Source organism: Streptomyces sp. NPDC050534, assembly GCF_044457745.1.
In the GTDB taxonomy this organism is placed as follows: domain Bacteria; phylum Actinomycetota; class Actinomycetes; order Streptomycetales; family Streptomycetaceae; genus Streptomyces.
In genome coordinates, this window is the sequence record NZ_JBITHF010000017.1 from 110,172 (window position 1) to 164,799 (window position 54,628).

The window sequence follows — 54,628 nt, forward strand, 5'->3', positions numbered from 1 at the left end:
ACGACTGCGGGCTTCTCGCCGTGGTGGCGGGCCTTGCGCGCCGCCTTGTCGATGTACTGCCTGGCCGCGGAGTCGATACGCGCCAGGTCCTTGGCGTACGGGCTCGTCGGCGACGCCTGGTACACGCCGTCGGCGTCCGCCGCCGTGCCGTAGTAGGTGTCGATGTCCTTCACCAGGAGCCCGATGTTGTAGGGCTCGTGGGTGGAGTTGGCCGTGGACTGTCCTGCCGTGGCCGCACCGGCGCCGTAGAGAGCGCCGCCGGAGAGGGCACACGCTGCGGCGATCGCCGCGATACGCAGTGGCTTATGCATGACAGGTTTCTACGCGCGTCACGCTGCTGGGCGCGAGCCCCGTTGCCCGATCGATATCTCCAAGTCGGGTAAAAAACGGGTCAAGCGCCCCGGACCGGAAAGCTCCGGTTTCAGTTCATCGTCGCGCCGATGGTGGTGCTGCCCGTCGTCAGGAACGTGGTCGTGGGCAGCGTGCCGCCGGCGCCGCGTGCGGTGTACGTACTGCTCGCGTCCGTCGACCTGAAGGCCGGCGTCGAGACCCCTGAGTCCCAGTTGTTGCCGGCCGAGGTGACCGAGGAGCCCTTGGTGACCGGGCCGCTGCCGTTGCCGACGGCGAGGTTCTTGCCGAGCCGGGCGGAGCTGGTGGCGAAGTAGTACCCCCGGTTGCCGTTGGCGTAGGCCGTGGTGCGGTTGACGACGATCGCGCCGGTGTTGGAGTTCTCGGTGAAGCCGTTGCCCGCGTTGCCCCAGGCGGCCGAGTTGTTGACGACGTGTGCGACCACCTCGCCGTCCCCGCCCAGCTTGTAGCCGTTGCCGTCGCCGGCGAAGGCCGGGTCGGACCAGCGGTTGACGCCGTTGCCGAAGGACCAGGTGTGCTCGACGGTGACCGGCGAGGAGAAGGACCAGAAGTCGATGCCGTCGTCGGAGTTGTTGTAGAGCCGGGCGCCGGTGACCAGGTTCCCGCTGCCCGAGCCGAACTTGACGGCGATCCCGTCGGCGTTCTCACCGTGCTCGGCGGCGTCGTAGTTGCCGTACGAGTCGATGTTCCTGACCGTGTTGTTCACGGTGCCGTCCCCGGTGAGCGTGAAGCCGGAGTCGCCGCCGTCGATGGTCTTGATGTCGTTCCAGTTGGTGCCGGTGCAGGACTGGCAGACGACCGCGCTGTCCGGGGAGTTCTGGAAGGTCATGTCGGAGACGTTCCAGTAGTCGGCGGTCAGCTTGAAGATCCAGTCGCCGGCGGGGAGGTTCGAGCCGTCGATCTTCACGGTCTCGGAGCCGTACGCGGTGAGCGTGATCGGCGACGAGGAGGTGCCGTCGGCCGTGGACTGCAGGGTGGCCGTCGGGTAGTAGGTGCCGCCGCGGACCCGGATGACGGTGCCTGCGGTGGCGTTCTTGATGGCGCTGGCCAGGTCGGCCGTGTTGCTGACGACCACGGTGGCGGCCTCGGCCTGGGTGGGTAACGCGGCCAGGCCGGCGCCCGCGGTGACGACGGCGAGGGCGGTGAGGGAGCTCCTGATGCGTCGCATGGGGGTACAAGTCCCTTCCTTGGTGGGGGTGTTCACAGGACGGAGTCGAGCGGGAGACCCGAACGGCGCGCGGTTCGGCGTAGGCGGCGTGGACGCCCTGGACGGTGAAGAGGGACCCACCGGGTCACGGGTGTTCATACGGCCTCCAGTCCCGGAGGTAGGCCCGCGGGGTGTGCGCGGTCGCCTCCTCGGCCGTCAGCTGCGGCCGGTTCTCCGGCGCGGAGATCACCGCGCCCGGCCCCGAGTTGCGGTACTCGCGAAAGCGCATGGACTGCCAGGGGGAGGCGTCGCGCATGGTGGTGTACGGCGCCACCGGGTCGATGCCGGGGCCGATCCAGGTGTCCCGGACGACCAGGGACGGCCAGGCCGTCGTCTCGTACGAGGGCACCCAGGGGCGGGCCAGCTTGTACGCCCCGTCCTCGGCGCCGGAGGTGACGCGGGAGCGGACGGCGAGGATGCCGTGCGGGTTGGCGCGTGCGGTGGAGGGGGCGAGGACCATGCCCTTGGGGGTGAAGTCCACGTCTCGCCGGAGGGTGTGGAAGCGGCACTCCTCGAACACCGCGGTCGCCCGCCCGAAGACGAAGTCGACGTCGCCCTCGATGTGGCAGTGGCGGAAGTACTGCCGGTCGAAGGTGCCGAGCGCGGTCGTGTCGGCGAAGAGGGTGTCCTGGTGGGCCAGCAGCCGGACGTTCTCGAAGCGGGTGCGGTCGCCGTAGGTGTAGGCGGCCACCGCCTGGGTGCCGGTGATGTCCGGGTGGTCGGCGCGCAGCCAGTCGTTGGCGACGGTCAGGTCGCGGACGGTCAGCCCGGGCGCCGCCGAGGTCAGGGTGGCGGAGCCCGCGGTGCCGTAGGTCGTTCCGTCGGGCTTGACCGTGCCGGCCGCGTGGTCGAAGACGATGACGGTGGCGCGCGGGTCCCGTCCGGCGCCTCGGATCGTCAACTCCGCTTTCTCCACAGGGACGTTCACCACCTCGCGATACGTCCCCGGGTGCACGACGATCGTCGCGCCGGGCGCGTCGGCCGCGTCCACGGCCGCCTGTACGGAGTCGCCGGGGCGGACGTGCAGGACGTGGCGGGCGCCGGCGGACGCGGGCCCGGTGCCGAACGCGGTCAGACCTGCGGTGAGGCCCGCCAGGACGGTGCGGCGGCGCATGTCAGCAGGTCTCCTTCCAAGGCGCCCAGTCGCCGAGATAGGCGGCCCGGGTCGCCGACTCGGCCTGTTCGGGGGTGAGTTGGGGCCTGTTCTCGGGGACGGGGATCACGGCGCCCGGGCCGGTGTTGCGGTACTCGGCGAACCGCTGGTCCTGCCACGGATAGGCGTCCGACATGTTGGTGTAGGGAGCGCTCGCGTCGATGCCGGAGCCGAGGCGGGTGTCGCGGACGACGAGGCTCGGGCGGGCCGTGGTGTCCGAGCTGGGCACCCAGGGACGGGCCAGCTTGTAGGCCGCGTCCGGGGCCTCGCTGCTCACGCCGCACCGGGTCACCAGGTAGCCGCGCGGGTTGGCGCCCGCCGTGGAGGGCGCGAAGACGAAGCCGTACGGGGCGGCGGCCAGGTCGGTGCGGTCCAGGGTGCGGAAGTGGCACTGCTCGTAGACCGCCGTCGCGCGCCCGAAGACGAAGTCGACGTCGCCCTCGGCGTAGCAGTGGGCGTAGTACTGGCGGGCGAAGGTGCCGAGCGCCGTGGTGTCGGCGTACAGGGTGTCCTGGTGGCCGAGGAAGCGGCAGTGGGTGAAGGCGCTGCGGTCGCCCTGCACCTTGATCGCCACCGCCTGCGTCCCGCCGGTGCCGGGGTGGTCGGCGCGCAGCCAGTCGTTGGCGAAGGTGATCCAGCGGGCCGTGAAGCCGTCCGCCTGCACGGTGGTGGTGGCGGATCCGGTCGTGCCGTAGGTGCCGCCGCCCGGCTTGGCGGTGCCGGCCGCGCGGTCGTACACGATCACGACGTCGCGGGGGTCCTCCGAGGCGCCGATCCAGGTCGCCTCGGTGCGGGTGGTGTCGAGCGCGACCGTCTGCCGGTAGGTGCCGGGCGCGAGGACCAGGGTCCAGCCGCTGCCGGCCGCCGCGGTGACGGCGGCCTGGACGGTGGTGAAGTCGCCGCGCGCGTGCGGGTCGACGTAGAGCGTCGTGGGGGTGAGGCGGCGCTCCGGGGAGCCGAAGCGGCCGAACGGGCGCGGGCGGACGGCGGCCCGCGCGGGCCCGGAGGCGGCGCCGAGCGCGACGGCCGCGCCGGCGCCCGCGGCGAGGAAACCCCGTCTGGACAGGGGGAGTCGGGGGTGGGGCGAGGGCATGCGGGTGCTCCTTCGCGGTGCGGTGCGGCGTGATGCGGTGCGGTGCGGTGCGTCAGGAGGGTGGCCGGGGCGGGGCGCGCCCCGGCCGGGAGGGCGTCAGTGCAGGCGGCCGGCGCCCGCGCCGTGGTCGACGATCCGCGGTACGGCCTTCACCGCGTCGACCTTCGTGCGCAGGGTGGGCGTCCAGCCCGCGCCCGACCGCAGGACCTCCGTGGGCACTTCAGCGTTGTGGACGGCGATCAGATCGGTCGGCACGCCGTTGACGCAGTTGTCGTCGGCGGTCAGCGGCGAGTCGTTCCAGCGCTTGAGGATCTTCCCGGCACCGATCCCGTCCGGCAGCGTGAACGCGTTGTGCTGCGCCACGAGTTGGGACTCCATGCCGACGCCGTAGCTGTAGCCGTAGCCGTCCTTCGCCACGAAGTGGTTGTTGTAGGAGTCGACCTGCCCGAAGCGCACGCGCGGGGCCCGCTCCACCAGGTTCGAGAACAGGTTGTGGTGGAAGGTGACCTTGAGGTGGCCGCGGTCGACGGCGGCCGTGGAGGCGCTGTCGCTGTTGCCGATCAGGATCGTCTTGTCGTGGTCCGCGAAGACGTTCCAGGAGGCCGTGACGTAGTCGGCGCCCTTGACGATGTCGAGCTCGCCGTCGTGCTGCTCGTAGATCCGCCCGAAGTAGGACGGCAGCGTGCTGTCGGGGTGGTCGCCGTCGGTGAACGTGTCGTGGTCCATCCACACGTGGGTGGAGCCGTAGACCACCGCGCTGTCGTACTCGGAGTTCCAGTTGCCGTCGGCGGTGTCGGTGGGGTCCCACTGCGGGAAGCAGTCCAGGGGGCTCTCGAAGCTCAGGTTGCGCACGATGACGTTGTCGACGCCCTTGATCTGCAGGCTGGCGCCCTTGAAGCCGGCGTCCCTGCCCACGCCGATGATGGTGGTGTTGGCGGGGACCGCGGCCTTGATGTAGGCGTCCTGGCCGGCGGCGGAGGCACGGCGCAGGCCCTCGGGGCTGTCGTCGGGCTCGCCGTCCAGGTTCTTGTCGCGGCCCCACACCGCGGGGTCGTACGCGGCCAGATAGGCGTCGAAGTCGTAGCCCGGCGCCTGGAACGAGGCGCAGCTCGGCCCGTCGGCGTCGATGGCCCCCTTCACCTTGATGATCTTCGGTGCGCTGCCGCCGTCGGCGAGGGCCGCCTTGAAGCCGTCCCAGTCGGTGACGGTGTACACGTGCGCGGCGTCGGCCGCCGCGCCGCCGGTGGTGCCGGTGCCGTAGGAGGCCCAGCCGTCGTTGGCGCCCAGCACCTGCCGGGCGGTGTCGCGGGGCTGGGGGTGCGCGGCTGCCGTCCCCGTCACGCCGAGCACCAGGGCGGTGCAGCCCACGATCGACGCTATGACGCGGCCATGACATATCTGTGTACGCACTGTGCGGCTCTCCTTGGTTACGCGACCGGGGCGGCTGTCGCCTCGGGCCAGGTGATCCAGGACGTCGGGATGTCGTCGTGCAGCCGGACGACGTCCCGCGGCGCGAGCACCCGGGTGCGGAGCAACTCCCGCGCCACGAGCCGCGCCACGGCGATCGCGCCCGGCGGATTGAAGTGCGTGTTGTCCTGCTCGGTGGCGGTCCAGTTGAAGTAGACCTTCGTCTCCTCGACGCCGAGTTCCTGCCAGAGCGCGAGCGACAGGGCCTCGATGTCGAGCAGCGCCACCCGCTCCCGCTCGGCGAGCGCGCGCATCGCCGCCGGGTAGTCGCCATGGGTCGGCACGGCGTTGCCGTCCGCGTCGAACCTGCGGCGCTCGACGGGTGTGGCGAGCACGGGCCGGGCGCCGTGCGCCCGCGCGCCGTCGACGTACCGCTGCAGGTAGTCCTGGTACGTCGTCCACGGCTCGGTGTAGCGGGCCGGGTCCTCGCTCTTCTCGTCGTTGTGCGCGAACTGGACGAGGAGCAGGTCCCCCGGCCGGATCAGGGCGAGGATCGCGTCGAGCCGGCCCTCGTCGACGAAGCTCTTCGAACTCCGCCCGTTCACCGCGTGGTTGGCGACGACGAGATCCTCGCGGAGAAAGAACGGGAGTGCCATGCCCCACCCCGTCTCGGGAGCGGCGTCGGCGTATTTCTGGGCGGCGGTGGAGTCGCCGGCGATGTGGAGCGTGCGGCGGCGCCGCGCTGCTTGCGCGGTACCGGCGCCCGCGAGGGCGAGGGGAACGGCTGCGGCAAAGGCCGCGGTGACCTGTCTTCGGGTAAGGGACAACACCCTGCACCTTTCGGGCTTTTGGCTTGTGTCCTTTGTCTTTCAGGGGCGCGGGGAACTGCGCGACCGGCCACGACCGACCGGCAGTCCCCCACAACGGCGACCACAGAAAACCTCAGTGGTTCTGCTTCCAATCGGCCTGCGCCTTGTTCAGCTGATCGGCCAGCAGATTCAGGAAGTCCTTCACGCTCATCTTCCCGAGCAGCACCTTCTGGAAGTTCGGCTCGTTGTCGGCCTTGGAGATCGTGTTCCAGTCCGGCAGGTAGTACGGCAACTGCACGATCTTCGTGCCGTCCCCGTTCAGCGCGGCGGCGGCCAGCTTCGTGGGCTCCGCCTTCTGGATCCAGGCGTCGCCCGCGGCGTCCGTGTTCGCGGGGATCTGCCCGGCGGACTCGTTGAACTTGGAGTTCTCCTCGTGCGAGAGGGCGAACTCGATGAACTTCCAGGCCGCAGCCTTGTTCTTGCTGGACTTGAACAGGCTCAGCCCGTCGACCGGGTTGGAGATCTGCACGCGCGTGCCGTCGGCCTGCGTCGGGTTCGGCAGACCCCGGAACTTCTGCGCGCCCAGGGCCTTCAGATGGTCCTGGTACGAACCGAGGTTGTGGCTCAGCATTCCGATGGTGCCGCTGTCCCACTGGGCGACCATCTTGGTGAAGTCGTTGTTGACGTCGGCGGACGGGGTGTCCTTCTTGTAGAGCGCGACGTACTTCTCCAACGCGGCCACGTTCTTGGGGTCGTTGACCGTCGTCCTGTCGCCGTTCCAGAACGACGTGATCCCGCTCTGGCTGTACGCCGCGTCCAGCGCCGGGGCGATCGAACCCTCACCGCCGCGGATGGTGAACCCGAACTCGTTCTTGCCCTTGTTCGTCAGCTTGTCGGCGGCCGCGTAGAACTTGTCCCACGTCGTCGGCGCGTCCAGGCCTGCCTTCTTGAACAGGTCGGTGCGGTACCACAGGGTGCCGTTGTTCGACGACGTCGGGATCTGGTAGAGCTGGTCGCCGCCGCCCGCGGCCTTGCTGCTCTCCACCAGGTTCTGGTTGAGCTTGCCCTTCAGCGGGCTCTTGGCCAGCCGGCCGTCCAGCGGCTCCAGCGCGCCCTGCACCCCGACCTCGGCGAGCATCGCGGTGCCCACGCCGCCGACGTCCGGCAGTCCGCCGCCCTGGATGGCGGTGTCGTACTTGGACTGGGCGCTCGCGGCGGGAATGCCGACGTAGTTGACCTTGATGTCCGGGTTCTTCTTCTCGAAGTCGGCGATGATCTCCTTCCATATGTCGGTGCGGACACCGCCGTTGTTGTCCCAGAAGGTGATCTGGCCCTTGCCGGAGCCCTCGTTGCCCTTGTCCCCCGCGCTTCCGCTGCCGTCGTCGCCGCAGGCGGTGGCGGTCAGCGCGAGCACGGAGCCCAGGGCGACGGCGACGGCCGCGCGCCTGCTTCTGCGGATGCTGCTCTTCATTGGTCGGCTCTCTTCTTGTGGACGGACGGACATACGAAGTCGTGGGGGGGTCGCCGCTACAGGGAGTTGATCCCGAAGTGCGTGAAGGTTGCCGCGCCGGCGTGGCCCGTCCCGACGGGTGCGAGCGCGAACAGGCCGAGCAGGGCGCCGACCCAGCGCCAGGGCGTGGCGGCGAAGACGGGGCCGGAGGGGCGCGGGCCGTCCCCGGCGTCGTAGGAGAAGCGGCAGCGGGCGCCGGGTCCGATCTCGATCCGCAGCCGTACGCGGCCCTCCGGGGCGAGCCGCGCGGGGGCGGCGTCCCGTTCCCTCTCGGCGCCCGCCTCGGCGAACCGGTGCACGAGGTGGACCGTCCCGTCGGTCCCCCGCTGCAGCCCGATCCAGCGGAACGCGTCGCCCAGCACCGCAAGACCGGCCCGCGCTCCCGGCTCCTCGCTGTGCAGCCTGAGCTCCACCTCGACCGCGGACGGCGTGCCGGGCAGCCGCTGGGTGAGGACGTTCGGGAGCCGGCGCAGGTCGTCCACGTCCGGCGAGCGGACGCAGGTCAGCCGCAGGCCGTCGCCGGAGTGCTGGGTGGCCCAGCCGTCCTGCGGGTTGGCGGTCCACGACCACTGGCGGCCGAAGCGCCCGCCGGGGAAGTCGTCGTCGGTCGCGGGCGCGGCGGCCGGCTGCGGCGGCAGGTCCGGCCTCTCGTGCTCGGCGACAGGAGCGCCGTCGTCCCCGAGCACCGGCCAGCCGTCCGGGTCCCAGCGCATCGGCTGAAGATGCACGACCCGGCCGTACGCGCCCCGCTGCTGGAAGTGCAGGAACCAGTCCTCGCCGGACGGGGTGCGCACCCAGCCGCCCTGGTGCGGGCCGTTGACGTCGGTGTCCATCTGCTCCAGCACGATCCGCTCCTCGTACGGCCCGAAGAAGCCGCGCGAGCGGAAGACGCCCTGCCAGCCCGTCTCCACTCCCCCGGCGGGGGCGAGGATCCAGAACCAGCCGTCGTGCCGGTAGAGCTTGGGGCCTTCGAGCGTGAACCAGCCGGGGATGCGGTCCCCGTCCACGATCACCTTGCCCTCGTCGAGAAGCCCGGTGCCGTCGGGGTGCATCCGGTGTCCGGTGAGGCGGTTCTTCACGCCGGAGCGGGACTTGGCCCAGGCGTGCACGAGATAGGCCTCGCCGGTCTCCTCGTCCCACAGGGGGCTCGGGTCGATGAGCCCCTTGCCGGCCTTGACCAGGTGCGGGCGGGTCCAAGGGCCGCGTATCTCCGGGGCGTTGACCTGGAAGAGGCCCTGATCCGGGTCGCCCCAGAAGATCCAGAACCGGTCGTCGTGGTGCCGGATCGAGGGGGCCCAGACCCCGCAGTCGTGGCGCGGGGTGCCGAACTCGGCCGCGGGTTCAAGGTGTTGCAGGGCATGGCCGACCAGCCTCCAGCCGACCAGGTCGCGGGAGTGCAGCAGCGGCAGCCCGGGCGCGCGGCCGAAGCTGGAGGCGGTGAGGTAGAAGTCGTCGCCCACGCGGACCACGTCCGGGTCGGACCAGTCGGCGTTCAGGACCGGATTGGTGTACGTCGTCACCGGCTCACCGCCTTGCGGACCAGCGCCGCCGCCTCGTCGCGGCTCAGCGGGCCGTCGGCCACGACGGTCACCACGCGCCGTACGACGGTGCCGCCCGGCTCGATCGGCAGCCGTTCGGCGCACGCCAGCGACGAGCCCACGCCCGGGTATTCGGCGGTGCGCACGAACCACGGGTCCTGCCGGGTGGCGTCCGTGGCGCCGGCGAAGACCAGGGTCCAGCCGGCGCCGGCGAGGGCGAGCCAGTCGGCCCGGGAGCCGTGCACCCGCTCCTCGCCCTCGTGGTCCGCGGTGAAGACGTGCGGCGCCTCGCGCTCCTTGCGGGCCCGCCAGAAGAAGCCGCCGTAGGCCGCGCCGGGGCGCCCGTTGGTGGCCGGGCTGCCGATGGAGAGCAGTCCGGAGGTCACGTTCGTCAGGGAGAAGGTGAAGTCCAGCGCCCAGGCGGTGTCGGTGAGTTCGCCGGCCGCCACCGTACGGCGCTCGCGCAGCAGTTCCGCGCCCGAGGCCACCCAGCGCAGTTCCTCCACGAAGCCGTCGGGGTCCCGCAGCTGGAAGGAGCTGTGGCGCTGGGCGCCGTGGTTGTCCAGCTCGGCCGGGCCCTGGTCGCGGACGAACGTGCGCCCGCCCCAGAAGTTGTGCCCCTCGACGTCGGGAACGGCGACACCGACGCCGAGGTGGTGGGGGTGGTCGGCGGGGCTCAGCTCGGTGACCGCCGTTCCCGCCAGGGTGGTGACGGGGTGCAGATACGGTCGCGGGGAGAGCCGGGCCGGCAGCTCGGGCCGGGTGACGTAGCGGCCGACCGGGCGGCCCGCGACGCGCAGGACAGGCGAGTCGATCGTCGTCATCAGGTACTCACCTCTTTCGGTAGGGCCCAGGTGGCGCCGAGTTCGGAGTAGAGGGCGAGCGTGTCGGCCGAGGCGGCGACGAGGCCGTCGATGCCGGGGACGGCCCTGCGGCCCTCGCCGGGGACCAGATGCCAGGCGTCGTCCGGCAGCGGGACGGGATCGGGGGCCTGCCGGATCGCTTCGACGACCCTCATGAAGGCGCCGGTCGAGGCGGGGGTGACCAGCAGTGCGGTGCCGTCGGTGAGGTGGCCGGCCAGGTTCTCCAGCAGGTCGGTGCGGGCGTAGTCGTACTCCTCGGGGCCGTGGCCGGCGCGCTGGAGCAGGACGCGGTCCTGCTTGTACCAGAAGGTGATCCGGCCGCTGGTGCCGTGCACCACGACGTACGGCTCGTCGGGGTCCTCGGCGCACAGGGTCGCGGCGACGGTGACCTGGACGCCCCGGGTGGTGGTGACGCGGACGCAGGAGGTGTCGTCGGACTCGATGTCGTTGGCCCGCAGCAGCTCCAGCTCGATGCCGGTGACGTCCTCCGCGAGGGTGGTGCCGTTCAGGGCGAGGGCGGTCGCGACGGCGTGCGCGAGCGGGTTGGTGAGCACGCCGTCGATGACGTCGACGCCGTTCAGGTGCCGCCTGCCCGCCCAGGGAGCGCGCCGGTAGTAGGACTCGGGCCGCGCCCAGGCGCCCGCCCCGCCGATGCCGACGACCTCGCCGACCGCACCCTCGGCGACCAGCTCGCGGATCGCGGGGACGGCCCGCGAGCCCAGCGACTGGAAGCCGATCTGGCAGGCGACGCCCGCCTCGGCGATCCCGTCGGCCATCCGGCGGAACTCGGCGTACGAGGGCGCGGGCGGCTTCTCCAGCAGGAGGCTGACGCCCCTGCGGGCGGCCGTGAGCGCCAGGTCGGCGTGGGTCGGGATCGGCGTGCAGATCACCGCGATCCGTGCGCCGGTGGAGTCGAGGAGCGCGCCGAAGTCGGCGGACTGCTCGGGCGTGCCGAGTCCTTCGGGGATCTCGTCGGCGGTCAGCGGGGTCAGCTCGCAGATCCCGGCGAGGCGCACGACGCCCTGGTCCTGGAGCCGGCGGATGTTGTCCAGGTGCCAACGGCCGTGGCCGCGGGCGCCCGCCAGCACGACGGGTACGCCCCTCATCCCTTCACCGCCCCCGCGCTGAAGCCGGTGATCAGCCACTTCTGGATGAAGGCGAACACGATCACTACGGGTACGGCCGCGATGATGCCGCCCGCGGCGAGCGCGCCGAGGTCGACGCTGTCCGCGCTCATCAGGGTGTTGAGGCCGACGGGGATGGTCTGCTTGCCCTGGTCGCTGAGGAACATCAGGGCGAAGAGGAAGTGGTTCCAGGCGTGCACGAAGGCGAAGGAACCGACGGCGATCAACCCGGGCCGCAGCAGCGGGAGTACGACGATACGGAAGGCGGTGAACCGGTTGCAGCCGTCGACCCAGGCGGCCTCCTCCAGGGAGTACGGGACGTTCCGGATGAACCCGCTGATCAGGATCATCGACAGCGGCAGCTGGAAGACGGTCTCGGCGAGGATGACGCTGCCGAGCGAGTTGATCATCCGCAGCTTGGCGAAGATCTCGAACAGCGGCACCAGGAGCAGCGCGCCCGGCACGAACTGCGTGCAGAGCAGGGCCAGCATGAAGCCCTTCTTGAGCCGGAAGTCGAACCGGGCGAGGGCGTAGCCGCCGGCCAGCGCGACCAGCGTCGTCATCACCAGGGTGGCGAGGCCGACGAGCACGCTGTTCTGGAAGTAGGTGCCGAAGGCCCGCTCGTTCCAGACCTTCTCGAAGTGGTCGAAGGTCATCGGCCAGGGCACGAGCGAGGTCGAGCCGGCCGGGCGGAGCGCGAAGAGCAGGATCCAGTAGAAGGGGACGAGGGTGAAGAGCAGATAGAGGGCGAGCGGGAGGTAGACGTGCCAACGGGGGACCTCGTCCCAGGCGGGGCGCTTCTTCCTCGGCCGGGCGGGCGTGGAGGCCACACGCTCCGGCGCGGGTGCGATCTCGGTGATCACTTCTCGCCTCCGAACTTGCTCAGCCGCAGGTAGACGATCGAGCAGAAGAGCAGGATCACGAACGCCACCGTCGTCAGGGCGGACGCGTAGCCGAAGTTGTGTGCGTCGACACTGGTGTTGGCGATGTAGAGCGGGAGGGTCGTCGTCTCTCCCGCGGGTCCGCCGCCGGTGAGCGTGTAGAGCAGGTCGACGTTGTTGAACTCCCACACCGCGCGCAGCAGGGTCGACAGGACGATCGCGTCCTTCAGGTGCGGCAGCGTGATGTGCCAGAACTGCTTGAGGCGGCTCGCCCCGTCGACCTCGGCGGCCTCGTACAGGTCCTTCGACACGGACTGGAGGTCGGCGAGGATGAGGATCGCGAAGAAGGGGACGCCGCGCCACAGGTCGGCGACGATCGCCGCGGGGAAGACGGTCGAGGTGTCCGAGAGCCAGCTGGTGCCGTACGAGCCGATGCCCGCGTCGGCGAGGTAACGGGTGATGCCCGTCTGGGAGTTGTAGAGCAGCACCCAGATCGCGGAGGTCAGCACGCCGGAGACGGCCCACGGGGAGAAGACCAGCGCCCGGCCCAGCGCCCGCCCCGCGAAGGTCTGGTTGACGATCAGCGCGAGCGCGAGGCCGAAGAGCAGTTGCAGGCCGACCTCGACGAAGACCCACTTGGCGCTGAAGGTCAGCGTGTCCCAGAACTGCGGGTCCCTGGTGAAGATCTCGGTGAAGTTGCCGAGGCCCGCGAAGCCGTTGCGCCACGGCTTGGTGGGGTTGTAGTTCTGCAGGCTGTAGTAGAAGACGCTGAGGACCGGATAGGCGATGAAGCCCAGCATCAGCAGGGCGGCCGGTGCGATCAGCAGGTACGGGAGCCTGCGTGGCGTGGCGGAGGCACGGCGCCGCCGGGCCGGCGCGGGCGGTTTCGCCACGGCTGCGGCTTGGGCCATGACTTTCTCCGTTCGCTTGCGGTGGGTCGTGTGCGGTCTGGGGTGAAGCGCTTTCTTCGGGTACGTGCTGATGCGCGGTTCCGCTGTCGGTGGGGTTCAGCCCGCGTACGGGTCCGCGACCTTGCCCGGGCGGGCCAGGAACTCGAAGTCGCAGCCGGTGTCGGCCTGGGTGATCTGCTCGTTGTAGAGCGCGCCGTAGCCGCGCTCGTAACGGGTGGGCGGCGGCGTCCAGTCCGCCCTGCGCCGTTCCAACTCCTCGTCGTCCACGTGGAGATGGAGGGAGCGCGCCTCGACGTCGAGGGTGATCAGGTCCCCGGTGCGGACGAGCGCCAGGGGTCCGCCGACGTATGACTCGGGCGCGACGTGCAGCGCGCAGGCGCCGTAACTCGTGCCGCTCATCCGGGCGTCGGAGATCCGCACCATGTCCCGCACGCCCTGCTTGAGCAGATGGCCGGGGATGGGCAGCATCCCGTACTCGGGCATGCCGGGGCCGCCCTTGGGCCCCGCGTTGCGCAGCACCAGCACGCTGTCGGCCGTGATGCCCAACTCGGGGTCGTCGATGGTGCGTTGCATGGTCCTGTAGCCGTCGAAGACGACCGCGGGACCGGTGTGCCTGAGCAGGTGCGGTTCGGCGGCGATGTGCTTGATGACGGCGCCGTCGGGGCAGAGGTTGCCGCGCAGTACGGCGACTCCGCCCTCGCTCGCGACCGGGTTCTCGCAGGTGCGGATGACGTCGTCGTCGTGGACGACGGCGCCCTCCAGCTGCTCCCCCAGCGTGCCGTTCACGGTCGGCCGGTCCAGGTGCAGCAGGTCGGTGATCCGGGAGAGGAAGGCGGGCAGGCCGCCGGCGAAGTGGAAGTCCTCCATGAGGTACGTCTGTCCGCCGGGGCGGACGTTGGCGAGGACCGGCACGGTACGCGCGATGCGGTCGAAGTCGTCCAGGGTGAGCGGTACTCGGCAGCGTCCCGCCATCGCGATCAGATGGATGACCGCGTTCGTGGAGCCGCCGAGTCCGAGCACGGTGGTGACGGCGTCCTCGAACGCCTCGCGGGTGAGGATCGCGGACGGCCTGAGCCCGGTCCAGGCGAGATCGACGGCGCGGCGCCCGGAGGCGGCGGCCATCCGCTCGTGCGCGGAGTCGACGGCCGGGATCGAGGAGGCACCGGGCAGCGTCATGCCGAGGGCCTCCGCGGCCGCGGTCATCGTGGACGCGGTCCCCATGGTCATGCAGTGCCCCGGGGAACGCGCCAACCCGCCCTGGAGATCGCGCAGTTCGCAGTCGGTCAGGTTGCCGGCGCGGTGCTCGTCCCAGTACTTCCACATGTCGGTGCCGGAACCGAGGGTCTCCCCGCGCCAGTGCCCCGGCAGCATCGGCCCGGCGGGCACGAAGACCGACGGCACGTCGGCCGAGGCCGCGCCCATGAGCAGCGCCGGCGTCGACTTGTCGCAGCCGCCGAGCAGCACCGCCGCGTCGATGGGATACGACCGCAGCAGTTCCTCCGTCTCCATCGCGAGCAGGTTGCGGTAGAGCATCGGGGTCGGCTTCTGGTACGTCTCGGAGAGCGTGGCGACCGGGAATTCGAGCGGGAAGCCACCGGCCTGCCACACCCCGCGCTTGACCGCCTCGGCGCGCTCGCGCAGATGGACGTGGCAGGGGTTGATGTCGGACCAGGTGTTGAGGACGGCGATCACCGGGCGGCCCCGGTACTCCTCCGCCTCGTAACCGAGCTGGCGCATCCGGGCGTTGTGCGACCAGGTGCGCAGCTGGCCCTCGGTGCCGTACCACTGGTGGCTGCGGAGCTCCTCGGGGCGCATTCTGCCGGCGGGCGCGTTCACAGGGACCATCCGGCGGCTATCGCGGCGACCTCGGCGCGTTCGTCCTCGGGCAGGTGCCTGCTGGGCGGGCGGACGTCGCGGCGGCACAGGCCGAGGGAGGCGAGGGCCTCCTTGACGACGGTGACGTTGTCGGCGGAGCCGTTCGCGGCGCGCAGTTCCTCGAAGCGGCGGATCTGCTCCCACACCTTCATGGCGGCCGGGTAGTCGCCGGCGCGCAGCGCGTCGATCATGTTGAGCGAGACGGACGGGGCGACGTTCACCAGGCCGGAGGTGAAGCCGGTGGCGCCCGCGGAGAAGTACGAGGGGGCGTAGGGCTCGGCGAGACCGGCGATCCAGACGAAGCGGTCGAGGCCCGCGTCCCGGGCGAAGGCGGCGAACTTGGCGGCGTCCGGCACGGCGTACTTGACGCCGATGACGTTCGGGCAGGCGTCGGCGAGCTGGGCGAGACGGGCACCGGTCAGCTGGGCGTTGCGGATGTACGGGACGACGCCCAGCTCCGGGACGGACGCGGCGATGGCGCGGTGGTAGTCGACCCAGCCGGCCTGGGAGACGTACGGATGGACGGGCTGGTGGACCATCACCATCTGCGCGCCGTGCTCGCGGGCGTGCCGGGCGGAGGCGACGGCGGTGGGCACGTCGTGTCCGACGCCGGCCAGGATGGCCGCCCGGCCGCCCGCCTCCTGAAGGGTCAGCTCGGTGACCAGCCGGCGCTCCTGCGGGGTCAGGGCGTAGAACTCGCCGGTGTTGCCGTTCGGGGTGAGGGTGGTGACTCCGCCGTCGAGCAGCCGGCGCAGCAGGGCCCGGTGGGCGTCCTGGTCGACGGTGCCGTCCGCGGCGAACGGGGTCACCGGGATCGCCACCACGTCGGCCAGTGCCGTCCGCTGGGTCTCGAACGCCACGCTGCTCATTCCTGGCCTTCCTCTGCCTGGGCTTCCTCTGACTGGGCTTCCTCTGCCTGGCCTTCCTCTGACTGGGCTTCGGGGAACGCTCGCCGCACGAAGGACGCGATGTGGGCGTGCAGGGCGCGGGCCGCGCCGTCCGCGTCGCCGTCGAGGGCGAGCCGCAGGATCTCCCGGTGCTCGCCCGCCTCCCGCTCCCAGGAGGGGTCGGAGGCCCAGGCGACGGCGGAGACCAGGGCGGCCTGGTCGCGCACCTCGTCGAGCATCCGGCCGAGCAGCGGGTTGCCGCACGGCAGGTACAGCGCGCGGTGGAACTCCCGGTTGGCGAGGGAGCGTTCGGCGGTGTCGCCGGCGCCGTCGGCCCGGGTCAGGGCGTCGCGCGCGGCGTCCAGGGAGGCTCCGCGCCGCACCGCCCGCTTCAGCGCCTCCGGTTCGAGCAGCAGGCGTACGTCGTAGACCTCGCGCGCCATGTCCGCGTCCACCATGCGCACCGTGACGCCCTTGTACTGGCTCATCACCACGAGTCCGGTGCCGGCCAGGGTCTTGAGCGCCTCGCGCACCGGGGTCTTGGAGACCCCGAACTGCGCGGCGAGCTCGGTCTCGACCAGGGCCTGGCCGGGCGTCAGCTGCCCGGTGAGGATGCGGTGCTTGATCGCGTCCAGCACGTACTGCGTGCGGGACGGAATCGGCATGGGCACAGAGGTCATGCGCGCCTCTCGGAAGTCACGTGTGAGATCTGGGGTATCTGATCTCGCGTATCGCGTCTCATATATGACGTACGAAGTACGACGCGTTGAAGGTAGGAGGGAGCGCGGGTTTCGTCAATGGTTCCGACGGAAAGAGGTCGGGGCCGCGCGGTGTGCGCGACCCCGACCTGGGATTTCGTACCGTTCGCTCAGCGCCGGGGACGCCAGCCCGGCTCCCGTCCGCTCAGCCCGATCGTCCGGTCGAGCAGTGACGCGTCGGACGGAACGGACACGATCGGGCCGAAGATGGCGCCGCGGTTCGGGTCTCCGGCCGCGGCCAGCAGGAACTCGTGGGAGGTCTGCAGGGCGGCCGGGTCCGGGGTGTAGTCCTGGCCGGTGGCGCGGGCCAGGTCCCAGCCGTGGATCACCAGTTCGTCGGTGGCCACGGCCGCGGCGACCGCGCCCGGCAGGTCCACGCCGCCCGCGCGGGTCATGCCGGTCCAGGCGGCGGGGTCGCGCCAGGCGTCGGCGAGCTCGTCGAGGAGCTTGGGCAGTTCCTCGCGCCAGCCCGGGCCGAGCTCGGGCAGGCCGGCCTGCGGAGGGGTGTCGGTGGTGCCGCCCAGGTCCTTGCGGGCGGCGTCGCGGAAGGCGGCGGTCAGGCCGAGGATGTGGCCCAGCATGGCCTGCACCGTGTAGTCCGGACAGGGCGTCCGCCCCGCCATGTGCTCCTCGTGCACCCCCTCCGCAAGCTTCGCGACGACGCGCGTCTGCGGTCCGAGGTCGAGGGTCGTGTCGGTCATCCGCTGCTCCTCGTGGTCTTGGTCTTGAAGGAACAGACCGGTGCGAGTCCCGAAACTCATCGGGCCCCGCACCTCACGATGTCCACGCGGTGCGCGTCGGCCGTTCCCGTCGCCGTTCTAAGGCAGTTGCCCCATGCCCCGGCGGGGGCCTTAGACCCACGATGGCCAGGCATGACGACATCGGCATCGGCATCGAGCCCGGATTCGGCGTGGGCGGTGGTGCGCGTCCTGCGGGACCGCAACGCGGGGCTGTACCTCGCGGGCGTGGTGGTCTCCGGCTTCGGCACGTCGGCGCTGTGGCTGGCGTCGGGCGTGTGGGTCAAGGACCTGACGGGCTCGAACGGCCTCGCGGCGCTCTGCCTGCTCGCCATGTGGGCGCCCACGCTCGCCGGTCCCCTGCTCGGCACGCTCGCCGACCGCGTGCGCCGCAAACCCCTGCTGATCGGCACGAACCTGCTGCCGGCCGCCCTGCTGCTCACGCTCCTCGGCGCCGGCTCCCCCGGCCGTCTCTGGCTGATCTACACGGTCCTGTTCCTCTACGGCGCGGCGGGCGTCGTCCAGGACGCGGCCGAGTCCGCCCTCGTGGCCGCCGCCGTGGACCGGTCGCTGCTCGGCGACTTCAACGGGCTGCGCATGACGGCGAACGAGGGCATGAAGCTGGTGGCGCCACTCGCGGGCGCGGGCCTGTACGCGGCGTACGGCGGCCCGGGCGTCGCCCTGCTGGACGCGGTCACCTTCGTCGTGGCCGCGGGGGTGTGCGCCCTGCTGCGCGTCCGCGAGGACAGGGTGGTGCCCACGACGGCGGGCTGGTGGGCGCGGACGGCCGAGGGCACGTGCTTCCTGTGGGCGCACGCCCGGCTGCGGCGCCTGGTCCTGGCCGCGGCCGGCACGATGCTCTGCGCGGGCGTGAGCGGCGCGCTGCTCTACGCCGTCGTCGACGGGCTCGGGCACGCCCCCGCCTACGCCGGTGTCCTGTACGCGGTCCAGGGTGCGGGCTCGGTCGTGCTCGGACTGGCCTCCGGGCCCGCCCTGCGCCTGCTGGGCGGGCGCCGGTTCGCGGCGGCCGGGATCGCCCTCACGGCGTGCGCGGTGGCGGCGCGGGCGGCGCCGGCCGATCCGGTGGCGCTGGCGTGCAGCGCGGCCAGCGGAGTGGGGCTGCCCTGTGTGCTGATCGCCGCGATGACGGCCGTGCAGCGCGAGACCCCGGGCGCGCTGCTGGGCCGCACCGCCGCGACGGCCGGCACCCTGATGTTCACGCCGAACGTGGTCGGCCTGGCCGCCGGCGCGGCTCTGGTCGAGCTGGTCGACTACCGGCTGCTGCTGGTCGTCCTCGGTGCGGCGCTGCTGGTGATCGCCACGGTCCTTCTTCAGAGTCCGGCGAGTGCCTCCCGTACCAGCGACAGGTCGCCGTCCGACGCCAACCCGGCGTGATAGAGCCGCAGTTCGGTCGCGCCACGGTCCCGGGCCCCGGCCGCGTCCGCAGCCAGCGTGCCCGGGCTGCCGCCCATGCCCGAGACCACGGTGAAGTTGGCGGCGAGGACGGCCCCTTCACGGCCCTGCTCGGCGAACGGCGTCAGCAGGCCCGTGCCGCCCGCGCACGGCACCACCACGCCGTCGGCGACGGACAGGATGTGCGCGGGGTCCACGCCGGCGTTGGCGCCGACGTGGTACGGCACCGGGTCCGCGTGCAGCAGCACCTGGAAGCCCTCGGGAGCCGCCGCGCGGACCGCCCGGACCGCCGTCTCCTGGAGCGTGCGGGCCCTCTCGTCGCGCCACGCGCGCGTGGCGGCCGCCTTCGCCTCGCCGAGTGCCTTCTCGACCCCGGCCCAGCCCCCGTCGTCCGGCGCGCCCCGCCACAGCGGTTCCAGCGCCTCGCGCACGGAGGCCGCCAACTCGTCCGCGTCCAGGCCCTGTTCGCCGTAGCCCTGGCGGCAGGCGGGGCAGAAGCAGAGCGACATCAGATACGAACCGGCATCCCCGAGGCCGACCCCGCCGGTCTTGTCGTGGGCGTGCAGATGCTGCAGTCCGTACCAGCCGAGCGACTCCAGCTCGGTACCGCGCGCCCCCGGCCGCACCGCCCCCTCGGCGGCCAGTTCGACGAGGTACGCGCGCGTGGCGGGCTGGGCGATGCACGGGGCCCACGGGTAGCGGTCGCCGTAGGCGTTGACGACGGAGGTGTCCGGATGCTCCGCGCCCAGGCGGGAGTTGTGCGCGAGCACGACCCAGGTGTGCACCTCGAGCCCGGTGTCCGCGAGCGCCGCCGCGGCCTCGCCGTACGCGTCCCCGGGCGCCCAGTCCCCCGCCGCGTACGGCCTGAGCTCCCGTCCCTCCCAGCGTGCGTCCGCCGGGTAGAGCACGGCGGCGTGCTCGGCGGTGACGATGCGGTGGCGCGGGTGGCGGGGCGTCAGCGCGCGCGTCGAGTGGTACGCCGCGGCGAGCGTCACCTGCCGTACGCCGAGCGCGGCGATGCGGCCCGCGGCCTCCGGGTCCCCGTTGACGTCCCAGGGGTAGACGAACGCCGACGCCTTCACCGCGGCTCCTCCAGCAGCGCGTACCCGCGCTCGATCAGCTGGGCGAGCTGCTTGACATGCTCCTCGGTCGGTTCCTGCAGCGGGGAGCGCACCTCGCCCACGTCGAGGCCGCGCAGCCGTACGCCCGCCTTCACGAGGGCGACGGCGTACCCCCGCCCCTGGGCGCGCAGTTCGACGAACGGCCGGTAGAAGCCGTCGAGGAGGCGCTGCGTGGTGGGGTCGTCACCGGTGCGCAGGGCCTCGTAGAAGGCGCGGGCGATCTCCGGGGCGAAGCAGAACACGGCGGAGGAGTACAGGCCGATGCCGATGGCGCGGTAGGCGAGCTGGGTCTGCTCGGCGGTCGGCAGGCCGTTGAAGTAGAGGAAGTCGCCGGGGACTTCGGTGCGTACGGCGCTGACGATGCGCTGCATCAGGTCGAGGTCGCCGACGCCGTCCTTGAAGCCGATGATCCCCTCCGTGCGGGCGAGTTCGGCGACGCTCTCGGGGGTGAACACGGCGTTGTCGCGCTGGTAGACGATCACGGGCAGCGTGGTGGAGGCGGCCACCTCGCGGTAGTGCCGCAGCAGCCCCTCCTGCCCCGCGACCACGAGATAGGGCGGCATGGCCAGCAGCCCGTCCGCGCCGGCCTCTTCGGCGAGGCGCGCGTAGCGCACGGCGAGCGCGGTCCCGTACCCGGCGCCGGCGACGACCGGCACCCGCCCGTCCGTCGCCTCGACGGCCGCCCGCACGCACACCTCGAACTCCTCGGGCGTGAGCGCGTGAAACTCGCCGGTGCCGCAGCAGGCGAAGACTGCGGCGGCCCCGGCCTCGACCCCGCGGCGCACATGGGCGCGGTACACGTCGAGGTCGACCGAGCCGTCCGGCCCGAAGGCGGTGACCGGGAAGAACAGCGGCCCGCTGGGGATACTGAGTCGAGCGGCGAGGGGGGATGGCGTCACGGGCTCTCCCTGTGGCAGGCGCGTACGTTCTTCTGATCGGTGTCTATATCTCTGAACAACGCCACACTATGGAGCCGACTCCGGGCCGGTCAAGCGCGCAAACCCGCAAGACAGCGGCCGAATGAAAAAGGAAGGACAAGGAAGGGGAGCGGATGCGGCCGCTCCGCGCGACACTTGACGGAGCTGGGCCGCGCTCCATAGCGTTTCCACGAATGTGAATACTGTCCATACATGCGGCCACCTGTCACAGGCGGCGGACTCAAGGAGACCCGAGGATGCCCGCTCCCCGCACCGTTCTGCTCACCGGCGCCGCCGGCGGACTCGGCACGCTGATGCGGAACCTGCTCCCCGCCTTCGGCCACGAGCTGCGCCTGCTCGACCTGCGCCCGATCGAGGGCGATCCCGACGCGATCACCGCCGACCTCGCCGACAAGAAGGCCCTGCGCGAGGCCGTACGCGGCGTCGACGCGATCATCCACCTCGCCGGCATCTCCCTGGAAGCCCCCTTCGAGAAGATCCTCGCGGCGAACATCGAGGGCACGTACAACCTGTACGCGGCCGCCCGCGAGGAGGGCGTCGGCCGGATCGTCTTCGCCTCCTCCAACCATGCGGTCGGCTTCACCCCGCGCCCCCAGGGCGGCGATCCGCTCATCCCGATCGACACCCCGCACCGCCCGGACACCTTCTACGGGCTGTCCAAGTCCTTCGGCGAGGACCTCGCCCAGCTCTACTGGGACAAACACGGCCTGGAGACGGTCTCGGTGCGCATCGGCTCGTGCTTCCCGGAGCCGACCAGCGTCCGGATGCTGTCGGTGTGGATGAGCCCGGCCGACGGCGCCCGGCTCTTCCACGCGGCCCTGACCGCCGAGCACGTCGGCCACACCGTGGTCTACGGCTCCTCGGCCAACACCCGCCTGTGGTGGGACCTCACGACGGCGCGGGCGCTCGGCTACGAACCGCAGGACGACTCCGAGCCGTTCGCACAGAAGCTCATCGCCGAACAGGGCGAGCTGGAGCCGGACAACGTCGCGCACGCCTACCTCGGTGGCCACTTCGTGAGCGAGCCGCCCATCTGGCCGTACTGACCCCGGCGCCGCCGGACGGCGGGAAACGATCGTTCGCGGCGGCGGGCGGGCACCGAACGGGCCCGCCCGCCGCCGCATTCGGGCACCGCGCCTGCCCGATCCCACGCCGTGTTTCACAGCCACGCAGGTCCGAGGCGGGCACTCCGCTTGACAAACGGGCACATACGGGCAGCATCGAGCCCGCGACAAGCCTGGTCAGTGCCGCCCACCCGGGGGTAGAACTTCCCCCATGGGCCCCACCCGGGCCCGAACGGGCAGTGAGCAGGGAAGGCGGGTGCGGCGATGACGGCGGACAGCGCGAGGACGGCGGAAGAACGTCAGCGCGAGATCGTGCGGGTCGCGCGCGCCACGGGCTCCGTCGACGTCACACTGCTCGCCGGCCGGCTGGGCGTGGCCAAGGAGACCGTACGGCGGGATCTGCGCGCCCTGGAGGACCACGGCCTGGTCCGCCGCACCCACGGCGGCGCCTATCCCGTGGAGAGCGCCGGCTTCGAGACGACGCTCGCCTTCCGCTCCACCAGCCATGTGCCCGAGAAGCGCCGGGTCGCGGCCGCCGCGGCCGAGCTGCTCGGGGATGCCGAGACGGTCTTCGTCGACGAGGGCTTCACCCCCCAGCTCATCGCCGAGGCGCTGCCCGGGGACCGGCAGCTGACCGTGGTCACCGCGTCCCTCCCGGTCGCGGGCAGTCTCGCCGAGTCCGACGGCATCTCCGTGCTGCTGCTCGGCGGCCGGGTCCGCTCCGGCACCCTCGCCACCGTCGACCACTGGACGACGAAGATGCTGGCCGGCTTCGTCATCGACCTCGCCTACATCGGCGCCAACGGCATCTCCCGCGAGCACGGCCTGACCACCCCCGATCCGGCCGTCAGCGAAGTGAAGGCGCAGGCCATCCGGGCCGCGCGCCGCACGGTGTTCGCGGGCGTGCACACCAAGTTCGGCGCGGTCAGCTTCTGCCGGTTCGCGGAGATCGGCGCACTGGAGACCATCGTCACCAGCACGCTGCTGCCGTCGGCCGAGGCCCACCGCTACTCCCTGCAGGGACCGCAGGTCATCAGGGTCTGATCCGCCGACCGAGCCGTCACGCAGGGCATCCCCACCCCAAGAGCGCCCCAAATATCCCCCTATGTCCAGGAGCGATCCATGCGCACCCAGAGCCGACGACGGCCACCGCGAGCAACGCTCGCCCTGGCCGCCGCAGGGACGCTGCTCGCCCCGCTGCTCTCCGGCTGTTGGGTCGGGGCGGGCGGGTCCGGTTCCGGCGGCAACTCCATCAACGTGCTGATGGTCAACAACCCGCAGATGGTGGAGTTGCAGAAGCTCACCGCCAAGAACTTCACCAAGGAGACCGGCATCAAGGTGAACTTCACCGTCCTGCCGGAGAACGACGTCCGCGACAAGATCAGCCAGGACTTCGCCAACCAGGCGGGCCAGTACGACGTGGCGACGCTCAGCAACTACGAGATCCCGATCTACGCCAAGAACGGCTGGCTGCACGAGATGGACTCGTACGTCGCCAAGGACCCCTCCTACGACGAGCAGGACGTCCTCAAGCCGATGCGCCAGTCCCTGACCGCCGAGGACAAGAAGCTCTACGGTCAGCCCTTCTACGGCGAGTCGTCCTTCCTGATGTACCGCAAGGACGTCTTCGCCGAGAAGGGCCTGACGATGCCGGCCCACCCCACCTGGGACCAGGTGGCGCGGCTCGCCGCCCAGGTCGACGGGGCGAAGCCGGGGATGCGCGGCATCTGCCTGCGCGGCCTGCCGGGCTGGGGCGAGCTCATGGCACCGCTCACCACCGTGGTGAACACCTTCGGCGGCACCTGGTTCACCAAGGACTGGAAGGCCCAACTGGACTCCCCCGCCTTCGAGAAGGCCACCAAGTTCTACGTCGACCTGGTACGCAGGCACGGCGAGTCCGGCGCCGCGCAGTCCGGATTCGCCGAGTGCCTCAACAACATGACGCAGGGCAAGGTCGCCATGTGGTACGACGCCACGTCCGCGGCCGGCTCGCTGGAGGCCAAGGGCTCCCCGGTCAAGGGCAAGCTCGCCTACGCGCCGGCCCCCGTCGACAAGACCGACAACTCCGGCTGGCTCTACACCTGGGCCTGGGGCATCCAGAAGGCGTCCCACAATCCCGACAAGGCCTGGAAGTTCGTGTCCTGGGCGTCCGGCAAGGGCTACGAGCAGCTGGTCGGCGAGAGCAGCGGCTGGCCCAACGTGCCCGCGGGCAAACGCGCCTCGACCTACGAGAACGCCGACTACCGCAAGTCGGCGGCCTCCTTCCAGGAGATGACGAAGGAGTCCATCGAGAGCGCGAAGCCCAACGACCCGGGGGTGCAGCCGCGGCCCGCGCCCGGCATCCAGTTCGTCGGCATCCCCGAGTTCACCGACCTCGGCACCAAGGTCTCCCAGGAGATCAGCGCGGCCATCGCCGGACACCAGTCCGTCGACTCGGCCCTGAAGAAGTCCCAGCAGCTCGCCGAGAAGATCTCGAAGGAGTACGAGGGGCGATGACAGCCACGACCACGGCTCCGATAGCCGCAACTCCCGTACGTACCAAGGGCGCACCTCCTGCCCGGCTGCGCGCCTGGGCCACCCGCGCCCCGCTCCTGCCCGCCCTGGTCTTCATGATCGTGGTGACCCAGCTCCCCTTCGTGGCCACGCTGGTGATCTCGTTCTTCGACTGGAACGCCCTCTACCCGAAGGCGCGTCACTTCACGGGCCTCGACAACTACCAGGAGGTCCTGACCGACGCCGACCTGCGCCACTCGGTGTGGACGACGGTCGTCCTCACGGTGGCGGTGGTCCTGGCCAGCCTGGTCCTGGGCCTGATGCTCGCGCTGCTCCTGGACCGCAGGTTCCGCGGCCGGGGCGTGGTCCGCACGCTCCTGATCGCCCCCTTCCTGGTGGTCCCGGTCGCCGCGGCGCTGCTGTGGAAGCACGTGCTCTACAACCCCGAATACGGCCTGCTCAACGGCCTGTTGCACTACGTCGGCGGCCCTCAGCCCGACTGGATCTCCAACACGCCGCTGCTCGCGGTGGAGGTGTCCCTGGTCTGGCAGTGGACGCCGTTCATGATGCTGATCCTGCTGGCCGGCCTGCAGAGCCGCGACAGCCAGCAGCTGGAGGCCGCGCGCGTGGACGGCGCGAGCGACTGGCAGATCTTCCGCCATCTGACGCTGCCGCACCTGCGCCGCTACCTCGAACTCGGCGCCCTGCTCGGCTCGATCTACATCGTGCAGAACTTCGACGCGGTCTTCACGATCACCTCGGGCGGCCTGGGCACCGCCAACCTGCCCTACACCGTCTACCAGAGCTTCTACCAGGCCCATGAGAACGGCCTCGCCTCGGCCGCCGGCGTCCTGGTCGTCATCGGCTCGATCATCATCGCGACCTTCGCGCTGCGCGTGGTGTCGTCCCTGTTCCGCGAGGAGGTGGGCCGCGCATGAGCACGGTCGCCGTATCAACCCGCCCCCGCCGCAGGGGAGCCGGCGTCGGCCTGGTGGCCTGGCTGGCCGGGATCGTCTTCTTCCTGCCCATCGCGTGGATGGCGCTGACCTCCTTCCACTCGGAGACGGACGCGGCGAAGAACCCGCCCGCCTTCGATGCCGCCTTCACGCTGGACGGCTACCGGGAGTTCTTCGGCTCGGGCGGCGGCGCCAGCCCCTGGCCTTCCCTGATCAACTCCGCGGTGGCGTCGATCGGTTCGACGATCGTGGTCCTGCTGCTGGCACTCCCGGCGGCGTACGCGCTCTCGATCCGCCCGGTGAAGAAGTGGACGGACGTCCTGTTCTTCTTCCTGTCGACGAAGATGCTGCCGATCGTCGCGGGCCTGCTGCCGATCTACCTCTTCGCCAAGAACACCGGGATGCTGGACAACATCTGGCTGCTGGTCATCCTCTACACCTCCATGAACCTGCCGATCGCCGTGTGGATGATGCAGTCCTTCCTCGCCGAGGTGCCGGTGGCGGTGATCGAGGCGGCGCAGATCGACGGCGCCCGGCTGCCGACCATCCTCGCGCGCGTGGTGGCGCCGATCGCGCTGCCGGGCATCGCGGCGACCGCCCTGATCTGCTTCATCTTCAGCTGGAACGAACTGCTGTTCGCCCGGGTCCTGACGGGCGTGGTCGCGGAGACCGCCCCCGTCTTCCTGACCGGCTTCATCACCAGCCAGGGCCTGTTCCTGGCGAAGGTGTGCGCCGCGTCGCTCGTCATCTCCCTGCCGGTGCTCGCCGCGGGGTTCGCCGCCCAGGACAAGCTGGTCCAGGGCCTGTCGCTTGGAGCCGTGAAATGAAGGCCGCCGTCATCGAGTCCGTGGGCCGCGCCGTCGTCACCGAGGTCCCCGACCCGACACCCGGCCCCCGCGAGGTCGTCGTCGAGGTCGCCGCCTGCGGCCTGTGCGGCACCGATCTGCACATCCTCCAGGGCGAGTTCGCGCCGAAGCTGCCGATCGTGCCCGGGCACGAGTTCGCGGGTCAGGTGGTCGGCGTCGGCACCCAGGTCACGGAGGTCGCGATCGGCGACCGGGTGGCGGTCGACCCGTCGCTGTACTGCTACGAGTGCCGCTACTGCCGTACGGGCCACAACAACCTCTGCGAGCGGTGGGCCGCGATCGGCGTCACGACCGCCGGCGGCGCGGCGCAGTTCGCGGTGGCGCCGGTGGCCAACTGCGTGAAGCTGCCCGAGCACGTCCGCACCGAGGACGCCGCCCTGGTGGAGCCCCTGTCCTGCGCCGTCCGCGGCTACGACGTCCTGCAGTCCCGGCTGGGCGCGCACGTCCTGATCTACGGCTCGGGCACGATGGGCCTGATGATGCTGGAGCTCGCCAAGCGGACGGGCGCGGCCAGCGTCGACGTGGTCGACCTGAACCCGGCACGCCTGGAGACCGCCCGGCGGCTCGGCGCCTCGGCCTCGGCGGCGAACGCGGACGAGCTGGACCGCCCCCGGGGCTGGGACCTCGTGGTCGACGCGACCGGCAACGCGGCCGCGATCCAGGACGGCCTGGACCGGGTCGCGAAGGCGGGCACCTTCCTCCAGTTCGGCGTCGCGGACTACGCGACCCGCGTGACGATCGACCCGTACCGCATCTACAACCAGGAGATCACGATCACCGGCTCCATGGCGGTCCTGCACAGCTTCGAACGGGCCGCCGAGCTCTTCGCGGGCGGCGTCCTGGACCCGGAGGTCTTCATCAGCGACCGCATCCCGCTGGACCGCTACCCGGAGGCCCTGGAGCAGTTCGCCGCTGGGGTGGGCCGCAAGATCGTGGTGGTGCCGTAGGACACCCCGGGACCGGCCCCCGCGGCGGAAGTGCGGGGGCCGGTCACGATTGGCCGGAGAGTAAGGGAACGGTAAAGCGCCCTCGCTCGTTCAACGGGCATGACAGCTATGACCCCTGGCTCGAACATCCCTCTTCCCACCGCCCGCGTGGCGGTGGACGTCGCCGCCCCCGTGCGGCTCGACGTGTCGGGCCTGCTGCTCACGGGCGACGGCAAGGTGCGCTCCGACGACGACTTCATCTTCTACAACCAGCCGAGCGGCCCGGGCGTGACCTACCGGTCCGGCGGGGGCACGGCGCCCGACGCGATCGTCGTCGACACCGCCGCCGTCCCCCCGGGCATCGAGAAGATCGTCGTCACCGCGAGCCCGGACGCCGCAGGCCAGACCTTCCAGGGCATCGAACCGACCGCCACGATCCGCGGCGCGGACGACAACAGCGTCCTGGCCACGTTCACACCCCCGCAGCTCGGAGCGGAGACGGCCCTGGTGGTCGTCGAGATCTACCAGCGCAACGGCCAGTGGAAGGCCCGCGCGGTCGGCCAGGGGTACGCCAACGGCCTGGGGGGCATCGCCACCGACTTCGGCGTCACGGTCGAGGAGCCGGCCGCGGCCGCCCCGCCCCGGCCGGCCGCCCCGCCCGTGTCCACCACGCCGCCCCCTCCCCAGGCCCCGCCCGCCGCCGCGGCCCCCGCCCCGGGCGCCGGGAAGATCAACCTCGACAAGGGCCGGGTCAGCCTCCAGAAGAACCAGACGGTCTCCCTCGTCAAGGGCGGCCGCCCGCTGCTCAGCCAGGTCAAGATGGGCCTCGGCTGGGAGCCGGCGTACGGCGGCAAGGACATCGACCTCGACGCGTCGGTCATCGCCTACGGCCCCCAGCGCAACCACATCGACAGCTGCTACTTCGGCAAGCTGTCCATCCTGAACGGCGCCATCAAGCACTCCGGCGACAACCTCACGGGCGAGGGCGGGGGCGACGACGAGGTCATCGTGGTCGACCTCGGCCGTATCCCGCAGGAGGCCACCGGCCTGGTCTTCACGGTCAACTCCTTCTCGGGGCAGAAGTTCACCGAGGTCGCCAAGGCCTACTGCCGCCTCCTGGACGCCGCGACCGGCGAGGAACTGGTCCGCTTCGACCTCACCAACGCCGAGCCCCAGACCGGCGTGATGATGGCGAAGCTGATCCGCCAGTTCTCCGGCGAGTGGGAGATGACGGCGATCGGCGACTTCGTGAAGGCCCGCACGGTCCGGAACATGGTGAAGCCGGCCGCACAGACGCTGTAAGCGGTCCTACGACACGCACGGGTGCCCCTGGGGCCAGGGGCACCCGTGCGTGCGGGTCTCGGAGGCGGGCTGGAGCGACACCCAGGCGCTGCTCGGCTTCAGCACCGCGGCCGCCCTGCTCGCCGGCTTCACCCTCGTCGAATCCCGGGCCGGCCAGCCGATCATGCCGCTCCGGCTCTTCTCCGACCGCGACCGCGCGGGCGGCCACCTGGGCGTGCTGCTGCTCACCGGAATGGGCTGCTCGTCACCGCGGCCGCCTGGCTGTGGCGGCTGCGGCCCGGCGACGGCTACCCGGACGGCCTGCTAGGCCCGCTGCTGCTGATGGGCGTCGGCGTCGGCCTGAGCTTCATGCCGCTCAACGCGACGATCCTGGCCCGCATCGAGCCGCGCGAGGCCGGCGCCGCCTCCGGACTGCTGCAGACCCTGCAGTGGCTCGGCGGCACACTCGGCCTGTCCGTCCTGGTCACGGTCTACGGCACGGCGGCCCGGCACGCCTCCGGCACCCCGGCCGAGATCCTCACCGAGGGCTCGGCACGCGCCTTCGGCGTCGGCGCGCTCATCGCGCTCGCCGCCCTGCTGGTGTCGGCCTTCGTGATCACGGGGCGCAAGCGCGAACCGTCCGGCACCGAGGGCGGCTAGAACAGTGCGCTGTACGCGTTCAGGGCGGGCTGCCCGCCCAGGTGCGCGTACAGCACCGTGGCGTCCCGGCCGATCTCCCCTCGCGCGACCAGGTCCACCATCCCCGCCATCGACTTCCCCTCGTACACGGGGTCGGTGACCATTCCCTCCGTACGGGCCGCGAGCCGCATCGCCTCCAGCGTCGTCTCGTCCGGAATGCCGTAGGTGCCCGCGTGGTACCGGTCGTCCAGCTCGACGTCCGAGCCGGTCAACTCCCTCTTGACACCGATGAGTTGACCGGTTCCCTGGGCGATCCGGACGATCTGCTCCTTCGTGGCGGCGGGCTTCGCCGAGGCGTCGACGCCGATCACCCGGCGCGCCCGCCCGCCCGCCTCCTCCAGAGCCGCGAACCCGGCGACCATGCCGGCCTGCGTCGAGCCGGTCACCGAGCACACCACCACGGTGTCGAAGAAGACCCCCAGCTCCCGCTCCTGCTCGGCGACTTCGTACGCCCACCCGGCGAAGCCGAGGCCGCCGAGCGGGTGGTCGGAGGCACCGGCCGGGATGGCGTACGGCTTGCCGCCGGACTCCTCGACCTCCCTGAGCGCCTGCTCCCAGCTCTCCTTGAACCCGATCCCGAACCCGGCCTTCACCAGCCGTACGTCCGCCCCGGCCAGGCGGCTGATCAGGATGTTACCGACCTTGTCGTACACGGAGTCGGGCCAGTCCACCCAACTCTCCTGTATCAGCACGCACTTGAGCCCGGCACGGGCGGCCACGGCCGCGACCTGGCGGGTGTGGTTGGACTGCACGCCTCCGATCGACACGAGCGTGTCGCAGCCCTTGGCGAGCGCGTCGGCGACCAGGTACTCCAGCTTGCGGGTCTTGTTGCCGCCGTAGGCGATGCCGGAGTTGCAGTCCTCGCGCTTGGCCCAGAGCGAGGCGCCACCGAGATGTGCGGTCAGCCGCTCCAGCGGATGCACCGGCGAGGGACCGAAGAGGAGGGGGTAACGCTCGTACGAGGAGAGGGACATGGGTCCTCCGGGGTCGGGATCAGTCGCCGTCGGCGAGGTCGGTGAGGGTGCGCCAGATCTCCGCGGTGACGCGGACCGCCTCGTCCACGTCACCGTCCGCGCAGGCGCCGATCAGCTGCTCGTGCAGCCCGGCCGAACGGCAGCCGCTCTCGCCGAAGCGGCGTCGCTCCAGGCGGCGGATGAGGGGGGTGTGCCGGGCGATGGTCGCGGCGGCCGCCCGGTTCCCGGCGGCGTGGACGAGGACGTCGTGCAGGTCGTCGTCGGCGCGCAGCGCCGCGTCGACGTCACCCGCGCCGACGGCGGCGGCGAAGCGCTCGTTGGCGGCGCGCATGGCCCGTACGCCCTCGGCGGGCAGCCGGGGCACGCCGACCCGCGTGGCCAGCTCGTGCATGGCGCCGACCACGGCGGCGGCGTCCCGCACGTCGGCGGCGACGAGCTCGGTGACCCGCGTGTAGCTCTGCGGCTTGCTCTCCAGAAGCCCCTCGTCGACCAGCCGCGAGAACGCCTCCCGCACCGGCGCCCGCGACAGCCCCAGCCGCCCGGCCAGCTCGGCGTCCCGCACCACCGCACCGGGTTCGAGCTCCCCGCCCACGATGGCGTCCCGGATCGCCTCGTAGGCACGGTCCCGGAGGAGGGTGCGCCGGACGGGTCGTATGGCTTCCATGAACTGAAATGTTAGATGTCAATCACGGATGCGTACAGAGGTCTCGCCGGACACGGCCGTGGCCCGCACCTCTCGTGAGGTACGGGCCATGCCTCGGCGCTCAGGCCGCCCAGGGCCAGTCGGCGTCCCGGGCCCCTTCGAGCAGCGGCACCATGCGGAAGGCGGCGTCCGACAGCCCTCCGAAGGTGTGCCGGTTCGCCTTGCCCGACGGGCCGTGGCCCGCGCGATAGCCGGCGAGGTTCCACGTGTAGACCGGCACGTGCGGCGGGACCTGCTCGGTCGGGTCGCCGTGATGGCTGTACGCGTACTGCTCGTCGGTGACGATCAGCACCCGGTCGTGCCCGCGGTAGTGCGCACGGACCGCGCCGGTCGTGTCGGTGCCGCCCAGGTCGCCGAAGCGGCCGAGGATCTTCAGCACCGACTCGCCCTTGCGGTACTTGATCCGGTTGCTGCCGGAGCCGAACTCGACGAGATCCGCGTCCGCCGCACGCAGCGCGAGCGCCGCGCCGAAGACCGCCGCCGCGTCGGCCCGGCTGAGCTCCGAACGGTCGGACATCCGCGAGAAGAACATCGAGCCCGAGCGGTCGACGAGCACCAGCGTCCGGCCGGGCAGCGCGGGCACGTTGGCCAGCGAGTGGCCGAGCGCCTGCTCCAGCGGGTACGACCAGCGCAGCGAAGGCGCGTGCCGGTACGCGGCGAGATACCGGAAGGGGAACTGCCGCGAGCGCGCCACCTCCGCCGGATCGCTGATCCTCGCCGCCACACGGGCCGCCACCTCGTCGGACACTCCGGCCTCGTCGAAGTTGCGCAGGTTGCGGGTCAGGGCCATCGCACCCATGGACGGGATCACGGCCTCCCAGGCGGCCCTGTCCATCGGCCCCTGGAGCCACCCGGCCAGCGCCTCCCAGGTCATCCCGGCCGCCGCAAGCCGCTCCGCGCCGTCCTGCGAGGCCACCACCGCCCGGCGCTCCCCCACCGGCAGCGCCATCAGCTCGCGGTGCGCGGTCAGCACACGGTCCGCCGCGGGCGGCACCGCGGTGTCGGGGTTGTGCCGGCGGTCGAGGGCGTACTGGAACAGTGCGCCCTGCCACGGCTTGTCCGGGTCCGGCGCCGCGTGCACCAGGTTGAGGATGTCGCCGAAGCGGTAGCCCTTGGACGAGGTGTCGTACTTCAGCAGCGACGTGCCGCTGTAGAGACGGCGTACGGCGTCGGCGATCCCGCGCTTGACGGGCTTGGGGACGCTGCGGCCGTACATCGCGGTCCAGTACCCGAGCAGCTCGCCGGGCTCGTCGGGGCGCCGCAGCACGGACGCCACGACCTGCCGGTTGGCCGGCCCGTCGGTGGCCCCCGCGTCGAGCCGCGCCTTCACGTACTCGGCGGCGCCCACGATCGAGGCCGTACGGAGGTTGCCCTCGCCGCGCAGCCAGCCGAGCAGGCCGGCGGTCCAGGCGGGGTCCTCGACGGCGAGCTGCCGGACGAGCCGCGCGAAGCGGTCGTCGCGGTCGGCGCCGGCCTCGTAGAAGGTCTGCTGCGACACGAAGTTGGAGACGGCGAGCAGAAAAAGCTCGGAGCGCGCGTCCCGCTCGCGGCCGCGGCCGCCCTCGTACGTACGGAGCACTCGGCCCGTGGAGGTGACCCGGGAAGCGGGCTGCGCCTTCGCGCCCTTGCGGTTGAATCGCGCCATGATGAATTCCCCCGAATTCGTTGCCGTTTCGGAGGGAGGCGCAGCAAAAGGAAGGTGCCCGAGATCAGGGGCGGCGACGGGACTATAACCTGGCGCGTCTGCCATTTCCGCCACACCGGCCCTGAGCCGGTGACGGGACTCGAACCCGCACCAATTTCTTGACCAGGTCCCTGAAGTATCCGCTGCCTGCGCACCGGGCACCCACCTTGAGCTGCGCCTCCCGAGATCAAGTCGGCTGCGGCATCGGATTCTCTGTGCAAGGGAAGTAGCCGCAGCCCGCGCACCGGGAGGTGCGATGAAGTTGTGGTGTCCAGAGATCGAGGCCGGCGGAACCGACGTAGGTGCTCTGACCCCTGAGCTACACCGGCCAGTTGTACCGGTGGCGGGACTCGAACCCGCGGCCGCCCCATTATGAGTGGAAGTAGGTCCTGCCTTCGCACCTGGACATGCATCACTTTAGGAGGGCGGCCGCGAGCCGGGCGAGCGAATTAATTCCGGGGAAAGCGGGCGGAAGGTCAGCCGCGCTTCTGGCGCTTCCACGGCCCGGTGATCGCCAGCATGATGCCCGGTGTCTGGATGTTGGCGTACAGGGTCGTACCGTCGGGCGAGAAGGTGACGCCCGTGAACTCGCTGTACTCGGGCGCCTCTTCGGTGCCGATGTTCAGTTCGTTGCGGGCGATGGGGTAGGTGCGGCCGCTGTCGGTGGCGCCGAACAGGTGCTGGAGGCCCTCGCCGTCCTCGGCGATGACCAGGCCGCCGTAAGGGGAGACGGTGATGTTGTCCGGGCCGTCGAAGTCGCCTTCCGCGGACGGGTCCGGGTTGACGCCGATGAGGACCTTCAGGGTCAGGGTGCGGCGCCTGGGGTCGTAGAACCAGACGGCGCCGTCGTGCTGGACGGGGCTCTCGTCACGGGCGTAGGAGGAGACGATGTACGTGCCGCCGTCGCCCCACCACATGCCCTCGAGCTTGCGGGCGCGGGTGACCTGGCCGGCGGTGAACTGCTTGCGGACGGAGGTCGTCCTCGCGTCGCGGTCGGGGACGTCCACCCAGTCGACGCCGTAGACCGTGCCGATCTTCGTGGCGCGGGAGAGGTCGTCGACGAACGTGCCGCCGGAGTCGAAGCACTTGAAGGCCTGGAGCACCCCGGCGTCGTCGGCGAGGGTGCGCAGCCTGCCGCGGCCGTGGTGGAAGTGCTCGGGCGGGGTCCAGCGGTAGAGCAGGCCGTTGGGGTTGGACGCGTCCTCGGTGAGGTACAGGTGGCCGCGCTTGGGGTCGACGACGACGGCCTCGTGGGCGTAACGGCCCAGCGCCTTCAGGGGTTTGGGGCCGCGGTTGGCGCGGCGGTCGGCGGGGTCGACCTCGAAGACGTAGCCGTGGTCCTTGGTCATGCCGTTGGCGCCGGCTTTGTCCTCGGTCTCCTCGCAGGTGAGCCAGGTGCCCCAAGGCGTGTTGCCGCCCGCGCAGTTGGTGGAGGTGCCGGCGATGCCGACCCACTCGGCGACGTGGTCGCGGCGGACCTCGACGACCGTGCAGCCGCCGGCGGCCGCGGGGTCGTAGACGAGTCCCTCGGTGAGCGGCACCGGATAGGGCCACTTGGCGCGCGGGCCGCCCAGTTCGTGGTTGTTGACCAGGAGGGTCGTGCCGCGGGGGCCGTCGAAGGTGGAGGTTCCGTCGTGGTTGGAGGGGGTGAACTCGCCCGACTCCAGCTTGGTCCTGCCGCTGTAGGTGATGATCCGGTATTTGAAGCCGGCGGGGAGGGCGAGGATGCCGTCCGGGTCGGGCAGCAGGGGTCCGTAACCGACTCCGGCGTGGCCGTGTCCCGGCTTCTCCTCCGCGCTCCCGGTGTCCGTGGAGGCAAGGGCGTTCGGGGCGGTGGCGAGGGCGCCGACGCTGCCCGCCAGCGCGACCCCGGCGCCCGTGATCGCGGATTTTCTGGCGAAGTCCCTGCGAGTGAGCGACATGGTGTCTCCTGTGACGGTGGATGTGCCGTGGAGGGTGGCGACCTCGGGTCGGCGCCACCGTCCCGCCCACGTCTGAACGGGGGTTGAACGCAGGGCGACGCCTCCGGATGCACTTCCATGAATCCGTCTGCACCGGACCACGAGAAGTCAAAAACCCGCCGTTCCGCTCAACCCGCGTACTCCGTACGGCTCATCCCCGCACCGCTCGACGCCGGACCGCTCAACCCCCGTGCTGCGACCGCGCCTTGAACGCGGCCTTGCGCGCTTCCTTCGCGATCCGCTTGTCGGGGTGGAGCCGCCCCATGGCCTCCAGCACGTCAGCCGTCGCGGGGTGGTCGACGCGCCAGGCCGCCGCGAAGAAGCCGCCGTGCTGCGCGGCCAGACCCTGCACCAGCTCCCGGAGCTCCTCGGAGTTGCCCTCCGCGGCCAGTTGTGCGGCGATCGTGTCGATGGTCAGCCAGAAGATCATCGCCTCGGAGGGCGGCGGCACGTCGGCCGCTCCCTGCTCGGTCAGCCAGACCCGGGCGAGACCGCCCAGTTCCGCGTCGTCGAGGACCTCGCGCAACGCCGGCTCGGCCTCCTGGCCGACGAGCGACAGCGCCTGCTGGCAGCGCAGCCGGCGCAGCGGCGCCCCCGCGTCGGCGCCCCGGGCCGCGGCCAGCAACTCGCGTGCCGCGGTGAGGGATTCGCGGCGCGCCAGCCACTGCTCGGTCTCGGCCTGCGCCGCCGCCTGGGGGAAGGCCGCCGTCCCGTCGAGGAGTGCGTCGGCCCCCTTGTCGGCGAGGTCACCCACCGCGGGCGCGCTGAACCCGGCCTCCATCAGCCGTGAGCGCAGCCCGTACCGGCCGAGGGGCGTCAGCCGCACCATGCCGTAGCGGGAGACGTCGGTGTCGTCGAGCGGCGCGGCCGGTTCCTCACCGGCGTCGGCGTCCGCCATCAGCGCCTCGTCCACCGGCTGGTACTCCACGAGTCCCACCGGTTCGAGCAGCCGGAACTGGTCGTCGAGCCGCATCATCGCGTCGGAGACCTGCTCGAGGACGTCGTTGGTGGGCTCGCCCATGTCGCTGGGCACGATCATCGACGCGGCGAGTGCGGGCAGCGGCACGGGTGCGTCACCGGGGCCGTCCTCGCTGACGGTGAGCAGGTAGAGGTTGCCGAGGACGCCGTCGAGGAACTCGGCCTCTCCCTCCGGGTCCCACTCCAGCCGGGAGACGTCGATCCCGCCGTCCTCGTCGAGTGCGTCCTCCAGGCCGTCCAGGTCGGGCACGCTGGCGTCGGCGAGCACCGTCTCCAGGGCGTCCTGCCACACGCCCAGGACGTCGTGCGGCGAGCCCGAGGTGAGCAGGCCCAGGTCCTCCCCGGCCGTGACGGTGCCCTCGTCCTCGTCGGTGATCTGCACGAGCCCGGTGTCCACGGCGACCCGCCACGCCTCGCTCGTGGCGGCCGCGGCGTCGTCCCCGCTCAGCCCGAGTGCCTCGGCGGCGGCGGGCAGTTGCTCGTCGACGAGTCCGCCCCCGGCGTCGACCCGCGTCTCGGGGCCGGCCCAGCGGGCGAGCCGCGCGGCCCGGGAGAGCAGCGGCGTGGACAACGCGTCCCGCGCCAGCTCCGCTTCGGGGTGCAGCCGCACCGGCGGCAGGGGCGAGCTGTCTGGCATCTGCTGGTTCTCCTCGGGCGTGTCGTACCACTCAACCGCTCAGCCTAGACGGATTTACACCCATGCCGCCCGGTTCATCTACCGGACAACGGCTGTACATGGCCGAAACCTTGACAACTCGCGTGACCAGGCAGGAGATTGACGCGCGTAGAAATCGAGCGGACATCTGTTCACCGGACTTCTACGCGCGTCGCGGACCGCCTCACGGTTCGCGGCCCAAGACCGGTTCCACGCACCACCCTCGTCCCGGCGCCCACGCACGTCCCCGGAGGGATTTCCGTTGCCGAGCAAGTCTTCCGCGCGTCTCGCCGCGCTCACCGTCGCCGCCGTCTGTTCCGCGGCGTCCGCCGTCGCCCTGACCTCCCCCGCGCACGCGGACTCCGTGCGCATCCATGACATCCAGGGCAGCACGCGCACGTCCGCGTACGCCGGACAGAAGGTCACCGACGTGGCCGGAATCGTCACCGGCGTGCGCACCTACGGCTCCTCCAGAGGCTTCTGGATGCAGGATCCGAACCCGGACGACAACCCGGCCACGAGTGAGGGCGTCTTCGTCTTCACCAGCTCCACCCCGAAGGCCGCCGTCGGTGACTCCGTCACGGTCACCGGCACGGTCTCCGAGTACGTCCCGGGCGGCACCTCGTCGGGCAACCAGTCGGTCACGGAGATCACCAAGCCGACGCTCACCACCGTCTCCACGGGCAACGCGGTGCCGGCCCCGACGGTGATCGACGCGAAGTCGGTGCCCGCCGCCTACACCCCGGCGGGCGACACCGCCGCGAACGGCTCGATCAACGGCCTCACCCTGCAGCCGTCGAAGTACGCCCTGGACTACTACGAGTCCCTGGAGGGCATGAACGTCCAGGTCGAGGACACCCGCGTGGTCACCGCCACCGACCCGTACGCCGAGCTGTGGGTCACGGTGAAGCCGCACGAGCACCCGACCCACCGCGGCGGCACGCTCTACGGCTCCTACGACTCGCAGAACACCGGCCGCCTGCAGATCCAGTCGCTGGGCGCGACCGCCGACTTCCCGATGGCGAACGTCGGCGACACGCTGGCCGGCACCACGGCCGGCCCGATGGACTACAACCAGTACGGCGGCTACACCCTCGTCGCGAGCCGGCTCGGCACGCTCAGGAGCGGCGGCCTGGAGCGCGAGACGACGAAGAAGCAGTCCCGCGGCGAACTGGCGGTCGCGACGTACAACGTCGAGAACCTCGACCCGTCCGACGGCACCTTCGACAAGCACGCCGCCGCGATCGTGAACAACCTCCAGTCGCCCGACATCGTGTCCCTGGAGGAGATCCAGGACAACAACGGCGCGACGAACGACGGCACGGTCGCCGCCGACGTGACGGTGAACAAGCTGATCGACGCGATCGTCGCGGCCGGCGGCCCGAAGTACGACTGGCGCGAGATCGACCCGGTCAACGACCAGGACGGCGGCGAGCCCGGCGGCAACATCCGCCAGGTGTTCCTCTTCAACCCCGAGCGGGTGTCCTTCACGGACCGGGCGGGCGGCGACTCCACCACCGCGGTGGGCGTCACCAAGGTGCACGGCAAGGCGCAGCTGACGGCCTCCCCCGGCCGTATCGCCCCGGCGGACACCGCCTGGGCCAACAGCCGCAAGCCGCTGGCCGGCGAGTTCGTCTTCCGCGGCAGGACGGTCTTCGTGATCGCCAACCACCTCAACTCCAAGGGCGGCGACCAGGGCCTGACGGCGCAGTACCAGCCGCCGGTGCGCAGTTCGGAGACCCAGCGCCACGCGCAGGCGACGCTGGTCAACTCCTTCGTCAAGAACATCCTCGACGTCCAGAAGAACGCGGACGTCATCGCGCTCGGCGACATGAACGACTTCGAGTTCTCCGACACCGCGGGGCTCCTCGAGGGTGACGGCGCACTGTGGTCGGCGATCAAGTCGCTGCCGAAGAGCGAGCGTTACACCTACGACTACCAGGGCAACCAGCAGGTCCTGGACCAGATCCTGATCTCCCCGTCGATCCGGCGCGGCTGCGACTTCGCCTACGACTCCGTGCACATCAACTCGGAGTTCCACGACCAGATCAGCGACCACGACCCGCAGGTGCTGCGCTTCAGGCCGTAACTCCGGCCTTTTCAGGGCTGGTTGAACACGCCGTTCAGCCAGCCCTGCCAGGCGGCCTCGCACTCCTTGATGTCGGTGCCCGGCGTGAAGTCGTGCAGGGAGATGCCGACCGGGTGGCCCCAGTGGTTGCGCCCGAAGACACGGGTGAGGCCCCGGTCCGTGCGCAGTCCGATGAAGTACGGGTTGCGGAAGTCGACCACGGCGTCGAACTCGTCGGGCCCCCGGACCGTCGCCCGGGTGCCGGCGGCCACGTCCTCGCCGATACCGAGCGCCCGCCCGACGACGGCGAGGGCGTCGGCGGCCTTCGATGCCTCGGGTCCGTCGAACGTCGCGAACGCGGCGGGCCGGGGCGCGAAGTGGACCAGGTACTCGCGCAGGGTGTGCAGATAGAAGTCGGTGTGCTTGGCGGCGCCGTCGTACTGGTTGTCCCAGTCGTCGACGAAGATGCCGCTGTGCACGTACCGCACCCAGGCCCGCCGCCCTCCGTCGCGGGCCTCCACCGTGTAGTCGAGCTGGTTGAGGGTCTGCCCGGAGATGCCCTCGACGTCCTCGACGCGGTTGGTGTAGCGGTGCGGCGGGTCCCAGGCGACGACCTTGGACCCGAAGGGCCCCTTGCCGCCGACCCGGGGCTCCGGCGGCTCCATCGGCCACAGATACCCTCCGGTGCCTGTGGTGATCGCCTCCCACACCTGCTCCGGGGTGGCGTCGACCTCGAACTCGCGGGCGATCTCGAATTCCTTGGACATGGTGGGCTCCTTACTGGTCCGGCTCGGTTGCCTTGAGGGTGGGATGGACGGCCACGACGATCCGGTGGTCGCGCCCGCCGCCGGCGTCGGGGGCGTCGTACTTGCGGATCAGGGCGGTGACCCCGGCCGTCAGCTCCTGCACGAACGCGGCCCGGTCGGCGGCCGAGGCGAAGCGGACCTCGCCGTCGAGCGCGTACGTCGCCAGCCGCTTGCGGGCCTTGGCGGCACCGGTGATCAGCGAGCCGACGTCGCGCACCAGGCGGGCGCCGAGGGCGAGCAGCCAGCGTGCGGAGAGCTGGTCCCGGAAGCGGTCCGGGTCCGGCTGCACGGCGGCGAGCGCGAGCGGCGAGATGACGTACGACGCCGCCGTCGCCCGCATCAGCCGCTCGGTGACGTTGCCCTTGCGGCGTTCCCCGGCCAGTTCGACCAGGCCGTGCCGCTCCAGCGCCTTGAGGTGGTAGTTCACCTTCTGCCGCGGCAGTCCGACCTGGCCGGCCAGCATCGCCGCCGACGCGGGTCCTGCGGCGAGCTCGGCGAGCAGCCGGGCCCTGATGGGGTCCAGGGAGACGGCGGCGGCCTCGGGGTCCTCGATCACGGTCACGTCCAGCATGCGTCCACCGTCTCACCGAACACTTTTTTTGTCCAGACGGTTCGAGTTTTCGGTAGGTGCTCGGGGAACTGCGCGGGCGTGCGCGTCCGGACACGCCGGAGGGGCCGGGTCAGCCGACCCGGCCCCTCGTGCTGCGATCTGCGGTTCTCCTACTTCTTGGGGTACCTCCACCCCACCACCACGACCGTGACCAGGGCCGCCCCGATGAGGAGCGTGGGCCGCGGATGGCGCATCGCGGCCTGCACGAGCGGCCGCGCGGGCTGCGGCACGCCGCCCACCACCCGGTGCTCCAGATCGTGCCCGGTCGACCGAGCCGTGTCCTGTGTGGAGTGACTCGCCTTCACCGCCCTGTCCTGGACCTTGTGCCCGGCGTACGTCGCCTTCTCCTGCACCGTGTGGCCCGCCTGCGCGGCGGTGCTGCGCAGCTGCACGGTCATCGCACCGGCCTTGTCCCTGAGGTCGGCGGCCCGCGCCCTCGCACGCCCCTTCACATCCATCTTGCCTGCCAACTCCTCAACTGTCCGCCCGAGTTCACTGCGCGTCCGCTCGATCTGCCGGCGCAGCTCGTCGGGCCCCTTCGCGCCCGTCTGCGCGGGCGCCGCCTTGTCGGTCATCGGTGTGCCCTTTCCCTGATCTCCTCGACGTCGGCCCTGACGCTGCCGAGGGCCTCCTCCGGAGTGGGCGGCACGGCCTGGCGCAGCTGGGCGCGCCCGGTCGCGGCGAGCGCGCTCGCGATCACGAACAGCACGCCGGTCACGATGAGTGCCGCGGCCCAGACGGACAGCACCAGGGAGAGGGCGGCGACGGCCGTGCCAGCCGACGCGAGCAGGCCGGCGTAGGCGAACGCGCCCGCGGCGCCCAGGAGTCCGCCGCCGCGCCCGGCACGGCGGCCCTTGGCTGTCAGCTCCTCCTTGGCGAGGGCCACTTCCTGTCGTACCAGCCGGGAAAGCTGTTCGGTTGCCTGGCCGACGAGCTCGCCCACCGAGTGGTGCTCGTCGCGCACCGGCCCGGGGTGCATGGTCCCGGTCACGGCGTCGCCTCCTGTCGTGTTCCTTTCGTCCGGAACACTCCGGGTACCCCGGCCCGGAACGGCTACCCCTGCCGCTCGCCGGGCCCAGGCCCGGGCTCACCGAGCCGGGAGAGCTGGGTCTGGAACCAGTCGAGCCGCGCCTGCAACAGGGCTGCCTCCGCGGCGAGTTCGGGCACGCCGAGCCCCTCGGCCGACGGGAGTCCGGCCGCAACCGGTGCCGCGCCGCCCGCGACCACCCGCAGCCCCTCCCCCGCCAGGCGTGCGAAGCCGGCGAGCGAGACGGACGTACGGGCGCGGACGCAGCCCGCGCAGGAGGGGGCGAGAGCGCGCCAGCCGGGCCTGCCCCAGCCCGCGTCGGCCAGCGCCACGGAGGCCGCGCCGCAGACGCAGGGGCCAACCGTGGCGATCCGTACCCGCTGGCGGGCGTAGCGGAAGCCGCGCTCGAAGCGGATGAACGCGCCCAGCACGGACACCTCGAGCAGCACGGCCGCCCGGTGCTCGGCCGTGCACAGCATCGCCTCGGCCGCCGCGCGCTCGTGCACGCAGTGGAAGCCGCAGGCGCAGCGGCGGTGCGGCGCCCTGTGGCGCAGGCCGTAGACGCAGGACGCGTCGGCCAGGACTCCGTACGGCAGCGCGCCGCCCAGCGACACACCGGTGAACCCGCCCCGGGTGCCGTCCTGGGACAGCACCGGGTGGGCGATCTTGTATCCGGTCGGCGGCTCCGTCGGGCGTTCCTCCGGAAGCCGCAGTCTCATCGGGCCGCCGGAACCTCTTCGGGAGCCTTCAGTTCCTGGATCTCCTCGGGGAGTTCGAGATCTTCGGGTTCCTGAACCTGTACCTGCGGCCGCTCTTCCGCGACTCCCGTGGTCAGTGCCTTGCCGAGCTTCATGTCGCCTCCCATGACGCTGCCGGTCCCCTTCTGGCCATGGTGACTCATGAACGGTCGTTTTGGACATAGGGCCCCGCGCCGACCTCGACGACACAGTTCTGCTTAGTGATATCTCGTAGAAGAATTAAGTGGAGCTTCACTGTCGCCGTGCCGACACTCTTCCCATGACGACTGCCACCGCCTCCGCGCCTCCCTTCGGCCGTGCCCTCTGCGCGATGATCACCCCCTTCACCGCGGAGGGCGCGCTCGATCTGGAGGGTGCGCAGCGGCTCGCCGGGCGGCTGGTGTCCCGGGGGTGCGACGGGCTGGTGCTCTCGGGCACCACGGGCGAGTCGCCGACCACGACGGACGCCGAGAAGGCGGCGCTGGTCGAGGCGGTGCGGGAGGCGGTGGGCGACCGGGCGTCGGTGGTGGCGGGGGTCGGGACCTTCGACACCCGGCACACCGTGGAGCTCGCCCGTCAGGCCGAGAAGGCGGGCGCGGACGGTCTGCTGGTGGTCAGCCCGTACTACAGCAGGCCGCCGCAGGACGCGGTGGAGGCGCATTTCCTGGCGGTCGCGGACGCGGTGGGCCTGCCGGTCGTGCTGTACGACATCCCGGGCCGCACCGGCACGCGCATCGAGTCCGGCACGGTGCTGCGGCTCGCCGAGCACCCGAGGATCGTGGCGGTCAAGGACTGCTCCTACGACTTCCTGGCCGCCCAGAAGGTGCTGGCCCGCACCGACTTGGCGTACTACGCGGGCTGTGACGAGCACAACCTCGCGCTCTACGCGGTGGGCGGCGCGGGCTACATCAGCACGGTCGCGAACGTCGTCCCGGAGCAACTCCGCGCCGTCATCGACGCGTTCGAGGCGGGCGACACCCCCGTGTCCGCCCGCCTCCAGCAACGCGCCACGCCGCTCGTCGAGTTGATGATGGCGGCGGGACTGCCCGGCTCGGTCACCGCCAAGGCCCTGCTCAACGAGCTCGGCCTGCCCGGCGGCCCGGTCCGCGCCCCGCTCAGGCCCGCCGGCCGGGAGGCGGTCGACGGGCTGCTCGCGGCGTACGCCGAGTGTGTGGGCGGCTGACGGTCAGCGCTCGGCGAAGACGGGCTCCCAGCGCCCGGCGGCGCCGTCGTTGCCCAGCCGGAAGCCGCTGAGCGGGACCTCCTTGTCGCTGCCGACGGTGACCAGCACCAGCTGCTGATGGAACTCGTTGCTGCCCGGGATGATGTCCCAGGCGATCAGCGACTTCTCGCCGACCCAGGCGAGCAGCTGCTGGCCGTGCACCTCGGTCCGGTGGCCGGTGACGGAGTCGACGATCCAGGACGACGTCTTCCACTTCTCGCCCGCGAAGTCACCGGCGACGAGCCTGCCGCTCGGCGACTTCTGCGCGTCGACGTACCACTCCAGGTACCGCTCCGCCGCCGGTACGGCGATCTCCCTGCCGCCGAGTTCGTAGAACTGCTTGCCGATGTCTCCGGCTGGGTTGCCGGCCCATACGTACCTGCCGTCGTGGCTGAAGGCGAAGTCCTGACGGGCGTTGATGAAACCGGCACCCATCGGGTCGTTCGGGTCGGCATGGAGGTCGACCTTGCTCCAGGAGCCGTTGCCGGACCCCACGTCGAGGACGTAGAAGCCGGTGCGGCTGGACGGCTCCTTCGCGCCCCAGCCGTCGGAGCCCTGCGTCCTGACCCGCTGGTCGGGGTTCTCGCCGTACGTCGTCGCGACGAGCCTGCCCCCGTCGCGGGAGAACGCGAGCCCGGCCACGCCGTGGTCGACGTGGATCCACCGCCCGACCTTGCCGGTGTCCAGGTCGAGCAGGCCGATCCGGGAGGCGGGCAGGGTGCGTTCGAGGACGGCGGCGGTCCTCATGCCGGGGGCCACGGCGACGTAGGACCACCGGGTGTCCTTCACGTACCTGCGGGTCTTCCGGTCCAGCAGCCAGTAGGTGCGCTGCCAGACGGCGTGCCCGGCCGACAGCTTGACGGTCCTCGGGACGTAGTACGCGGCGAGCGTGGTGTCCCCGGCCGAGATCAGGTCGCGCGGCGGCGACTGGTCGGGGTGGGCGTGGACGCCGTCCTGCCGGACGACCCCCGAAGGCCGTACGTCGTCCTTGCCGGAGTCGAGCAGCGGTACGGCCACCGCGACGGCGACCACGGCGGCCGTCGCGGCGGCGGCGGCCGCGATCCGGCGGGTGCGGCGGCGCCGGTGCAGGGCGAGCACCCGGTCGGCCAACCCCGCCCCGGCGGAGCCCTGTTCGGCGGCCTGCTCGCGTAGTGCGTCGCGTACGAGTTCGTCGACGTTCACGGACGCACCTCCAGGGGCGAGCAGTCGCGGGACTCCGTCGGTTCGGCGTCCGCGGGGCCGAGCACGGCCAGCTCCGGCGCCAGCGCGCGCAGCCGGGCGAGGGAGCGGTGGGTGGTGGAGCGGACGGTGCCCACGGAGCAGCCGAGCAGCTGGGCCACGTCGGCCTCCGGCAGGTCCTCGAAGTAGCGCAGCACCAGCACGGTGCGCTGGCGCGGGGTGAGCCGGCCGAGCGCCTGGCGCATCACGACGCGCAGGTCGGCCGCGGCGGCCGGGTCGGCGGGCTGCGGGTCCCGTTCGGGCGGCTCGGCGACGCTGACCTCGCGCCTGGGCCACTTCAGCCGCCAGCGGCCGATCTGCTGGCGGTAAAGGACGCGGCGTACGTACGCCTCGGGCTCCTCGATCCGCTGCCACTTCGCCGCCGTCTTGACGAGCGCGTTCTGCAGCAGGTCCTCGCCGGCGTGCCGGTCTCCCCCGCAGAGCAGCACGGCGGTCTTCAGCAGGGCCGACGACCTGCCGTCCACGAACTCGCGGAAGCTCTCGAGCCCTTCGGCATCCATCGTCACCTTCTCTTCCCCCGGCGGTCACCCCTGTGCCCGCCCCTGTGCCCCTTGTGACGCGCCCGGCCGCCCGGCGCTATGCCTGCCCTGCCGAAGAATTTTCCGTACGTTGTTGCCGTGAGCCGCCCGCTGCTGTTCCTCGACGTCGACGGCCCCCTCAACCCGTGGGGAGCCCAGCCGTACGGACGCCCCGACGGCTACACGCAGATCCTGGTCGCCCTGCACCCGGGCCGCGCCCTGCCCGTCTGGCTGAGCCCGTCCCACGGCCCGGCGCTGCTCGCCCTCGGCTACGAGCTGTGCTGGGCGACGACGTGGATGGACGCGGCCAACCGCTGGATCGCTCCCGTGGTCGGGCTGCCCGAGCTGCCGTACGTCGACTTCGGCGCGGGCCTGTTCACCGTCCGCCCCGACGGGGTGCACTGGAAGACGGAGGCGATCGTGCGGTACGCCGGTCGCCGTCCCTTCGCCTGGGTCGACGATGAGCAGAGCCCGGCCGACCAGCGGTACGTGGCCGCCCACCACCCGGCCCCCGCGCTCCTGCACCACGTCAGCCCGCGCCTCGGCCTGCGCGAGGGGGACTTCGGCGCCCTGGCGGAGTTCGCGGCGGCGCTGAAGCCGGACGGCTCCTGACGCGGCGCACAACCAGGAGCGCCCTCCCGTACGGCGACGGAAGGGCGCTCGGCGTGGCCGCGGTGCTAGTTGTGGCTGTGCAGGATCTCGTTCAGGCCGCCCCAGACCGCGTTGTTCGGGCGGGCCTCGACCGTGCCGGTGACCGAGTTGCGGCGGAAGAGGATGTTGGAGGCGCCGGAGAGCTCGCGCGCCTTGACGATCTGCCCGTCGGGCATGGTGACGCGGGTGCCCGCGGTGACGTACAGGCCGGCCTCGACCACGCACTCGTCGCCGAGCGCGATGCCGACGCCCGCCTCGGCGCCGATCAGGCAGCGCTCGCCGATGGCGATGATGACGTTGCCGCCGCCGGAGAGCGTGCCCATGGTGGAGGCTCCGCCGCCGATGTCCGAACCGTCGCCCACGACCACACCGGCGGAGATCCGGCCCTCGACCATGGAGGTGCCCAGCGTCCCGGCGTTGAAGTTGACGAAGCCCTCGTGCATGACCGTGGTGCCCTCGGAGAGGTGCGCGCCCAGCCGCACCCGGTCCGCGTCGGCGATCCGGACGCCCTTGGGGGCGACGTAGTCCGTCATGCGCGGGAACTTGTCGACCGAGGTCACCTGGAGGTGCAGCCCCTCGGCACGGGCGTTGAGCCGCACCTTCTCGACGTCGTCGACGGCGACCGGGCCGAGCGAGGTCCAGGCGACGTTGGCGAGGAAGCCGAACATGCCGTCCAGGCTCTGGCCGTGCGGCTTGACCAGGCGGTGCGAGAGCAGGTGCAGCCGCAGGTAGACGTCGTGCGCGTCGATCGGCTTCTCGTCGAGGGAGGAGATGACCGTGCGCACCGCGACCACCTCGACGCCGCGGCGGGCGTCCGGACCGATCGCCTTCGCCGCGCCCTCGCCGAGCAGCTCCACGGCCTTCTCTGCGGACAGCCGCTCGCTGCCGGCCGGGCCGGGCTGTCCGCTCAGCTCGGGCGCGGGGAACCAGGTGTCGAGAACAGTGCCGTCGGCGGCGATCGTGGCAAGCCCGGCGGCCACGGCGCCGGTGGTGCGAGGAGCAGTCGTGTCGGTCATGAGGGCAACCTAACCGGCCGGAGGGCACCGAGGCCAACCGCCGGGGGCGCCGTCTCAGGGACCGGGCCGCCGCTCCGTCCTCACCGGCCGGGACCTCACCGTTTCCCGCCGTCGGCGGCCGGCACGGACATCACCCGTGCCAGCGCCTCGCGCGCGAACCCCTCGTCGTACGCCGTCCCGGTCAGCAGCACCTGGAGACAGATCCCGTCCATCAGCGCGACCAGCGCCCGCGCCGTGACCGCGTCGGTGTGCAGGGCGAGCCTCTCGGCGAGGTCCTCGCACCACTCGGCGGCGACGGGGCGCAGGGCGGGGCGGCGCAGGGCGGCGAGGTAGAGCTCGTACTCCAGCTCGACGCCGGTGCGGTCGCCGCTCAGCCACTCGCCCAGTATCCGCGCGAGGTCGGCGGCCAGGTCGCCCCGCGCGTCCGCCAGGGCGCCGTGCGCGGCGACGACCTTGGCGAAGCCCTCGTTCGCCTGCCGCAGGGCGGCCACCATCAGCTCGTCGAGGGTCTTGAAGTGGTACGTCGTCGAGCCGAGCGGCACGTCGGCCTCGGCGGCGACCGAGCGGTGGCTCAGGCCCGCCAGGCCCTTGTCCCCCACCACCCGGATCGCCGCGTCGATGATCCGCTGGCGCCGGTCGGGGTCGTAGCGGCGGGCCATCAGTGCGCGCCCCCGAGGTTGAGCACGACGACCCCGGCGATGATCAGCGCGATACCGGCGGCCTTCTGGACGGTCATCCCCTCCCCGAGGAACACCATCCCGATCCCCACGATGGCCGCGGTGCCGAGGCCGGCCCAGATCGCGTAGGCCGTGCCGACGGACATGCTCCGCAGCGTCTGGGCGAGCAGCCAGAAGGACACGACGTAACCGACGAGCGTCAGCACCGACGGCCACAACCTGCTGAAGCCGTCGCTGAACTTCATCGCGGTGGTGCCGCCCACCTCGGCGGCTATGGCCGCGAGAAGCGTCAGGATTCCCATGCGTACGAGTGTACATAACGGCGCTCACATCGTGGCTGGATGCGCTCCGCACGAAAAGGTCCAACTTTCATGGAAACCGCTCACTGATACGCCTCCCGGTAACGCCCCCGCTCCACTAGGGTTTCACCGCTCGCCCCCACCCCCCTCACACCCCCGGCCGCCACCACACGCGCCGCTGGAGGACCTTGCATGCCTGGAACCACCCCCGAGCCGCCCGCCCGCGCATCCTGGGAGAACGGCTGGGCCCCCGACACCTCCCGCACCCCCGGAACCCGAAGACTCTGGCTGGCGGGCGCGCTGGCCGTGGCGACGATCGTCGCGTGCGTGACGTCAATCGCCTTGATGGACAACGGTCCTGATGGGCCGTCACAGTCATCCGGGGATCCGTCGGCATCGGCGTCCGCCTCGGGCCCCGGGCTGATCTCCTACGCCACTCCGTCCGTCACGAAGGGCACGACGACACCCGCGGGAACGAGCGGCTCGCCGTCCGCGAAGACCGGCACGTCCGCCGCGTCCGATCCGCACGAGTCCGCGGCCGGCGGGTCCGGGAACTCCAAGTCGCCCGCGGCGCAGACGAGTTCACCGGGCCACGCCAAGCCCTCCGCCACCTACAGGTCGGTGCGCTCGGTGAACTACCCCGACCGCTACTGGCACGTCAGCGGCGGTCTGGTGAAGCTCGACCCGATCGCGTCCTCCGCTGCCCGCCGCGATGCCACCTTCACGGTGGTCAAGGGCCTGGCCGACGCGTCCTGTTACTCCTTCGCCACGGCCGGCGGCACCTATCTCCGCCACCGTGACTTCCTGCTGCGCTCCGAACGCGACGACGGCTCCGCCCTGTTCAAGCAGGACGCGACGTTCTGCCCGCGGACGTCGTCCTACCCGGGCGCGGTCATGCTGGAGTCGGTGAACTACCCGGGCCGCTATCTGCGCCACCAGAACTTCCAGCTCAAGCTGGACCCTTACCAGCAGAGCGATCTCTACCGGGCGGATTCGGCGTTCCGGCTCGTCAGCGGGATCGCCTGAGCGGACCCACCCGGCGCGGCTAGGCGTCGCGGAAGGCGATCAGCGAGACCTTCGGGCGCAGCACGCAGAACTCGTTGCCCTCCGGGTCGGCCAGCACCACCCAGCCGGCCCCGTTCCCCTGCCCGATGTCGACGCGCCGCGCCCCGAGGGAGAGGATGCGCTCCACCTCGGTGTCCTGGTCGTCGGGGGCGAGGTCGAAGTGCAGCCGGTTCTTGACGGTCTTCGGGTCGCTCACCGGCATGAAGCAGATGCCGGTCGCGGCGAACTCGTCCGGCCCGATGACGACTTCACGCGGTTTCTCCGACAGAACGTGCCAGTCCAGCACCCGGCACCAGAAGCGGGCGAGTCCGGGCAGGTCGTGGGCGTCGACGACGAGGTGATGCAGCGAAACGGCCATACCCGTAAAGGTATGGCCGTTTCACATGGGTGCGGCGGAACTCAGACGTTGAAGCCCAGCGCCCGGAGCTGCTCCCGCCCGTCGTCGGTGATCTTGTCCGGGCCCCACGGCGGCATCCAGACCCAGTTGATGCGCAGTTCGTTGACGAGGCCGTCCGTGGCGGACTTGGCCTGGTCCTCGATGACGTCCGTCAGCGGGCAGGCCGCGGAGGTCAGGGTCATGTCGATCGTCGCGATGTTCGCGTCGTCGATGTGAATGCCGTAGATCAGCCCGAGGTTGACCACGTCGATGCCCAGCTCGGGGTCGACGACGTCGTACAGCGCCTCGCGGATCTCTTCCTCCGAGGCCGGCTTCATCTCAACGGTCTCGCTCATGCCGTCTTCCTTTCGGCGTCGGCTCCGCCCAGCACCTGGGCCGTCGCGTCCTTCCACGCCATCCAGCTCAGGAGGGCGCACTTGACCCGGGCCGGGTACTTGGAGACGCCGGCGAACGCGACCGCGTCCTCCAGCACCTCCTCCATCGCGTCGTCGGGCTCGATCTTGCCCTTGGACTGCATCAGCTCCAGGAACGTCTCCTGGATCTTCCGCGCGTCCGTCAGGTCCTTGCCGACCAGCAGTTCGTTCAGCACGGAGGCGGAGGCCTGGCTGATGGAGCAGCCCTGGCCCTCGTACGAGACGTCCTCGATCCTCGTGCCGTCGTACTTCACGCGGAGGGTGATCTCGTCACCGCACGTCGGGTTCACATGGTGCACCTCGGCGTCGCCGTCCCTGAGACCACGCCCGTGCGGGTTCTTGTAGTGGTCCAGGATGACTTCCTGGTACATCGAGTCCAGCTTCATGCGATCGCTCGTCCCGTCCCGTCAGCCGAAGAAGTTCCGTACGTGCTCCAGCCCGTCGACCAGAGCGTCGATCTCGGCCGGCGTGGAGTACAGATAGAACGACGCCCGGGTGGTCGCAGGAATTCCGTAGCGGAGGCAGACCGGCCGCGCGCAGTGGTGGCCGACGCGCACCGCGATGCCCTGCTCGTCGAGGACCTGGCCGACGTCGTGCGGGTGGATGTCCCCGAGGGTGAAGGAGATCGCCGCGCCGCGGTCCTCGGCCGTGGCCGGGCCGATGATCCTGAGGTCGGGGACCTCGGCCAGCCGCTTCACCGCGTACTCGGTGATCGCGTGCTCGTGGGCGAGGATCTTGTCCATGCCGATGGCGTTCAGGTAGTCGATCGCCGCACCCAGGCCGACCGCCTGCGCGATCGGCGGGGTGCCCGCCTCGAACTTGTGCGGGGCCGGAGCGTACGTCGACGAGTGCATCGACACGGTCTCGATCATCTCGCCGCCGCCGAGGAACGGAGGCAGGTCCTCCAGCAGCTCCTGGCGGCCCCACAGGACGCCGATGCCGGTCGGGCCGCACATCTTGTGGCCGGTGAAGGCCACGAAGTCGGCCTGGAGGGCCTGGACGTCCAGCGGCATGTGGGGCGCCGCCTGGGAGGCGTCGATGCAGACGAGGGCGCCGACCTCCTGGGCGCGGCGGATTATCGTCTCGACCGGGTTGACCGTGCCCAGGATGTTGGACACCAGCACGAAGGAGACGATCTTCGTCTTCTCCGTGATGATCTCGTCGATGTTGGACAGGTCGAGGCGGCCGTCGTCGGTGAGGCCGAACCACTTCAGCTTCGCGCCCGTGCGCTGCGCCAGCAGCTGCCACGGAACGATGTTGGAGTGGTGCTCCATCTCCGTGATGACGATCTCGGTCTCATGGTCCACCCGGTAGGGCTCGTCGGCCCAGCCGAGCATGTTCGCCACGAGGTTGAGCGACTCGGAGGCGTTCTTGGTGAAGATCACCTCGTCGCGGCTCGGCGCGTTGATGAACGACGCGACCTTGTCGCGAGCGCCCTCGTACAGCGCCGTGGCCTCCTCGGCGAGCACATGCACACCGCGGTGGACGTTGGCGTTGTAGCGCTCGTAGTACTCGTTCAGTGCGTCCAGCACCTGGCGCGGCTTCTGCGAGGTCGCCGCGTTGTCCAGGTACACGAGCTTCCGACCGTCGTGGACCTGGCGGTCCAGGATGGGGAAGTCCTTGCGGATCGCCTCTGTGTCGAGGAGGCCCGGCAGCTGTGTCACGCGGATGCGCCACCCTTCGTGTCGACTACGTCGTGCTTCGCATACGCCTCGTACCCCTCGTCCTCCAGCTTGTCGGCGAGCTCGGCGCCGCCGGACTCGACGATGCGGCCGCCGGAGAAGACGTGGACGTAGTCGGGCTTGATGTAGCGCAGGATGCGCGTGTAGTGCGTGATCAGCAGGGTGCCGACCTCACCGGTCTCGCGGACGCGGTTGACGCCCTCGGAGACGACTCGCAGGGCGTCGACGTCGAGGCCGGAGTCGGTCTCGTCGAGGATCGCGATCTTCGGCTTGAGCAGTTCCAGCTGGAGGATCTCGTGGCGCTTCTTCTCACCGCCGGAGAAGCCCTCGTTGACGTTGCGCTCGGCGAAGGACGGGTCCATGTTGAGACGCTCCATGGTCTCCTTGACCTCCTTCACCCAGGTGCGCAGCTTGGGGGCCTCGCCGCGGATGGCGGTGGCGGACGTCCGCAGGAAGTTCGACACGGAGACACCCGGGACCTCGACCGGGTACTGCATCGCCAGGAACAGGCCCGCGCGGGCGCGCTCGTCGACGGACATCTCCAGGACGTCCTCGCCGTCGAGGGTGACGGTGCCGCTGGTGATCGTGTATTTCGGGTGACCCGCGAGCGAGTAGGCGAGGGTCGACTTGCCGGAGCCGTTGGGGCCCATGATGGCGTGCGTCTCGCCCTGCTTCACGGTGAGGTCGACGCCCTTGAGGATCTCCTTCGTGGCGTTGTCGGCCTCGACGGTGACGTGCAGGTCTCGGATTTCAAGCGTTGCCATGGGTGCCTCAGGACTCCTGGGTGAGGGAGACGAGCACGTCGTCCCCTTCGATCTTTACGGGGTATACGGGGACGGGGCGCGTCGCGGGAAGGCCGGACGGTTTGCCGGTGCGCAGGTCGAAGCTGGAGCCGTGCAGCCAGCACTCGATCTGGCAGTCCTCCACCTCGCCCTCGGAGAGCGAGACGTTCGCGTGGGAGCAGATGTCGTTGATCGCGAACACCTCCCCCTCGGTCTTCACGACCGAGACCGGCGTGCCGTCGAGTTCCACCCGCTTCGGGGTGTCCTCCTCCAGCTCGTCCAGCCCGCAGACGCGTACGAAAGCCGACATCAGACCGACGCCTCCAGCTCCTCGTCGATCTTCTCGAGCAGCCGCGCCTCGATGTCGTCGACGCCGATCTGCTGGACCAGCTCGGCGAAGAAGCCGCGGACCACGAGGCGACGGGCCTCGTCGGCGGGGATGCCGCGGGCCATCAGGTAGAAGAGCTGCTCGTCGTCGAAGCGGCCGGTCGCGGAGGCGTGTCCGGCGCCGACGATCTCGCCGGTCTCGATCTCGAGGTTCGGCACGGAGTCGACGCGGGCGCCGTCCGTCAGGACGAGGTTCCGGTTCATCTCGTACGTGTCCGTGCCCTCGGCCTTGGCCTCGATGAGCACGTCGCCGATCCACACCGCGTGGGCGCCGTCGCCCTGCAGGGCGCCCTTGTAGGCCACATTGGACTTGCAGTGCGGGGTGTTGTGGTCGACCAGGAGGCGGTGCTCCTGGTGCTGGCCGGCGTCCGTGAAGTACAGCCCGAACAGCTCGGCCTCGCCGCCGGTGCCGGCATAGGCGACGCGCGGGTGGAGGCGTACGAGATCACCGCCGAAGGTGACGACGAACGACTTGAAGGTGGCGTCCCGGCCGATCAGGGCGTTGTGCTGGCCCACGTGCACGGCCTTGTCGTCCCAGTCCTGGACCGAGACGACGGTCAGCTTGGCGCCGTCGCCCAGGATGTAGTCGACGTTGGCGGCGAGCACTGCGTCACCGGTGTGGTCGATGACGACGACGGCCTCGGCGAAGGCTCCGAGCTCGATGACCTGGTGGCCGTAGGCGACCCCGCCCTCACCGTGCACGGCGATGCGGATCGGCTCGGTGAGGACCGTCTCCTTGGGGACGGTGACCACGCCGGCCTTGTCGAATGCCGAGTACGCCTGGGCGGCGACACGGTCCACCGGGGTGCCCGCCCTGCCGATCCGGGCGTCGTCACGGCCGACGGTCTCGACGGTGACGCCCTCGGGGGCCTCCACGGCGACCTTCACGCCCTCGCCGGTCGCGACGGCGGTGCCGTCGTGCAGCCCGCGCAGGCGCTCCAGCGGAGTGAACCGCCACTCCTCCTCGCGGCCGTGCGGGACCGGGAAGTCCGCGACGTCGAAGGACGGGGGCGCGCTCATGCGCGTGGCGACGGTCGACTCGGCGGCCACCGCGATCTGGCCCGCGGTGGTGGATCCCACGGGGATGTTCTGAGCCTCAGCCATGGCTGTCGGTCTGCTCTCTTCCTACGTCAGAAAATTGCCGGCTGCTGTCGGGGGCGGGCCTCAGCCGACCGCACCTTCCATCTGCAGCTCGATCAGCCGGTTGAGCTCGAGGGCGTACTCCATGGGCAGCTCCTTCGCGATGGGCTCGACGAAGCCTCGCACGATCATCGCCATCGCCTCGAACTCGCTCAGACCGCGGCTCATCAGGTAGAAGAGCTGGTCCTCGGAGACCTTGGAGACGGTCGCCTCGTGGCCCATGGACACGTCGTCCTCGCGGACGTCCACGTAGGGGTACGTGTCCGAGCGGGAGATGGTGTCGACGAGCAGCGCGTCGCACAGCACGTTGGACTTGGAGCCGTGGGCGCCCTCGGCGATCTCGACGAGACCGCGGTAGGACGTACGTCCGCCACCGCGCGCCACGGACTTCGAGACGATGTTGGAGGAGGTGTTCGGCGCCATGTGGACCATCTTGGAGCCGGCGTCCTGGTGCTGGCCCTCGCCCGCGAAGGCGATGGAGAGGGTCTCGCCCTTGGCGTGCTCGCCCATCAGGTAGACGGCCGGGTACTTCATGGTCACCTTGGAGCCGATGTTGCCGTCGACCCACTCCATGGTCGCGCCCTCGTAGGCCACGGCGCGCTTGGTGACCAGGTTGTAGACGTTGTTCGACCAGTTCTGGATGGTCGTGTAGCGGCAGCGGGCGTTCTTCTTGACGATGATCTCGACGACCGCGGAGTGCAGCGAGTCCGACTTGTAGATCGGGGCGGTGCAGCCTTCGACGTAGTGCACGTAGGCGCCCTCGTCGACGATGATCAGGGTGCGCTCGAACTGGCCCATGTTCTCCGTGTTGATACGGAAGTAGGCCTGGAGCGGGATCTCTACGTGCACGCCCTTCGGCACGTAGATGAAGGAGCCGCCGGACCACACGGCGCTGTTCAGCGACGCGAACTTGTTGTCGCCGACCGGGATGACCGTGCCGAAGTACTCCTTGAAGAGCTCCGGGTGCTCCTTCAGCGCGGTGTCGGTGTCGAGGAAGATGACGCCCTGCTCCTCCAGGTCCTCGCGGATCTGGTGGTAGACGACCTCCGACTCGTACTGCGCCGCGACACCGGCGACGAGGCGCTGCTTCTCCGCCTCGGGGATGCCGAGCTTGTCGTAGGTGTTCTTGATGTCCTCGGGCAGGTCCTCCCAGGACTCCGCCTGCTTCTCCGTGGAGCGCACGAAGTACTTGATGTTGTCGAAGTCGATGCCCGACAGGTCCGAGCCCCAGTTCGGCATGGGCTTCTTGTCGAAGAGGCGCAGGCCCTTGAGGCGGAGCTTGGTCATCCACTCCGGCTCGTTCTTCTTGGCGGAGATGTCCCGGACGACGTCCTCGTTGATGCCTCGCTTGGCAGAGGCACCGGCCTCGTCGGAGTCGGCCCAGCCGTATTCGTACTTACCCAGGCCTTCGAGCTCGGGGTGGGCAGTCTCCTCGATGGGGAGTGTCATGCGGGGTTCCTCCCGGCCGTACTTGCAGATGCGTTGTGAAGATCTGTCTGGTGGGAAATCTTGGGGATGAACGTCGTGCAGACGCCGTCACCGTGCGCGATGGTCGCCAGTCGCTGTACGTGGGTTCCCAGCAGCTGGGAGAAGATTTCGGTCTCCGCCTCGCAGAGCTGTGGGAACTTTTCCGCGACATGGGCGACGGGGCAGTGGTGCTGGCACAGCTGCTCGCCGACCGGTGCGCTGCGCGCCGTAGCAGCGTACCCGTCCACGCTCAGCGCCTTGGCCAGGGCTTCCGTACGCTCCTCGGGGGCGGCGGCCTCGATCGCCTTGCGGTAGGCGTCGGCCTGCTCCGCGATCCTCGCGCGCGCGAAGGCCACGACCGCCTCGTCCCCGCCGAACCGCTCCTGGATCCAGCGCAGGGCGTCCGCGGCGAGCTTGTCGTACGACTGGTCGAAGGCGTCACGGCCGCAGTCGGTGAGCGCGAAGACCTTGGCGGGACGGCCTCGGCCGCGGGCTCCGTAGACCCGCTGCTCCCGGGCTTCCACGACGTCGTCGGCGACCAGTGCGTCGAGATGCCTGCGTACGGCGGCCTGGGTCAGGCCCAGCCGGCCG

At 71.0% G+C, this 54,628-nt stretch carries 57 protein-coding genes (2 of these 57 only partly in view); 14 read left to right on the forward strand and 43 right to left on the reverse strand.

Annotation, left to right across the window (positions count from 1 at the left end):
* The 16 genes from ACIBN2_RS40520 to ACIBN2_RS40595 form a co-directional block, all read right to left on the reverse strand.
* Positions 1-311, reverse strand: partial view of an HAD family acid phosphatase gene (locus ACIBN2_RS40520; RefSeq protein ID WP_399142368.1) — the 5' end (the start) only. 487 nt of this gene lie to the left of the window's left edge; 311 of the gene's 798 nt are visible here — the first part of the coding sequence; it begins with the start codon at positions 309-311; its stop codon lies off the left edge, out of view.
* Positions 312-421: 110 nt separating this feature from the next.
* The gene (locus ACIBN2_RS40525) at positions 422-1,537 is read right to left on the reverse strand and encodes a chondroitinase-B domain-containing protein (protein ID WP_399142369.1); all 1,116 of its coding nucleotides are present in this window, start codon (positions 1,535-1,537) and stop codon (positions 422-424) included.
* A gap of 124 nt (positions 1,538-1,661) precedes the next feature.
* Positions 1,662-2,690 (reverse strand): pectinesterase family protein, encoded by a 1,029-nt coding sequence (locus ACIBN2_RS40530; RefSeq protein WP_399142371.1) that lies wholly within the window; start codon positions 2,688-2,690, stop codon positions 1,662-1,664.
* Position 2,691: 1 nt separating this feature from the next.
* A complete protein-coding gene (locus tag ACIBN2_RS40535) occupies positions 2,692-3,822 on the reverse strand; it encodes a pectinesterase family protein (protein ID WP_399142373.1) in 1,131 nt (376 codons plus the stop codon).
* A 96-nt stretch (positions 3,823-3,918) separates the two neighbouring features.
* Positions 3,919-5,232, reverse strand: a complete 1,314-nt coding sequence (locus ACIBN2_RS40540; RefSeq protein ID WP_399142375.1) for a polysaccharide lyase family 1 protein — start codon at positions 5,230-5,232, stop codon at positions 3,919-3,921.
* A gap of 17 nt (positions 5,233-5,249) precedes the next feature.
* Positions 5,250-6,056, reverse strand: coding sequence for a rhamnogalacturonan acetylesterase (locus ACIBN2_RS40545; protein ID WP_399142377.1), 807 nt, complete (start codon positions 6,054-6,056; stop codon positions 5,250-5,252).
* A 115-nt stretch (positions 6,057-6,171) separates the two neighbouring features.
* Positions 6,172-7,509, reverse strand: a complete 1,338-nt coding sequence (locus ACIBN2_RS40550; protein WP_399142379.1) for an ABC transporter substrate-binding protein — start codon at positions 7,507-7,509, stop codon at positions 6,172-6,174.
* A gap of 56 nt (positions 7,510-7,565) precedes the next feature.
* Positions 7,566-9,068 (reverse strand): family 43 glycosylhydrolase, encoded by a 1,503-nt coding sequence (locus ACIBN2_RS40555; protein WP_399142381.1) that lies wholly within the window; start codon positions 9,066-9,068, stop codon positions 7,566-7,568.
* Positions 9,065-9,910, reverse strand: coding sequence for a PmoA family protein (locus ACIBN2_RS40560; RefSeq protein ID WP_399142383.1), 846 nt, complete (start codon positions 9,908-9,910; stop codon positions 9,065-9,067). The genes ACIBN2_RS40555 and ACIBN2_RS40560 overlap by 4 nt, the downstream gene beginning before the upstream one ends.
* Positions 9,910-11,055, reverse strand: coding sequence for a Gfo/Idh/MocA family protein (locus tag ACIBN2_RS40565; RefSeq protein ID WP_399142384.1), 1,146 nt, complete (start codon positions 11,053-11,055; stop codon positions 9,910-9,912). Before ACIBN2_RS40565 ends, ACIBN2_RS40560 begins: the two co-directional genes overlap by 1 nt.
* Positions 11,052-11,936 (reverse strand): carbohydrate ABC transporter permease, encoded by an 885-nt coding sequence (locus tag ACIBN2_RS40570; protein ID WP_399142386.1) that lies wholly within the window; start codon positions 11,934-11,936, stop codon positions 11,052-11,054. Before ACIBN2_RS40570 ends, ACIBN2_RS40565 begins: the two co-directional genes overlap by 4 nt.
* Positions 11,933-12,865: a carbohydrate ABC transporter permease gene (locus tag ACIBN2_RS40575; protein WP_399142388.1), complete on the reverse strand. Its 933-nt coding sequence runs from the start codon at positions 12,863-12,865 to the stop codon at positions 11,933-11,935. Before ACIBN2_RS40575 ends, ACIBN2_RS40570 begins: the two co-directional genes overlap by 4 nt.
* Positions 12,866-12,961: 96 nt before the next feature.
* The gene (araD, locus tag ACIBN2_RS40580; RefSeq protein ID WP_399142390.1) at positions 12,962-14,710 is read right to left on the reverse strand and encodes an L-arabinonate dehydratase; all 1,749 of its coding nucleotides are present in this window, start codon (positions 14,708-14,710) and stop codon (positions 12,962-12,964) included.
* Entirely contained in the window at positions 14,698-15,609 is a 912-nt protein-coding gene (locus ACIBN2_RS40585) for a dihydrodipicolinate synthase family protein (protein WP_399142391.1), read from the reverse strand. The genes araD and ACIBN2_RS40585 overlap by 13 nt, the downstream gene beginning before the upstream one ends.
* On the reverse strand, positions 15,606-16,307 hold the full coding sequence (locus ACIBN2_RS40590) for a GntR family transcriptional regulator (protein ID WP_399142393.1): 702 nt from the start codon (positions 16,305-16,307) through the stop codon (positions 15,606-15,608). The genes ACIBN2_RS40585 and ACIBN2_RS40590 overlap by 4 nt, the downstream gene beginning before the upstream one ends.
* A 188-nt stretch (positions 16,308-16,495) precedes the next feature.
* On the reverse strand, positions 16,496-17,086 hold the full coding sequence (locus ACIBN2_RS40595) for a TIGR03086 family metal-binding protein (RefSeq protein WP_399142395.1): 591 nt from the start codon (positions 17,084-17,086) through the stop codon (positions 16,496-16,498).
* Positions 17,087-17,257: 171 nt separating this feature from the next.
* Between ACIBN2_RS40595 and ACIBN2_RS40600 the strand changes: the two genes are divergently transcribed.
* The gene (locus ACIBN2_RS40600) at positions 17,258-18,517 is read left to right on the forward strand and encodes an MFS transporter (protein ID WP_399142397.1); all 1,260 of its coding nucleotides are present in this window, start codon (positions 17,258-17,260) and stop codon (positions 18,515-18,517) included.
* Here ACIBN2_RS40600 and ACIBN2_RS40605 read toward each other — a convergent pair.
* Together ACIBN2_RS40605 and ACIBN2_RS40610 are read right to left on the reverse strand one after the other, a co-directional pair.
* Positions 18,454-19,617 (reverse strand): hypothetical protein, encoded by a 1,164-nt coding sequence (locus ACIBN2_RS40605; protein ID WP_399142399.1) that lies wholly within the window; start codon positions 19,615-19,617, stop codon positions 18,454-18,456. The genes ACIBN2_RS40600 and ACIBN2_RS40605 overlap by 64 nt on opposite strands.
* Positions 19,614-20,555, reverse strand: a complete 942-nt coding sequence (locus ACIBN2_RS40610) for a 5-dehydro-4-deoxyglucarate dehydratase (RefSeq protein WP_399142401.1) — start codon at positions 20,553-20,555, stop codon at positions 19,614-19,616. Before ACIBN2_RS40610 ends, ACIBN2_RS40605 begins: the two co-directional genes overlap by 4 nt.
* A 275-nt stretch (positions 20,556-20,830) precedes the next feature.
* Between ACIBN2_RS40610 and ACIBN2_RS40615 the strand changes: the two genes are divergently transcribed.
* From ACIBN2_RS40615 to ACIBN2_RS40655, 9 genes are all read left to right on the forward strand, one after another.
* Positions 20,831-21,640 (forward strand): NAD-dependent epimerase/dehydratase family protein, encoded by an 810-nt coding sequence (locus tag ACIBN2_RS40615; RefSeq protein ID WP_399142403.1) that lies wholly within the window; start codon positions 20,831-20,833, stop codon positions 21,638-21,640.
* 282 nt (positions 21,641-21,922) lie between these two features.
* The gene (locus ACIBN2_RS40620) at positions 21,923-22,702 is read left to right on the forward strand and encodes a DeoR/GlpR family DNA-binding transcription regulator (protein WP_399142405.1); all 780 of its coding nucleotides are present in this window, start codon (positions 21,923-21,925) and stop codon (positions 22,700-22,702) included.
* A gap of 78 nt (positions 22,703-22,780) precedes the next feature.
* Positions 22,781-24,154, forward strand: coding sequence for an ABC transporter substrate-binding protein (locus ACIBN2_RS40625; RefSeq protein ID WP_399142407.1), 1,374 nt, complete (start codon positions 22,781-22,783; stop codon positions 24,152-24,154).
* Positions 24,151-25,089 (forward strand): carbohydrate ABC transporter permease, encoded by a 939-nt coding sequence (locus tag ACIBN2_RS40630; protein WP_399142409.1) that lies wholly within the window; start codon positions 24,151-24,153, stop codon positions 25,087-25,089. Before ACIBN2_RS40625 ends, ACIBN2_RS40630 begins: the two co-directional genes overlap by 4 nt.
* Positions 25,086-25,934, forward strand: coding sequence for a carbohydrate ABC transporter permease (locus ACIBN2_RS40635; RefSeq protein ID WP_399142410.1), 849 nt, complete (start codon positions 25,086-25,088; stop codon positions 25,932-25,934). The genes ACIBN2_RS40630 and ACIBN2_RS40635 overlap by 4 nt, the downstream gene beginning before the upstream one ends.
* A complete protein-coding gene (locus ACIBN2_RS40640) occupies positions 25,931-26,920 on the forward strand; it encodes a zinc-dependent alcohol dehydrogenase family protein (RefSeq protein ID WP_399142412.1) in 990 nt (329 codons plus the stop codon). The genes ACIBN2_RS40635 and ACIBN2_RS40640 overlap by 4 nt, the downstream gene beginning before the upstream one ends.
* A gap of 108 nt (positions 26,921-27,028) precedes the next feature.
* The gene (locus ACIBN2_RS40645; protein WP_399142414.1) at positions 27,029-28,201 is read left to right on the forward strand and encodes a TerD family protein; all 1,173 of its coding nucleotides are present in this window, start codon (positions 27,029-27,031) and stop codon (positions 28,199-28,201) included.
* 49 nt (positions 28,202-28,250) lie between these two features.
* Positions 28,251-28,508, forward strand: a complete 258-nt coding sequence (locus tag ACIBN2_RS40650) for a hypothetical protein (RefSeq protein WP_399142416.1) — start codon at positions 28,251-28,253, stop codon at positions 28,506-28,508.
* Positions 28,509-28,522: 14 nt separating this feature from the next.
* Positions 28,523-28,840, forward strand: a complete 318-nt coding sequence (locus ACIBN2_RS40655; protein ID WP_399142417.1) for a hypothetical protein — start codon at positions 28,523-28,525, stop codon at positions 28,838-28,840.
* Here ACIBN2_RS40655 and ACIBN2_RS40660 read toward each other — a convergent pair.
* The 5 genes from ACIBN2_RS40660 to ACIBN2_RS40680 all read right to left on the reverse strand — a co-directional run bounded on the left by ACIBN2_RS40660 (position 28,837) and on the right by ACIBN2_RS40680 (position 35,816).
* Positions 28,837-29,853 (reverse strand): 1-aminocyclopropane-1-carboxylate deaminase, encoded by a 1,017-nt coding sequence (locus ACIBN2_RS40660; protein ID WP_399142419.1) that lies wholly within the window; start codon positions 29,851-29,853, stop codon positions 28,837-28,839. The genes ACIBN2_RS40655 and ACIBN2_RS40660 overlap by 4 nt on opposite strands.
* Positions 29,854-29,872: 19 nt before the next feature.
* Positions 29,873-30,517: a GntR family transcriptional regulator gene (locus tag ACIBN2_RS40665; protein WP_399142421.1), complete on the reverse strand. Its 645-nt coding sequence runs from the start codon at positions 30,515-30,517 to the stop codon at positions 29,873-29,875.
* A 100-nt stretch (positions 30,518-30,617) separates the two neighbouring features.
* Positions 30,618-32,201: a TROVE domain-containing protein gene (locus ACIBN2_RS40670; protein ID WP_399142423.1), complete on the reverse strand. Its 1,584-nt coding sequence runs from the start codon at positions 32,199-32,201 to the stop codon at positions 30,618-30,620.
* Between the two features lie 515 nt (positions 32,202-32,716).
* Positions 32,717-34,162 carry an alkaline phosphatase PhoX gene (locus tag ACIBN2_RS40675; RefSeq protein WP_399142424.1) on the reverse strand — a complete coding sequence of 482 codons (1,446 nt, stop codon included), beginning with the start codon at positions 34,160-34,162 and terminating at the stop codon, positions 32,717-32,719.
* A gap of 220 nt (positions 34,163-34,382) precedes the next feature.
* Entirely contained in the window at positions 34,383-35,816 is a 1,434-nt protein-coding gene (locus ACIBN2_RS40680) for a hypothetical protein (RefSeq protein WP_399142426.1), read from the reverse strand.
* A gap of 280 nt (positions 35,817-36,096) precedes the next feature.
* Here ACIBN2_RS40680 and ACIBN2_RS40685 point away from each other — a divergent pair, with 280 nt between their 5' ends.
* Positions 36,097-37,923, forward strand: coding sequence for an endonuclease/exonuclease/phosphatase family protein (locus tag ACIBN2_RS40685; protein ID WP_399142427.1), 1,827 nt, complete (start codon positions 36,097-36,099; stop codon positions 37,921-37,923).
* Positions 37,924-37,934: 11 nt separating this feature from the next.
* On the opposite strand, the gene ACIBN2_RS40690 is transcribed toward ACIBN2_RS40685, so the two are convergent.
* The 6 genes from ACIBN2_RS40690 to ACIBN2_RS40715 all read right to left on the reverse strand — a co-directional run bounded on the left by ACIBN2_RS40690 (position 37,935) and on the right by ACIBN2_RS40715 (position 41,198).
* Positions 37,935-38,669, reverse strand: a complete 735-nt coding sequence (locus ACIBN2_RS40690; protein ID WP_399142429.1) for an SRPBCC domain-containing protein — start codon at positions 38,667-38,669, stop codon at positions 37,935-37,937.
* A gap of 10 nt (positions 38,670-38,679) precedes the next feature.
* A complete protein-coding gene (locus ACIBN2_RS40695) occupies positions 38,680-39,279 on the reverse strand; it encodes an ArsR/SmtB family transcription factor (protein WP_399142431.1) in 600 nt (199 codons plus the stop codon).
* A 149-nt stretch (positions 39,280-39,428) separates the two neighbouring features.
* Positions 39,429-39,893: a DUF3618 domain-containing protein gene (locus ACIBN2_RS40700; RefSeq protein WP_399142433.1), complete on the reverse strand. Its 465-nt coding sequence runs from the start codon at positions 39,891-39,893 to the stop codon at positions 39,429-39,431.
* Complete coding sequence (locus ACIBN2_RS40705) at positions 39,890-40,309, reverse strand: phage holin family protein (protein WP_399142434.1); 420 nt, start codon at positions 40,307-40,309, stop codon at positions 39,890-39,892. Before ACIBN2_RS40705 ends, ACIBN2_RS40700 begins: the two co-directional genes overlap by 4 nt.
* Before the next feature lie 62 nt (positions 40,310-40,371).
* Complete coding sequence (locus ACIBN2_RS40710; RefSeq protein WP_399142436.1) at positions 40,372-41,064, reverse strand: hypothetical protein; 693 nt, start codon at positions 41,062-41,064, stop codon at positions 40,372-40,374.
* Positions 41,061-41,198, reverse strand: coding sequence for a hypothetical protein (locus tag ACIBN2_RS40715; protein ID WP_399142438.1), 138 nt, complete (start codon positions 41,196-41,198; stop codon positions 41,061-41,063). Before ACIBN2_RS40715 ends, ACIBN2_RS40710 begins: the two co-directional genes overlap by 4 nt.
* 164 nt (positions 41,199-41,362) lie before the next feature.
* On the opposite strand from ACIBN2_RS40715, the gene dapA reads away from it, so the two are divergent.
* Positions 41,363-42,265 carry a 4-hydroxy-tetrahydrodipicolinate synthase gene (gene dapA / locus ACIBN2_RS40720; RefSeq protein WP_399142439.1) on the forward strand — a complete coding sequence of 301 codons (903 nt, stop codon included), beginning with the start codon at positions 41,363-41,365 and terminating at the stop codon, positions 42,263-42,265.
* 3 nt (positions 42,266-42,268) lie between these two features.
* On the opposite strand, the gene ACIBN2_RS40725 is transcribed toward dapA, so the two are convergent.
* Positions 42,269-43,486, reverse strand: coding sequence for a WD40 repeat domain-containing protein (locus ACIBN2_RS40725; protein ID WP_399142441.1), 1,218 nt, complete (start codon positions 43,484-43,486; stop codon positions 42,269-42,271).
* A complete protein-coding gene (locus ACIBN2_RS40730) occupies positions 43,483-44,043 on the reverse strand; it encodes a SigE family RNA polymerase sigma factor (protein WP_399142443.1) in 561 nt (186 codons plus the stop codon). The genes ACIBN2_RS40725 and ACIBN2_RS40730 overlap by 4 nt, the downstream gene beginning before the upstream one ends.
* Positions 44,044-44,160: 117 nt before the next feature.
* On the opposite strand from ACIBN2_RS40730, the gene ACIBN2_RS40735 reads away from it, so the two are divergent.
* The gene (locus tag ACIBN2_RS40735; protein ID WP_399142444.1) at positions 44,161-44,673 is read left to right on the forward strand and encodes a hypothetical protein; all 513 of its coding nucleotides are present in this window, start codon (positions 44,161-44,163) and stop codon (positions 44,671-44,673) included.
* Positions 44,674-44,738: 65 nt separating this feature from the next.
* Here the strand turns inward: ACIBN2_RS40735 and dapD are convergent, their stop codons facing one another.
* The 3 genes from dapD to ACIBN2_RS40750 all read right to left on the reverse strand — a co-directional run bounded on the left by dapD (position 44,739) and on the right by ACIBN2_RS40750 (position 46,707).
* Entirely contained in the window at positions 44,739-45,728 is a 990-nt protein-coding gene (dapD, locus tag ACIBN2_RS40740) for a 2,3,4,5-tetrahydropyridine-2,6-dicarboxylate N-succinyltransferase (RefSeq protein ID WP_399142446.1), read from the reverse strand.
* 95 nt (positions 45,729-45,823) lie between these two features.
* Positions 45,824-46,387 carry a TetR/AcrR family transcriptional regulator gene (locus tag ACIBN2_RS40745; RefSeq protein ID WP_399142448.1) on the reverse strand — a complete coding sequence of 188 codons (564 nt, stop codon included), beginning with the start codon at positions 46,385-46,387 and terminating at the stop codon, positions 45,824-45,826.
* A complete protein-coding gene (locus ACIBN2_RS40750; protein ID WP_399142450.1) occupies positions 46,387-46,707 on the reverse strand; it encodes a DMT family transporter in 321 nt (106 codons plus the stop codon). Before ACIBN2_RS40750 ends, ACIBN2_RS40745 begins: the two co-directional genes overlap by 1 nt.
* 189 nt (positions 46,708-46,896) lie before the next feature.
* Between ACIBN2_RS40750 and ACIBN2_RS40755 the strand changes: the two genes are divergently transcribed.
* Positions 46,897-47,730, forward strand: a complete 834-nt coding sequence (locus ACIBN2_RS40755) for an AbfB domain-containing protein (RefSeq protein ID WP_399142451.1) — start codon at positions 46,897-46,899, stop codon at positions 47,728-47,730.
* Positions 47,731-47,749: 19 nt separating this feature from the next.
* On the opposite strand, the gene ACIBN2_RS40760 is transcribed toward ACIBN2_RS40755, so the two are convergent.
* The 9 genes in view from ACIBN2_RS40760 to ACIBN2_RS40800 are tightly spaced (at most 60 nt apart) and all read right to left on the reverse strand, a layout consistent with a single transcriptional unit that may run on beyond the window.
* Positions 47,750-48,127 (reverse strand): VOC family protein, encoded by a 378-nt coding sequence (locus ACIBN2_RS40760; protein WP_399142453.1) that lies wholly within the window; start codon positions 48,125-48,127, stop codon positions 47,750-47,752.
* Between the two features lie 41 nt (positions 48,128-48,168).
* Positions 48,169-48,501, reverse strand: coding sequence for a metal-sulfur cluster assembly factor (locus ACIBN2_RS40765; protein WP_058926035.1), 333 nt, complete (start codon positions 48,499-48,501; stop codon positions 48,169-48,171).
* Entirely contained in the window at positions 48,498-48,965 is a 468-nt protein-coding gene (sufU, locus tag ACIBN2_RS40770; RefSeq protein ID WP_399142455.1) for a Fe-S cluster assembly sulfur transfer protein SufU, read from the reverse strand. The genes ACIBN2_RS40765 and sufU overlap by 4 nt, the downstream gene beginning before the upstream one ends.
* A 21-nt stretch (positions 48,966-48,986) precedes the next feature.
* Positions 48,987-50,243, reverse strand: a complete 1,257-nt coding sequence (locus ACIBN2_RS40775; protein WP_399142457.1) for a cysteine desulfurase — start codon at positions 50,241-50,243, stop codon at positions 48,987-48,989.
* The gene (gene sufC / locus ACIBN2_RS40780) at positions 50,240-51,025 is read right to left on the reverse strand and encodes a Fe-S cluster assembly ATPase SufC (protein WP_399142459.1); all 786 of its coding nucleotides are present in this window, start codon (positions 51,023-51,025) and stop codon (positions 50,240-50,242) included. The genes ACIBN2_RS40775 and sufC overlap by 4 nt, the downstream gene beginning before the upstream one ends.
* A 7-nt stretch (positions 51,026-51,032) precedes the next feature.
* Positions 51,033-51,353, reverse strand: coding sequence for a bifunctional 3-phenylpropionate/cinnamic acid dioxygenase ferredoxin subunit (locus tag ACIBN2_RS40785; protein ID WP_399142461.1), 321 nt, complete (start codon positions 51,351-51,353; stop codon positions 51,033-51,035).
* The gene (sufD, locus tag ACIBN2_RS40790) at positions 51,353-52,534 is read right to left on the reverse strand and encodes a Fe-S cluster assembly protein SufD (RefSeq protein WP_399142463.1); all 1,182 of its coding nucleotides are present in this window, start codon (positions 52,532-52,534) and stop codon (positions 51,353-51,355) included. Before sufD ends, ACIBN2_RS40785 begins: the two co-directional genes overlap by 1 nt.
* A 60-nt stretch (positions 52,535-52,594) precedes the next feature.
* The gene (gene sufB / locus ACIBN2_RS40795; RefSeq protein WP_399142464.1) at positions 52,595-54,019 is read right to left on the reverse strand and encodes a Fe-S cluster assembly protein SufB; all 1,425 of its coding nucleotides are present in this window, start codon (positions 54,017-54,019) and stop codon (positions 52,595-52,597) included.
* Positions 54,016-54,628: the 3' portion of a helix-turn-helix transcriptional regulator gene (locus tag ACIBN2_RS40800; protein ID WP_399142466.1), read on the reverse strand. 137 nt of this gene lie beyond the right edge of the window; only the last 613 of its 750 coding nucleotides appear in the window; the start codon falls outside the window, past its right edge — the gene reads right to left on this strand; its stop codon occupies positions 54,016-54,018. The genes sufB and ACIBN2_RS40800 overlap by 4 nt, the downstream gene beginning before the upstream one ends.

Coding starts and splice junctions, on each gene's coding strand:
- ACIBN2_RS40655 (WP_399142417.1), top strand. CDS start 28,523: ATGGGCGTCGGCGTCGGCCTGAGCTTCATGCCGCTCAACGCGACGATC.
- ACIBN2_RS40660 (WP_399142419.1), bottom strand. CDS start 29,853: ATGTCCCTCTCCTCGTACGAGCGTTACCCCCTCCTCTTCGGTCCCTCG.
- ACIBN2_RS40615 (WP_399142403.1), top strand. CDS start 20,831: ATGCCCGCTCCCCGCACCGTTCTGCTCACCGGCGCCGCCGGCGGACTC.
- ACIBN2_RS40550 (WP_399142379.1), bottom strand. CDS start 7,509: ATGAAGAGCAGCATCCGCAGAAGCAGGCGCGCGGCCGTCGCCGTCGCC.
- ACIBN2_RS40680 (WP_399142426.1), bottom strand. CDS start 35,816: ATGCCAGACAGCTCGCCCCTGCCGCCGGTGCGGCTGCACCCCGAAGCG.
- ACIBN2_RS40665 (WP_399142421.1), bottom strand. CDS start 30,517: ATGGAAGCCATACGACCCGTCCGGCGCACCCTCCTCCGGGACCGTGCC.
- ACIBN2_RS40755 (WP_399142451.1), top strand. CDS start 46,897: ATGCCTGGAACCACCCCCGAGCCGCCCGCCCGCGCATCCTGGGAGAAC.
- sufC (WP_399142459.1), bottom strand. CDS start 51,025: ATGGCAACGCTTGAAATCCGAGACCTGCACGTCACCGTCGAGGCCGAC.
- ACIBN2_RS40675 (WP_399142424.1), bottom strand. CDS start 34,162: ATGTCGCTCACTCGCAGGGACTTCGCCAGAAAATCCGCGATCACGGGC.
- ACIBN2_RS40560 (WP_399142383.1), bottom strand. CDS start 9,910: ATGACGACGATCGACTCGCCTGTCCTGCGCGTCGCGGGCCGCCCGGTC.
- ACIBN2_RS40645 (WP_399142414.1), top strand. CDS start 27,029: ATGACCCCTGGCTCGAACATCCCTCTTCCCACCGCCCGCGTGGCGGTG.
- ACIBN2_RS40715 (WP_399142438.1), bottom strand. CDS start 41,198: ATGAAGCTCGGCAAGGCACTGACCACGGGAGTCGCGGAAGAGCGGCCG.
- ACIBN2_RS40620 (WP_399142405.1), top strand. CDS start 21,923: ATGACGGCGGACAGCGCGAGGACGGCGGAAGAACGTCAGCGCGAGATC.
- ACIBN2_RS40585 (WP_399142391.1), bottom strand. CDS start 15,609: ATGAGCAGCGTGGCGTTCGAGACCCAGCGGACGGCACTGGCCGACGTG.
- ACIBN2_RS40625 (WP_399142407.1), top strand. CDS start 22,781: ATGCGCACCCAGAGCCGACGACGGCCACCGCGAGCAACGCTCGCCCTG.
- ACIBN2_RS40690 (WP_399142429.1), bottom strand. CDS start 38,669: ATGTCCAAGGAATTCGAGATCGCCCGCGAGTTCGAGGTCGACGCCACC.
- ACIBN2_RS40630 (WP_399142409.1), top strand. CDS start 24,151: ATGACAGCCACGACCACGGCTCCGATAGCCGCAACTCCCGTACGTACC.
- ACIBN2_RS40525 (WP_399142369.1), bottom strand. CDS start 1,537: ATGCGACGCATCAGGAGCTCCCTCACCGCCCTCGCCGTCGTCACCGCG.
- ACIBN2_RS40670 (WP_399142423.1), bottom strand. CDS start 32,201: ATGGCGCGATTCAACCGCAAGGGCGCGAAGGCGCAGCCCGCTTCCCGG.
- sufU (WP_399142455.1), bottom strand. CDS start 48,965: ATGAAGCTGGACTCGATGTACCAGGAAGTCATCCTGGACCACTACAAG.
- ACIBN2_RS40695 (WP_399142431.1), bottom strand. CDS start 39,279: ATGCTGGACGTGACCGTGATCGAGGACCCCGAGGCCGCCGCCGTCTCC.
- ACIBN2_RS40590 (WP_399142393.1), bottom strand. CDS start 16,307: ATGACCTCTGTGCCCATGCCGATTCCGTCCCGCACGCAGTACGTGCTG.
- ACIBN2_RS40760 (WP_399142453.1), bottom strand. CDS start 48,127: ATGGCCGTTTCGCTGCATCACCTCGTCGTCGACGCCCACGACCTGCCC.
- sufB (WP_399142464.1), bottom strand. CDS start 54,019: ATGACACTCCCCATCGAGGAGACTGCCCACCCCGAGCTCGAAGGCCTG.
- ACIBN2_RS40750 (WP_399142450.1), bottom strand. CDS start 46,707: ATGGGAATCCTGACGCTTCTCGCGGCCATAGCCGCCGAGGTGGGCGGC.
- ACIBN2_RS40595 (WP_399142395.1), bottom strand. CDS start 17,086: ATGACCGACACGACCCTCGACCTCGGACCGCAGACGCGCGTCGTCGCG.
- ACIBN2_RS40730 (WP_399142443.1), bottom strand. CDS start 44,043: ATGGATGCCGAAGGGCTCGAGAGCTTCCGCGAGTTCGTGGACGGCAGG.
- ACIBN2_RS40745 (WP_399142448.1), bottom strand. CDS start 46,387: ATGGCCCGCCGCTACGACCCCGACCGGCGCCAGCGGATCATCGACGCG.
- ACIBN2_RS40600 (WP_399142397.1), top strand. CDS start 17,258: ATGACGACATCGGCATCGGCATCGAGCCCGGATTCGGCGTGGGCGGTG.
- dapD (WP_399142446.1), bottom strand. CDS start 45,728: ATGACCGACACGACTGCTCCTCGCACCACCGGCGCCGTGGCCGCCGGG.
- ACIBN2_RS40530 (WP_399142371.1), bottom strand. CDS start 2,690: ATGCGCCGCCGCACCGTCCTGGCGGGCCTCACCGCAGGTCTGACCGCG.
- ACIBN2_RS40635 (WP_399142410.1), top strand. CDS start 25,086: ATGAGCACGGTCGCCGTATCAACCCGCCCCCGCCGCAGGGGAGCCGGC.
- ACIBN2_RS40535 (WP_399142373.1), bottom strand. CDS start 3,822: ATGCCCTCGCCCCACCCCCGACTCCCCCTGTCCAGACGGGGTTTCCTC.
- araD (WP_399142390.1), bottom strand. CDS start 14,710: ATGGTCCCTGTGAACGCGCCCGCCGGCAGAATGCGCCCCGAGGAGCTC.
- ACIBN2_RS40575 (WP_399142388.1), bottom strand. CDS start 12,865: ATGGCCCAAGCCGCAGCCGTGGCGAAACCGCCCGCGCCGGCCCGGCGG.
- ACIBN2_RS40765 (WP_058926035.1), bottom strand. CDS start 48,501: ATGAGCGAGACCGTTGAGATGAAGCCGGCCTCGGAGGAAGAGATCCGC.
- ACIBN2_RS40710 (WP_399142436.1), bottom strand. CDS start 41,064: ATGAGACTGCGGCTTCCGGAGGAACGCCCGACGGAGCCGCCGACCGGA.
- ACIBN2_RS40700 (WP_399142433.1), bottom strand. CDS start 39,893: ATGACCGACAAGGCGGCGCCCGCGCAGACGGGCGCGAAGGGGCCCGAC.
- ACIBN2_RS40565 (WP_399142384.1), bottom strand. CDS start 11,055: ATGAGGGGCGTACCCGTCGTGCTGGCGGGCGCCCGCGGCCACGGCCGT.
- dapA (WP_399142439.1), top strand. CDS start 41,363: ATGACGACTGCCACCGCCTCCGCGCCTCCCTTCGGCCGTGCCCTCTGC.
- ACIBN2_RS40640 (WP_399142412.1), top strand. CDS start 25,931: ATGAAGGCCGCCGTCATCGAGTCCGTGGGCCGCGCCGTCGTCACCGAG.
- ACIBN2_RS40785 (WP_399142461.1), bottom strand. CDS start 51,353: ATGTCGGCTTTCGTACGCGTCTGCGGGCTGGACGAGCTGGAGGAGGAC.
- sufD (WP_399142463.1), bottom strand. CDS start 52,534: ATGGCTGAGGCTCAGAACATCCCCGTGGGATCCACCACCGCGGGCCAG.